This window comes from Enterococcus sp. HMSC072F02, from assembly GCF_001837725.1.
Taxonomy (GTDB): Bacteria; Bacillota; Bacilli; order Lactobacillales; family Enterococcaceae; genus Enterococcus_B; species Enterococcus_B lactis.
The window spans coordinates 1-46,174 of the sequence record NZ_KV833891.1 but is presented as its reverse complement, the minus strand read 5'-3'; the positions used below and the strand labels follow the sequence as shown (position 1 = coordinate 46,174).

The following is a 46,174-nucleotide window of genomic DNA, read 5'->3' as shown; positions in this document are numbered from 1 at the left end:
TAGTTGTCTAGCTTAATTTTACAATCGGCGTTTTTATTAAGTTAAAGAACGGATTCAATTGCAGTGGTCATTTTCAATGGAGAAGTTTGTGGTGCAAATCGTTCAATTACTTTTCCATTTCGATCAATCAAAAATTTAGTGAAATTCCATTTTATGGCTTTAGTGACAGTACCAGGAGCTTCATTTTTAAGATAAGTAAAAAGAGGATCTGTATTTTCTCCATTTACATCAATCAATTGATGCATAGGGAAGGTAACGCCATAAGTGGCTTTACAAGCTTCTGCTGCTTCAGTCGCTGAAGCTAGTTCTTGTTTAAATTGATTCGAAGGAAAGCCTAATATAACCAAACCTTGTGACTGATAAGCTTGATAAAGTTCTTCTAATTGCTCGAATTGCGGTGCTAGGCCGCATTTTGTTGCAGTATTGACGATGATTATTGGTTTGCCGGCATATTTTTCCAATGAATAAACTGTGCCGTCTTCTAAAGCAACTTCAAAAGTATAGATAGACATAAATTTTTCTCCTTTCTATTATATGATAAAAAGAGTGCTAAACTGAAAACTAGCTATTTGTTTTCTCGTTTAGTACTCTTTTCAGACAATAAATAGTTAATAAAACGACTACGAAGATAAGATAGCTTTATTGCTTCTCACCTTTACGTTCTTTTAGAAACTATGCTTCTACTTCAGACCATTCATCGCGTTTTGCTAAAAATTCACGAGCTAAGGCTTGCGCACCTTCTAATGTATGGCTAGCAGCCCAGCCGCATTGTGTTTCATTGCTTGCTGGTACTTCAGTAGCTTCAAGGGCATCTTTCATCGTTGCTTCCAGAACATCTAAAATATCTTCGTAACTTTCATGATTCAACACAGTCAAGTAAAAGCCTGTTTGGCATCCCATTGGTGACCAGTCTACGATATAATCCGCATGATTACGGATTAGTTCAGCAGTCAAGTGTTCCAATGAATGCAGACTTGGCATATCCATGTGTTCTTTATTTGGTTGTTTAAAGCGGACGTCGTATTTAATGATGACATCGCCATGTGCACCTGTTTTTCGATCGGCTACACGTACATAAGGTGCTTTGACTTTTGTATGGTCAAGATTAAAACTTTCGACATTCATTCTCATTTGTAAGACTCCTATCTATTTGTTCATTTGTTTTGATGTTTTCCACTAAAGAATTATTTAGTGAAATTTACAAAAACGTCTTTCTACTTGATTCTAACACTTATCGTTTCCAAGGTGTAGCAATCTGAAATATTTTTTAGATTTTTCTGCTAAACCATTTATGTGGACTTTCTAGTTCTTGATTGTGTCAAATGCCTGAGCTAAATCGTTTATGAGATCCTGACCATACTCAATTCCTACAGAAAGACGAATTAATCCGTCCTTTATGCCAGCCTCTTCACGTTTTTCTTTTGGAATAGACGCATGAGTCATGACAGAGGGAACTTCTACTAAACTTTCTACGCCACCTAAACTTTCTGCTAGAGTAAATAGTTGGAGAGATTCAATAAAAGGAATAGCAGTTGCTTCATTTTTTAAAGTAAAAGAAACCATTCCGCTAAAGCCGCTCATTTGTTGCTTAGCAATTCCATAAAGTTCATGGTCGGGTAATCCTGGATAGTAGACTTTTTCTACTGCTGGATGAGAAAAGAGAAAATCAGCTACTGCAAAAGCATTTTTTTGATGTTCCTCCATACGAACACTTAGAGTCTTGATTCCACGCTGAAGTAACCAGCTATCTTGAGGACCAAGAACGGCACCGATAGCATTTTGATAAAATCCAATCTGCTCAGCCAGCTCTTTATGTCTAGTAGTCACTAAACCAGCTACTACATCGCTGTGTCCGCCTAGATATTTGGTGCCGCTGTGGACAACGATATCAGAACCAAGATCTAATGGTTTTTGAAAATAAGGAGTAGCAAATGTATTGTCAGCAATAACTATCAATCCATGTCGATGAGCCAGAGTGGCACTTTTTTCTAAATCAGTAATCTTTAGAAGCGGATTGCTAGGTGTTTCAAGATAAAGTGCTTTTGTATTGGGGTGGATGGATTGTTCTATTTTATCAAGATTGCTCGTATCTATGATCGTGTACTCGAGACCATTTTTAGTAAGAACCTTGTCAAATAGACGGAATGTTCCCCCATAGACATCATCTCCTAATAAGATATGATCGCCAGCTTCAAAAAGAGAAAAAACGGCATGAATCCCAGAAAGTCCAGAGGAAAAAGCGAATCCTCGAACACCCCCTTCCAAATCAGCAATCAGTTCTTCCAGTGCAAAACGAGTAGGATTACCAGATCTTGAATATTCATATTGCTTAGGATGTCCGACTCCATCTTGTCGATAAGTGGATGTTTGATAAATAGGTACACTGACAGCTCCTGTTGTGGGATCTTCACTGATGCCTCCGTGGATCAATTTTGTTTGAATATGCATGTTTCTTTCCTCCTATAAGTAAATGTTTTTTGATAAATAGCGGTCTGCTGCGTCTGGAAAAATCGTAACGACACGATGACCAGGTGGTAAACGACGAATTTCTCTTAATGCTGCTGCAAAAGCCGCACCACTCGAACTTCCAACTAATAGTCCTTGTTCTCGTGCTAATTGCCTAGTATAGTTAAACCCTTCTCCATCAGAGATTGTTTCGATCTGATTGATTGAAAGGGGAGAAAGAAACGGCGGAATGAATTCTACACCGATACCCTCAATTTCATGAGGGGCTGGATCTCCGCCATTTAACACAGAGCCCTCTGGTTCTACACCGATTATTCGAATATCGGGATATTTTTCTTTCAAAAAGGTAGAAGTTCCAGCAAAGGTTCCACCGCTACCGATCCCCGCCACAAAACTATGAATATCTTCTTTGATTTCATGAAAGATTTCCGGTCCTAACGTATAATAGTAAGCAGCGGGATTATCTTTATTTTCAAATTGAAGAGGCAGATAGCTATTCGATATCTCTTCTGCAAGTTTTTTACTTTTGCTGATGGCACCGACGATTCCTTTCTCACTAGGAGAATGGATGATCTTTGCTCCCAATGCTTTCATCAATTGTTGTTTTTCCAAGCTGAACTTCTCTGGAACAACAAAAATCGTTCTTAACTGATGCGTGAGTGCGGCCAGAGCAATCCCAATCCCTGTGTTTCCGGCAGTCGGTTCGATGATCGTCGTTTTTTCATTGATTTTTCCTTGGGCAAGTCCTTCTTTGATCAAATAACTACCCAATCGATCTTTGATACTTCCTCCTGGATTTAAATATTCCAGTTTTGCATAAATAGCAGAACCTTTAGGCATAGAATAGTGCTGATTGTCAAAGCGATAAAGCGGTGTGGAACCAATAGCTTCTGTAATTGTCGAGATAATCATATGGACCTCCTAAAAAAGATAATAAAAAAAGGAGCTGACTATTAAATCAGCTCCTTGAAAGACATAGAGAAAAATTGAGTAGACAAAAGGTAAATTACCTGGTACTCATTCTATGAAGGGCAATTAATAGACATGACAAATAGTATGCTGCTTTTACGCACCATACAACAGCAACGATTCAATTGTTTTTGGTTGCTGACTGTCATGTGTATCCCTCCAATTAAAATTTTTATTAACGATAGCATGAAAAAAAATAAAAGTCAAAGGCTTGAAAGAAAAAAATTTCGATAGTATCGTTTACCCGTGTTTATTTTTTTTTGACAAATAGGCATGAAACCTTAAAAGATAGAGAATACTCTAGTTTTCTGTCCGGTTGTCTGATACAATAAAGTTGATTATGATAAAGAAAAGAAGGAGCAAAAATAATGATCTCAGCAAGTGATTTAAGAGCCGGTATGACGTTCGTTCAAGACGGTAAATTGATTAAAGTTCTGGATGCAAGCCACCATAAACCTGGTAAAGGAAATACAGTTATGCGTATGAAACTGAAAGATGTCCGTTCAGGCGCAACATACGACACAACTTTCAGACCAGAAGAAAAATTTGAAAAAGCACATATCGACACAAAACCTGTGCAATATTTGTACACGATGGACGATACAGCTTTCTTCATGGATTTGGAAACATATGAACAATATGAAATTCCTGTAGAAACAGTAGAAGAAGAAATGAAATATATCCTAGAAAACATGGAAGTAAAAATCCAATTCTTCGGTAGCGAAGTTATTGGTGTTCAATTACCGACAACTGTCGTGTTGCGTGTCGTGGAAACACAACCTTCAATCAAAGGTGCAACAGTTACTGGTTCAGGTAAACCAGCGACAATGGAAACTGGCTTAGTGGTCAATGTTCCTGACTTCATCGAAACAGATGAATTATTGGAAATCAATACAGCAGAAGGTTCTTATGTAAAACGTGCGTCAAAATAATAAGCTAACGAATTGATAAGAAGTTGAAAAACATAGTTTGACCTCTTGAAAAGTGGATCATCCGATCTGCCTTTCAAGAGGTTTTTTGTAGAATCAGCCGATTGAAAAATAAAAAAGTATTTGTTTTATTTACACTTTGAAATACAATTTAATTGAAAGACGTGATCTGTCGAATATTTTGAAAGAGAGGAATCTTTATGGGATTCATCCTATTACTGTTTTTTTATCTTTTGATTTTTTTGTTATGGGTAATAATTGTAACGCTTGCATTCCCAGAAGTAGCTTTGTACATAATTGTTGTTTTGTTTTCGATGTTCCTTCAGAATGAAATAGGTGGGCGATATATTGAATTATTAGAATTTTTTCAGCCTATCATCCATTATTTTCAACGATTTACAGAAGCGCATCTATCTGTAAAATTATTTATTCTTTTAAGCATTCCACTGAGTTACCTGCTGTTGTCTAGTCTATTACAATTTTATGGTATTTATCCATTGCAGATCATAGGATCATGTATGACGATAGTTACTGTTTTTTATTTATTAAATGTTATTTTTCAATTAGCTTTGATTTGGAATATTTTGCTGACAGTTCCGATCTCTCTCGTAGCAATTGGTATCCGTTTAGTTGTTTATCATTCTTTGAATAAGTATTTTCGTAAGTGTACGTATTTATTCACTTTTTTACTCAAAGAAAAAAATGAAAAGAAAGATACTTCTGAGCATACGCAACAATCATCTAATCAAAATAAGAACAACAAAAAAACTTCTTTAGTAATCAACGAGCCTTTTGAACTGGAAGCTTATTTTAGGCTAATCTTAGGTGTAGATGAACAGGCAACAAAAGAAGAGATCAAACATGCCTATCGACAAAAAGTCATGAAGTATCATCCAGATAAATCCGTAGAAGAAAATGCGAAAGAAAAGTACGAAGAGATTATCGAAGCCTATAAATATTTGAAATAGTTTCAAATTGCCATGTTTCCTTTTATTTTCCTACTGCTTGTATAATCAAGATAGCGTTTTCTTTCTCTTTATATTAAAATAATATTATAATTAAATTAGTTTAAAAAGAGAAAACGGAGGCTGAATAATGGAGAAGCATACGACGAAAGAGACACAGAAAGAAAATAACAACGTAAAAAAACAATTAAACTTTGCGGATAATCATGAATTTATGTTAGCTAGCCAGAATTGTGTTGCTCCCTTTAACCATTTAGAGATTATTCAAGAAGGAAAAGTTATATGGAACCAGAAAGCTTATGCATTTTTAGAAGAGGAATGTCCAAACTGTGCGAATCCAAGTCTTTGGGAAAATGCGCGATGTAACCATCAAACGGGTCTCTTTCGTGTCACTGAGCAAATCTTTCAGTTACGGGGATTTGATATGGCCAACCTCACACTGGTTCTTACCCCAAACAATAAATGGATTGTCTTTGATACATTGATGAGTATCGAATGTTCAAGAGCAGCGATTGAGTTTGCGGATCGCTGGTTTAATGAAAACGGGTATCCAGAAGTGGAGGGGAATCTTGCAGGAATCATTATCAGTCATTCCCATGTCGATCATTTTGGTGGCATACGCGGTTTGTTTAAAGACTTCAAAGTAGATCCTTCTGTTCCGATTTATGTACCTGAAGGATTTACGGAAGCTGCTATTTCTGAGAACCTTATGGTAGGGAAGGCCATGGGAAGAAGAGCAGTCTTTCAATATGGCTCTTCCTTAGAAAAAAGTCCATTTGGTTCCTTATCTGTTGGGATTGGACAAGGACAATCTACAGGCACAATCAGTTTTGAGCTTCCTACTTGTGAGATCACTGAAAATAAAATAATCGCTATCGATGGATTAGATCTGGATTTCCAATTGACCCCTGGCACAGAAGCCCCTGCCGAAATGAATACGTATATTCCAACATATCAAGCGCTTTGGATGGCAGAAAACTGCACTTGTACGATGCATAATCTTTATACTCTGCGAGGGGCACAGATACGAGATGGAAAAAGCTGGTCGAGATACCTTATCGAGGCACAACGGCGCTATGGACCAAAAGCAAAAGTATTGTTCCATGCGCATACTTGGCCGCGGTATGCCACTGAGGAGGAACCAGCTGCTATTAACAGGTATTTACTAGACCAAGCACGGTTATATAAAGGAATTCATGATGAATCACTTAAAGCTGTCAATGCCGGGTATACCATAAACGAATTAGCAGAACAAGTCGCTTTGCCAGAAGAGCTGACAAACCAGTGGTATCTAAGACCATATTACGGAACGATTGCTCATAATAGCAAGGCGGTTTATCAAAAGTATATCGGTTGGTATGATTCAAATCCGGTGAATTTGAATCCGCTTCCTCCTGAACGGGAAGCGAAACAAACGGTAAAGTACATGGGTGGAGCAGAAGCTATCTTAGAAAAAGCGCATGAAGATTATGAAAAAGGAAATTATCAATGGGTGGCAAAAGTTACGAATTTGGTCATTTACGCAGATCCTGAAAATAAAGAAGCAAGAGCGCTTTGCCGGCGGTCGTTGACACAACTAGGGTATCAAACGGAATCTGGGGCTTGGCGAAATGAGTACTTGACTGGAGCACTGGAATTAAAGGAAGATGTGGACTTGTTTTCAATTGAATCGGCTGATTCGTCAGAGCTATCGGCACAGATGAATGGAGAAATGTTGCTGGATTATTTAAGCATCCATACTATTTCGACCAAAAAACAACAGACGGGCATGGTAAAGTTCACAGATGACTGGCAACTTTCAAATGGTCAAATCCATTCATTGCCAACGACTTATTTCATCGATTACTGGCAAGGAATTTTGACTTATTATCCTATTTCTTCAGACAAAGAGGAGGCCGCGCTTATTTATGAAGGAAAAAGAGTAGCATTCCTCCAGCAAATGCTTGATTCCTCAGGTGAACCACGAAGCTGGTCCATGCTTTTTAAAGCAGATACAAACAACTATTTCAATATCATGGAACCGTGAAAATAGTTGAAATAACTCAAAAATTTAAGATGTCCGAACGATATGGAAGAAAGAAGGGTTTATCATCGCTAAACAGCGATAAACCTCTGCTAATACGCAGGAATATTCTTCTAATAGTTCGGATATTTTATTTTTTGTCCCCTTTTTTATTTTTGTTTTAAAAAAATATTTCGAAATATACTAGACAATTCAGAAAATTTTGTATAATATTATTCCAATAAAATTCAAATCTTTATCAAATGAAATTCCAATAAAAACGGAAAAAATGTGAAAAGAGGAATGAAAAAATGACAGAATTGATAATTGGCGGAGTCACAGCAAGCACATTAGCAGAAAAGTATAAGACACCTCTGTATGTGTATGACGAAGAAAAGATGAGACAAACGATGCTGTCATTCAAGCGAGGCTTTGTATCGAAGCATTTTGATACAAAAGTTCTTTACGCCTCTAAAGCATTCCAAACGATTGAGATGCTACGTTTAGTCCATGAATATGGATTTGGGCTGGATGTTGTCAGCGGTGGGGAAATCTATACCGCTTTGCAAGCTGATTTTCCTAGAGATGCTATTTATTTCCATGGTAATAACAAGACCCCAGAAGAACTGAGCTATGCACTTGAAAATGAGTTGTTGCATGTTGTTGCCGATAACTTGATGGAAGTCGAGTTATTAGAAGAATTAAGCCAACGCTATTCTAAAAAAGTCGATGTCATGCTTCGGTTGAATGTCGGTGTAGAAGCCCATACTCATGAATATATAGTCACTGCACATATTGATTCAAAATTCGGCATGAGCTATGAAAGTAAAGAGTGTCAGCAAGCTCTCCAATTGATAAAAGAAAGCAGTTATCTAGAGTTAGAAGGTTTTCATGCCCATATTGGGTCACAAATTTTTGATGTTACTGCTTGGCTAGCTGAAATCGACAAATTGACGAGTTACTTAATCGATTTTGACCAACCACTTTCCTTGAATCTCGGGGGAGGATTCGGGATTCGTTATACACAAAATGATCAGCCAATCCCAATCGAAGAGGCACTAAAAAAGCTGATTGAATATACGGAAGAATCTTTGGACAAACGAAAACTGACGATTCGTCAACTACTGATCGAACCAGGAAGAAGTATTGTTGGGGAAGCTGGTACAACACTATACACGATTGGCTTCATCAAAAAGACACCACATAAAAAATATTACTTTGTAGATGGCGGGATGACAGATAATATCCGCCCAGCTCTGTATCAGGCAGCATACGATTGTGATTTAGCAGAAAAACTGTCGGAAGAAAAAACAGAAAAAGTGACGATTGCAGGGAAAATGTGTGAATCAGGTGATGTGGTAATCAAAGAAACTTATTTGCCGAAAGCAAAATCGGGTGATCTTTTAGCTGTTTATTCCACGGGGGCTTACGGATATTCGATGAGCAGCAACTACAATCGAGCGACACGACCAGCAGTTGTTTTTGTCAATAATGGTCAATCGAGACTGGTTGTTCGCAGACAAGTATTTTCTGATCTACTAAGGGGGGAAGTTTCTTATGATCCTTCATAAATATAATGGCTGTGGAAATGATTTTATCTTATTAGATTACACAGAGGATACGGATTATAGTCAATTAGCTGCTTCTTTATGTGCAAAAGAAAAATATGACACAGACGGATTGATCGCCGTAAAAACCGATCCGTTGGAAATGATCTATTACAACAAAGATGGTAGCCGTGCCCCTATGTGCGGAAATGGTATTCGCTGTTTTGCTCGATATGTGAATGATCAAAATAGGATGGATGAACAGGAATTCGACGTAGAGACGTTAGCAGGCACAAGAAAAATTACGGTGTTGGCTCCCTCACCTTTTTATTGCAGCGTAGATATGGGAGTGCCAGATGATTCTCCAGAAAAAATCAAAGCTGCGCAATCTTATCCAATAAAAAACCAGGAAATAGAGATTGGTGGCGAAAAAGTAACGATCACTAGTTTATTTTTAGGGACGATCCATACCGTTGTTTTTGTTGAAAATTCGCGTGAGGAAGTCTGGAAAAAAAGAGGCGAACTGATCTGTCATCATCCTTTATTCAAAGAAAAAACCAATGTCAACTTTGTAGAAGTAGTCAATGAACAAGAATTGACCGTCCGTACCTATGAAAGAGGAGTAGGGTGGACACTTGCTTGCGGTACAGGTTGCTGTGCCTCTTATGCGGTTGCGAAGGAAACTGGGAAGATTTCAGCAGATCAGGTAGTCGTTCACTTGGAACAAGGAGACTTGATGATCTCTGGTGAGGATACGATACAAATGGCTGGTCCAGCAGTTCATGAATGGACAAGAATATTGGAGGAATGAAGATGATAAAAGGTTCGATCGTGGCGCTGATCACGCCGATGAATGAAGAGGGATCAGTAGATTATGCTGGTTTGGAAAAATTGATCCAATTCCATTTAGATGAACAAACAGACGGATTATTAGTTTTGGGTACAACAGGAGAATCTTCTACACTCACACAATCTGAGGAGGAGAAGATCCTTCAACTGACAGTAAAGAAAGTGGCTGGCCGTGTGCCGGTGATTGCAGGAGCTGGAACGAATAATACGAAAGAAACGATTGAAAAAGCGAAGCATTTTGCTTCTTTGGGCGCAGATGTACTTTTGGTCATCACCCCTTACTACAACAAAACAAGTGATGCAGGATTAGCCGCTCATTTCACAGCAATTGCAGAATCATCACCAATCCCGCTTATTTTATATAATGTCCCTTCTAGAACAGGCATGTCGATTCCAATCCATGTACTAGTAAATTTAGCAGAACATCCTAATATCATTGGTTTGAAAGAAGCCTCAGGAGATATGGCTTATGTGATGGAAGCCGCTCGATTGATTAGCGAAAAATTCAGTCTTTACAGCGGAAATGATGATTTGATCCTGCCAGTAATGAGTGTAGGAGGGAGCGGTGTAATCAGTGTATGGGCAAATATCCAGCCTAAAATAGTCCATGAGTTAGTAAAAGATACGATGGACGGAAGATGGCAGCAAGCAAAAGAAAAACAATTAAATGCACTTGAGCTGATCCATGCCTTGTTCAGTGAGACCAATCCTATTCCTGTCAAAGCAGCTATGTCGTTATTAAATTTACCTTCAGGACCTCTACGCCTGCCTTTAGTGTCCCTTTCGGAAGAGAAAAAGAAACAATTAGCTCAGCTTTTGCTAAGGGAAAGGACGGTTGAAAAATGAAAATCGGACTGATTGGCAGTGGACAGATGGGGAATAGAGTCGAAGAAGTTACACAAGAAAGAGGAGACACGGTCCTTCTTTTACGGACGGCATCTAAAGAAGCAACTACACTTGCTTTTACGGAACTGCCAGAACTGCTTATTGATTTTTCTCATCCAGATAATTTAGAGATGATCCTTTCGTATAGCTTGTCTTATCAACTTCCGTTAGTCATTGGCACGACAGGTTATACACAATCACAGTTCCAAGAAATGGAAGAACATGCCAAGCAGGTACCTGTGATGTATAGTGCTAATTTTTCGTTAGGCATCATGGTGATGAACCAACTGATCAAGCAAGCAGCTGCAATGTTGCAAGGCTGGCAGATCGAACTGATTGAAAAACATCATAGTCGTAAAAAAGATGCACCATCTGGTACCGCGAATATGCTGCTTCAAACAATCCAAGAAGTACAAAAGCTTCAGCCTGTATATAACTGGCAAGGACAAAAAAGAGAAGAAAATCAAATTGGTGTACACAGTATTCGTGCAGGTTCTTTACCTGGTGAACATGAGGTAATGTTTGCAGCTCCCGATGAAGTATTTACGATCAAACATGAATCTTTTTCTAATCGAATCTTTGCTGCAGGTGCAGTAGAAGCAGCGGACTGGTTGAAAAATCAGCCACCAGGTTATTACAAATTAGAAGATTTATTAATGGATAAAGGGGTGTAAGAAACGTGGAAGCTCAAGAAATCATCCGCTACATTCAAACGGCATCTAAAAAGACGCCTGTGAAAGTCTATCTGAATATAACCGAGCCAATCAAATTTAAAGACAGCAAAGTTTTTGGTGAAGGAAACAGCTTCGTTGTTTTTGGTGACTACGAGTCGATTGCTCCGGTTTTAGAAGCTGAAGCGGAAAAAATCATTGAAATCGAAATCGAAACTGCTGCAAGATACAGTGCAGTTCCTTTGTTGGATATCAAAAAAATCAATGCCCGTATCGAACCAGGTGCTATTATCAGAGATCAAGTGTCCATCGGCAACAATGCCGTGATCATGATGGGAGCGATTATCAATATCGGTGCAGTAATCGGTGAAAACACGATGATTGATATGGGTGCTGTCTTAGGTGGACGAGCGACAGTGGGCAAAAACTGCCATATTGGTGCAGGAGCTGTCTTAGCGGGTGTAATCGAACCCGCCTCGGCTAAACCGGTTATCGTAGAAGACGGCGTACTGATAGGTGCGAATGCAGTGATTGTTGAAGGTGTCCATATCGGAAAAGATGCAGTCGTGGCAGCAGGAGCAGTGGTTTTAGAAGATGTGTCAGCAGGTACTGTTGTCGGTGGGATACCTGCACGAGTCTTGAAAATAAGTGATGATCAGACAAAAGAAAATACAGCATTGATTGCTGCGTTACGCGAATTATAGAGGAGATGGAGAAAAATGCGCGAAATAGATACCTGTATTGTGGGGGCAACCGGATTAGTCGGACAAACGATGCTCAAAGTGTTAGAAGAATATGATTTTCCAGTAGGACGATTGAAATTATTAGCGTCAAAACGTTCAGCTGGCAAAGTTTGTGTATTCAAGGGGAAGAAACACACTGTACAGGAATTGACAGAAACTTCATTTGAAGGATATGATTTAGCGCTATTTTCTGCAGGTGCTTCTGTATCCAAAGAGTTTGCGCCAATCGCAAGAAGTCAAGGATTATTTGTTATAGATAATTCCTCGGCATGGCGAGAAGATTCGGATATTCCATTGATCGTTCCAGAGGTCAATCCGGAAGACTATACATTGAATCGGCTGATTGCGAATCCAAATTGTTCAACCATTCAAGCGGTACTACCGCTTAAAGCTTTACAAGAAGCTTTTGGAATCCAACGAGTCAATTATTCGACCTATCAAGCAGTTTCTGGTTCTGGACAGAAAGGTATCCAAGATCTTTATCGCACGCAAAATGACGAGGAACCAGCTTTGTATCCTTATAATATTAGTCAAACGGTGATTCCAGAAATCGATCAGCCTTTGGAAAATGGTTATACCAAAGAAGAACAGAAAATGATAAATGAGACCCGTAAGATTCTGCATCAGCCTGATTTGCCAGCATCAGCAACCTGTGTACGTGTGCCAATCGAGAATGGACACGGAGTCTCGGTGGCCGTTCAGTTGCAAAAAGAGTTTACGATTGAAGAAGTTAAAGAGTGTCTCAGTCAGTTTCCAGGGATCCAATTAGAAGATGATCTAGCAGCACATAAATATCCAACGAGCATTCTTGCTAAAGGAACAGATACGGTTTATGCTGGGAGGATCAGAAAAGACACCTCTTTAGAGAACGGACTGTTGTTCTATACAACTGCCGATAACATACGCAAAGGAGCCGCTGCAAATGCCGTACAGATTGCTGTAGCTTTAATGCAGAAAATAGCGGAGGTGGCAAGATGAGTAATACGCTGAAAATAGCAAAATTCGGCGGAACATCGATGTCTCATGAAGAACAATTCAAAAAAGTCCATACAATTGTTCTTTCAGATCCCAATCGTCAAGTGATCGTTGTTTCTGCTTTAGGCAAACGTACATCAGATGATGACAAAGTAACAGACTTACTTTATTTGATTTATGCCTACCTTCAGCATCATGTTGATTGGACACCTCTTTGGGAAAGGATCTGTGAACGTTTCGTTCAAGTAAGAGACCTTCTTGACCTGCAGTTACCTGTGGAAGAGGAACTGGCACGCATACAAAAACAACTGGAAGATGAAAAGATAACTGAAGATTATTTAGTAAGCAGAGGTGAATATCTGACTGCTCGACTGATGGCTGAGTATCTTGGTTACCAGTTCATTGATGCAAAGGACCTGCTGTTCTTTGACTATGATGGAAAAATCGATGAGGAAAAAACAGCACAGGAAATCACAAAAGCATTTAAAAGATATCCGAAAATGGTTGTTCCAGGATTTTACGGGGCAAACCCTGCAGGTAAAGAAAAATTATTGGGACGTGGGGGAAGCGACATTACTGGCGCGTTACTGGCGAAGATGCTACAAGCGGCGAGTTATGAGAATTGGACAGATGTTTCAGGAATCATGATGGCTGATCCGCGAATCATCGATCATCCTAAAATCATCGAGGAAATCTCTTTTAGAGAACTGAGAGAGATGGCTTATATGGGGGCTAATGTTCTTCATGAAGCAGCTGTTTTCCCAGTTCAAGAGGCGGATATCCCCATCCAAATAAAAAATACCAATGATCCTTTCGCTCAAGGAACAAAAATATCGAATCACGAAGTGGAAAAGGAAAATGGACTGACAGGAATAGCTGGACGCAAGGATTTTCTTTCGATCACTTTATTCAAACGTCATATGTCTGATGAAATCGGGTTTATCTGGAAAGCAATGAGCATTTTTGCTAAACATGAGATATCAATCGAACATATTCCTTCAGGGATCGACAATATCGGAGTGATCGTTTCAGCAGAAGCGATTGCCGATAAATTATTTCTCATCACAAAAGAATTAAAAGAAACACTTGGCGTGGAAGAAATCGTCGTGATTGAAGACTTAGCTTTGATCTCTGTCGTTGGCGGACCGCATAAAGAATTGATCGGTTTATCTGGGAAAGTGTTATCGATATTGAACAAATTAGAAATTCGCACATCGATCTTATCACAAGGAGCACAGGAGTTGAATCTAATCATCGGTGTACCGAATGATCAGTATGAAACCGTAGTGAAGGGTATCTATGAAGGGATGGTGAATACGGATGCTGAAAGAATATCGAATGGCACTCCATCAAATTCCTGAAATCGGATTTCGTGAATTCAAAACAAAAAAATATTTATATGAACAAGTAAAAAATAGTGGAGCCGTTATCCATGAAATCGGCGAAACAGGACTGCTTCTTTATTTTGATAATCAACAAGAAGAAACGATTGCTTTTCGAACAGATATCGATGCACTGCCAGTCAAAGAAGAAACAAATCTCTTTTTTGCTTCTAAGCATGAAGGGTATATGCATGCATGTGGTCATGACGGACATATGGCGATGCTTTTAGGGTTGACCGACTTTATAACTGAACACATCGAGGAGCTTATTTATAATGTAGTACTGATTTATCAGCCATCAGAAGAAATTTCCGGCGGCGCACAAAGTGTTATTCAGTCAGGATTGTTAGATAAATATGAAGTACAAGCAATATTTGGCTTTCATCTATGGCCTGGACTAGTTAAAGGAGAAGTTTTTTCTCGACCAGGACCTTTGATGGCACAAAGCAGTGAAACAGACATTATCATCAAGGGCCAGTCCGCGCATATTGCTTCTAGTGAAAAAGGAATCGATAGTCTGGAGGCAGCTGTACGATTTTTGAAGAATGTTTATGATTTTGATCGGCAATTACCGGCAGAGTGGAATCATCTAATGAAATTTGGTCAAATCCAAGGTGGAACGATCCGGAATGTTTTAGCTGGAGAAGTTATTGTATCCGGAAGTATCCGTTCTTACAGTTCAGATATGCAAAATTATTTGAAGAGGGGATTAGCTCATTTAGCAGAACAGTTTCACTCTGCAGCAACTATTTCTTTCCGCTATAATGACGGCTATCCAGCTGTGATCAATCATGGAGGCTTATATGCAGCGTTGTCGGATTCAAACAAATTACATGAATTAGAGGATCCAGTTCTTCAAGCCGAAGATTTTGGCATATATACGCAACAATATCCTTGTGTATTTTTCTTTTTAGGTGTCGGTGATACCCCTGCTTTACATGATCCGACGTTCGATTTTGATATGGATGTTTTAGAAAATGGTGTAGAATGGTACAAAACGATTCTTTTTACAGAAAATCTTCTTGAAAAAATCGATAGCAGTTCAAAAGAGGAGCGAGTAAATAATGATGAATTTATCCAATCGATTTAATCCCAGACTTTCTAGAATAGAAGTATCTAAAATACGGCAATTCGATCAGCAAATATCGTCGATACCAGATGTGATCAAGCTCACCTTGGGAGAACCGGATTTTCCGACTCCCGAACATGTCAAACAAGCCGGAATAGCAGCGATTGAAGAAGACTTTTCTCACTATACCGGAATGAGAGGACTGGAGGAACTGCGGGAAGCTGCTTGTATGTTTCAGCAACAGCGTTATGGATTAACTTATGATCCGCAAACGGAAGTTTTGACGACGGTTGGTGCAACGGAAGCGATTGCCTCTGCATTGTTATCTGTTTTAGAAGAAGGAGACAAGGTTCTTATTCCAGCGCCTGCTTATTCAGGATATCAGCCATTAGTGGAACTAGCTGGTGCTGAATTGATTCCGATAAATACTTCTGACACAGGGTTTGTTTGTCAGCCGGAACAATTTGAACGAGCATTTGAACAATATGGATCAGCTATCAAAGCAGTCATTTTAAATTATCCTAACAATCCCACTGGAACGACATTGTCTGCAAGCCAGTTGGAAGCAATCGCTGAAGTTTTAAAAAAATATCCGGTATTTGTTATAAGTGATGAAGTATATGCTGAATTGACTTACACTGGAACGCATATATCCATAGCTTCTTATCTTCCGGAACAAACAATCGTGATAAGCGGGTTATCCAAGTCACATGCGATGACTGGTTGGCGAGTAGGCTTTATTTTTGCTCAAAAAGCCCTTATTGACGAACTAATTAAAGTCCATCAATATCTGGTGACTGCGGCTACAACGATGTCGCAAAAAGCTGCGACTGAAGCGCTAATAAATGGAGTAAAAGATAGCGAGAATATGAAAGAACAATATCAAACACGGAGAGACTATCTGGTCCAGCAATTGGCGCCTTTAGGATTTGAAGTGACTCAGCCAAATGGTGCATTTTACTTATTTTGCAAACTCCCAGCTGTCATTCAAACCGACTCTTGGCAGTTTTGTGTAGACTTAGCGGAACAGGCAAAAGTTGCGTGTATCCCTGGCATTGCATTTGGCCCAGAAGGAGAAGGCTATATACGGATTTCTTATGCTAGCAGTATGGAAAACTTACATGAAGCGTGCAAACGGATCAAAGACTTTTTAACAGAACAGTAATTCATGAATTTTCTCAAAAAACAATCGACATCTTTGCGGTATATTCTGCAAGCTGCCGATTGTTTTTTAAATTTGGTTCAAATGAGCGCGTTTCTTTTGATTCATAACTGATGTAATGTTAAGTTTAAATTGTTTAGAATGATTTTAAAAGAATATTCAAGGAGGTTTCATCAATGGAAAAAATCAAAGTTGTCATTGTAGGTGCATCTCATGGAGGGCATCAATCGATCTTGGAACTATTGACACGATACGGTGAAAATGTAGATATCACGCTATTTGAAGCAGGAGACTATGTTTCCTTCATGTCATGCGGTATGGAGTTGTATCTAGAAGATAAGGTAACAGATGTAAATGATGTACGTAATTTCAGACCAGAAAACTTTCCGCAATCCAATGTTCATATTTTAAATAATCACGAAGTAAAAACGATCAATGCAGATAAAAAAACAGTAACGGTTACTAGCACATCAGATAACGAAACAAAAGAATATCCTTATGATAAATTGATCTTGAGTTCTGGTGTCAAACCAAACAATTTGCCAGTACCAGGGGCAGATTTAGAAAATGTCTATTTGATGCGTGGATACAATTGGGCAACCAAAATCAAAGAAAAATTAAATGATCCTGCTATTAAAAAAATCGCTGTCGTAGGTGCTGGTTACATTGGGATCGAAGCAGCAGAAGCAAGCCGAAAAGCTGGAAAAGAAGTCGTCTTGCTTGATGTGATCGACAGACCCTTAGGCACATATTTAGATGCTGAGATGACAGACATTTTAGAACAACACCTAAATGAAAACGGTATTGAAGTTTTGACAAACGCCAAAATCGAAGCCTTTACCGGAAACGGAAAAGTGGAAGCGATCAAAACAAGTGAAAAAGAAATCCCAGCAGATCTAGTCATCCAAGCTGCTGGTGTGAAGGCAAATACTGAATGGTTAAAAGGGATCGTCGACTTAGATGAACGTGGCTGGATCCAAACGAATGAATACTTGCAAACAAATCTTCCAGATGTGTATGCAGTAGGAGATGCTACACTTGCTTATTCTATCCCAGCACGCAAAAAAATGCCGATCGCTTTAGCGACTGTTGCACGTAGAGAAGCACGTTATGTAGTAAAACATCTTTTTGAAGAAGTACCAAATAAACCGTTCGGCGGAGTCGTAGGTTCCTCCGCATTAAGTGTCTTCGACTACCATTTTGCAGCAAGCGGATTGAATAGCTTCACTGCAGCAAAAGCAGGAGTAGATGTACGAGTGTCTTATTATGAAGATACGTTACGACCAAAATATGTACCAGAAGAACAAGGAAATCCAAAAGTGTCCATCCAATTATTCTCAGATCCAATGACCCATCAATTGCTAGGAGGAGCAGTATTATCTACCTATGATGTTACAGGTCAAGGAAATGTGTTGGCACTAGCGATACAAAATAAACTGACTTTAGAAGAACTGGCAGAAGCCGACTTCTTCTTCCAACCAGGTTTTGACCGACAATGGAGCATGTTGAATCTAGCCGCTCAACAAGCACTAGGAGAAGAACCATTTGTAGAATAAGGAAACGAAATATTTGAAAAGAGGTTGTGACAGAAGTGGTCAGCTTCAAGAAATAAGAAGGAATTTACGAAAATTGCTTCTCAAATTTTTGTGAAATTTCGGCTTATTTTTCGAAGAAGCTACTTCTGGAACACCTTTTGTTCGGAATAAGGACTGTGACACGACTCGTGTCACAGTCCTTATTTTAGTGAAAGGATACATTTCTTCCTTGTATATTCCATGCGTGTTTGAGAGAAAGCATATATAATTTAATTAACAGATAGTTAGGGGGAGAAAGAATGTTTTTTTCAATCACAATGAAACTGGTATTCGGGTTGATCGGCTTGTTATTAGTGGTGCGTTTGCTTGGGAAGAAATCCATGTCGGAAATCACACCATTTGATTTAGTCTATACGCTTGTTTTAGGGGGGATCTTAGAAGAATCAACCTATGATGACAATGTCCATGTAGGCCATGTCCTATTTGCCATTGCGCTTTGGGCAGTAATGATTTATGGTATCGAACGTATCGTCCAAAAAAATGAAAAAGTCAATCGCTGGGTTAAAGGCGAGCCCTCTGTTTTAATCAAAGACGGCGTCATCAACATGACAGAGTTGGCAAATAACCATATCGAGATGGAGCAGTTGCGAGCAATCTTAAGACAGCAGGAATGTTTTTCTCTTGAAAATGCCAAACATGTTATCCTAGAGAATGCCGGTCAAATGAGTGTATTGAAAAAATCAGATGATGACAAAGCTTTGTCGATCCTGCTAGTGGACGAAGGACAAATCCAGCATAAAGTACTTCAATCCAATCAACTAGATGAATCGTGGCTTCTGGAGAATTTGAAGAAAGAAGGCTATGCAGACGTAAAACAGCTGATTTATGTCGAATGGTCAGAAGAAAAAGGGTTCTACGTACTAAACAAAGAAGACGTGATGCATGAATCTTACCGGATAGATGGATAGAGAGAGGTTGTGAAATCAGCTCTTTGACTTGATACTCAAAACTAAGCGACTTTTTCGCAACCTCCACTAAACGATGTTCAATCAGCTAATAATAAGATCAAAATGCTGATTGAACAGCCTCTCATGTCACAAACCATTTTTTTGTTTCTTTTAACTCAATATGCCGTACGTCTTCCCAAACTATCGGCTGATGGTCGATCATAAAATAATCTTCATAGGCTTCACCAATGAAATGACCTTCAACCTCATCTAAGAGTCTTCCAAATTCATCTGTTAAATTGAGCTGGATGATTACTGCTTTACGAGATAAAAAAGCTTCTGTCAGTATACTATCGATTTCTTGTAATGTCATTTGTTGTTTAGGGAGAGGTTGTTTGCGTGCTTCTTCTTCATTTTTTTTGATACCGTTGACTAGTTCTTCCATCGCAAAAGCGGTCCCCCATTTTAATCCAAATGGACGATCTCGATACTCGTTATAGTCAATGAATTTTTTTGCTGTCCGTCTCATCTTTTCCACCTTCTAATCCACTCATACCACCTGCATGCCCACCAACGAGAGAGCTACGTGCAATGGCGCGTCCTCCTTGCAAGAGACTATGCGCATGGATGATTGATTTAAAGCCGTATTTTTTTCTGATCGTATCGACTACAAAATCAACTTTTGCTTCATTTATCTGCTTTTCAGGATTTTCAAAAAGGTTAAGCTGTAAACCTGTCGCGTATACGAGGTTGGAACAGTTCACGCCTATACGTCGAATATCCTGACAGCGGTAATGCTGGTGGAAAATGGTCAATAAAGCATCTGCTAGATTTCTGCTAGCATTTGTCGCTTCGATTTTTGTTTGCTGGTGAAAACCGGTCTTACCATTTGGGTCAAGATAACCTAAGGAGTATCCTACCCATAAGCTGACTACTTGTGCTTTTGCTGCAGATCGTCTCAAGCGAGTGCCGACTTGATCGGCCATTTCTTTGATAACGATCTCGATTTCTTCTTGCCTCGTATAATCTCTATCTAGAATTTGACTATTTCCGATACTTCTTGATTTTGGTATATATTCTTGTCCTAAAAAACTTCGATCGATTCCCCAAGCATGGGCATAAAGCTGAGTACCGATGATCCCTAACGTGCTTTTCAAGTGATAATAATCCGCGTGAGCTAAATCATAAACCGAATGTATACCCATTTGTTTCAGTCGTTTTGCTGTTCGTTTGCCGATTCCCCAAAAGTCAGTGATATCTGAGATTGTCCATAACTTTTCTGGGACATCTTCATAACGCCATTCAGCAATCATTTGTTTTCCGTCTTTTGAGCCATTATCTAAGGCTAGTTTAGCAAGTAGTGGGTTATCGCCGATTCCTATAGTCGTGTAGATTCCGGTCTGTTCAAATACATCTTTATGGATCAGCTTAGCCATGTCGTACGCATTCGTTTTACCAAAGAGTGCCATGCTATTTGTTACATCAAGGAAGCTTTCATCAACGGAATAGACATGATGGTTCGCTTCATCTGCATATTTTTTATAGATAGTATTGATTTCTCTGTTTTTTTCCATATAATAAGCCATCCTTGGAGCAACAATATATAAATCACTTGGATAGGGAAAGGGTAAATCTCTGGCACGGCTGATATTGGTGATGCCGTATGCTTTTTTTGCTGCAGGACTGGAAGCCAAGATTAATCCGCTACCCCGTGTTTCTGTCGAATCAGACGGATAGGACATTACTACTAATTTAGTTGTAAGGGGATCAAGATCCTTTTCCACGCACTCTACGGAGGCGTAAAAAGATTTGCAGTCAATACATAAAATATCTCGTGAAGGTTCTTTTTCATAAACAAATACTGGATTTTGATTCGCCCACATAACAATCACCTCTTCTACACAATTAGAACACATGTTCCCTTTTTGTGTCAATAAAAAACAGCAATTTTCAAATGTGAGCCTTTTGCTCATGTTTGAAAATTGCTGAGAGGTTATTTGTATTTGTTTATTTAGCTGTGTTCATTGATTTTTCTATCAAACATGAACGGCTTCTGGATCAATCTTTGTTGTCCCATTTCCAATGTGTGCAACATAAAATTCTGGAGCATAGCCGACAACTTTCATATATTCATCATAGACATTGTTTTTGAAGGCAGGTATATTTTCTTCTTTGACAAGAGCAATCGCACAGCCACCAAATCCAGCTCCTGTCATTCGTGCACCTAGGACACCTTCTTGTTTTTGAGCAGCGTCCACTAGCGTATCTAACTCGATCCCAGTCACTTCATAATCATAGCGAAGAGAGTGGTGAGAATCATTTAGCAGTTGTCCAAATGCTTCCAAGTTTCCAGCTTCTAATTCAGCTTTTGCTTTCAAAGTACGTTGATTTTCAGAAACAGCATGACGAGCTCTGCGTGTCAATGTATCATCACCGATTTGGTCAATAGTTGATTCAAATTCTTCTTCATCTAAGTCTCCTAAAGAAGAGATAGGCAAAGTTTTTTGCAGACGTGCCAAGGCTTCTTCGCATTCGCTGCGGCGCTCATTGTATTTTGAATCTGCCAATTCCCGACGTTTATTCGTATTCATGATGACGATTGCATAACCATCTAGTTTCACTGGGACCATTTCATATTTCAGCGTATTTGTATCTAACAAAATCGCATGATCTAGCTCACCGAAGCCGATGGCAAACTGATCCATGATACCTGAATTGACACCGATGAATTCATTTTCTACTTTTTTACCCGTTTGAACTAGTTCCAAACGATCCGTTTTTAAATCAAATAGATCTTCTAATACAACACCTACCAATAATTCTAATGAAGCACTACTGGAAAGTCCTGCACCGTTAGGAATTGTTCCTTCCACCAACAACTCAAATCCATGATCAATTGGGTGTCCAGCTTCTTTTAATTTAAGGATCATTCCTTTTACGTAGTTTGCCCAATTTGCTTTTTTATCATATTCTAGCTCGTCTAAAGTAAAACTGATGACACCGATATCATCAAAGTTTGTGGAATAAACTAATATTTTATTATCGTCTCTAGGTGCGGCGACACCTTGTGTTCCATAAGTGATAGAAGCAGGGAAGACATGACCGCCATTGTAATCGGTGTGTTCACCAATCAAATTGATGCGACCTGGCGAGAAGTATTGTGTCGTTTTTTTAGGGCCGAATGTTTCGGCAAATTTTGTGTTTAAGCTTCTTTTGATTTCCATGATGAGTTATTCCTCTCTTGTTTTGATTTTGAATTCTGTCACTGTTTCAAATGCTGTTCCGGCTTTTAAATGAATCGAACCAAATGCTGAGAAACGCTCTGCCCCTGGAGCTGTTTGAGTCTCAAATGTGATGCCGCCGTGATGTGCCAGTTTTCGACCACGCATTTCTGGTGTTTCTGGACCGAAATTTGCAGTGAAAATAACCATACTAGAAGCATCTGTAGCGATATCTACTTGGATTTTTTTATCCGGACTAGTCAAGCGAGCAGCTTCTTTATCCAAGCCAGATTCTTTTAAGAAAAATGGATGATCGATTCCGTCAACGAGTTCTTTTTGATCCAAATCACTAGCAAAAACGGTCGCTAGTTTTTTAGGCGTTTGAAAATCGAAAGCATTCCCTGCAGTATTTTCTTTTACTCCTATAGGAATACTGTCTGCTCGTAAAGGAGCGTAAGCTTCACTATTGAGCCAAAGCTCATGTTGATCGATCGTTTGAGAAGCATCTCCCGTCAAGTTGAAGTAGACATGATTTGTCGGATTGAATAAAGTATCTTGATCACTGATGCCGCGAGTGGTCACTCGCCAGATATTATCTTGTGTCAAAGTATAACGGACTTCCACATCCAATGTACCTGGAAAACCATGTTCTCCGTCGGGACTTGTAGTAGTAAAAATGACAGCAGCTTCATTTTCGCCATTCAAAATGACATAAGACCATTTTTTTAATTCAAATCCAGGAGAACCACCATGCAGATTATGCCCAGTATTTGGATTTGTAGCTAATTGGTAAGTTTTTCCATTGAGAGAAAAGCGGCCATTTTCGATCCTCCCTGCGGTGCGACCGATAGACGCGCCGATATACGGGTCTTTTTCGATATATTCTTCAGCGGTGTCAAATCCCAAAACTAATTCTTGATCATTTGTTTTTAAACAAACGATCCTAGCACCTAAATCAGAGACAGAAAGTACTAGCTTGTTTTTATTCTCCAAGGTTATCAAATGATAACCTTGACCGAAATCTTTTTCTGTAATCTTCATTTTCAAGATCCTTTCTTAATGTGAAGGAACTACTGCATCGTGAAGTTCATCTTCCATTGTATCAGCTGGAGCCAATTTGTTTTCTAATTCCTCAACGATTTGTGCATGTTTTTTCTCTGTCAATGTAATCTTCCAAGCAAAAATAATAGCGGAGAAAATCATCAAAGCAGCAGGAGCATAGAATGCATAAGCTTTGAAAGTCGTTACGCCATGAGCAGTGATATCAGCAGCAGTAGCATTACCAGTCATCCCAGAAGCGATAGCGACAAAACCTACGATTCCGTTAGACAAAGCACCAGCGATTTTATCTAGTAAAGGACGAATAGAGAGAGTAACAGCTTCATTACGGATACCATTTTTCCATTGACCATATTCAACAGAGTCTGTGATTGTCATCAAAGCGGATAAGAAAATCAATTGTTGAGGGAAGTAGAACAATACTAACCCGATGATAACGATTGGCAAACTTGAACCTGCGATCGTAAAGAAAAAGTAGGAAGAAATCATCATTGCAATCCCGCCAAGGTAAACGTAGCGACGAGAGATGACACGTGTAAGCATTGGGAATAGTGGAACAGCTACTAAACCAAGTAAGGCAGCAACTAGACCAACGATCCAAAATTCAGTTGGTTGGCCAAGTACATATTTGAAGAAGTAGAACAATACAGCAGTCGTTGCTACATTAGCAATCGCATAAGCGATATAAGCAAGGGCAAGCCACATCAATTGATCATTTTGAGCAACTGCTTTGAACACATCTTTGATTCCGGCTTTTTCATTTTGTTGACGGATCGCAGTATCGACTTCTTTTGTTCCCAAGGCAGTGATAATTGCAGTACCGCCTGAAATAACAGCAGCAATCACACCGAACCAGAACCAACCTGAAGCGCCTTCAATATGTTTATGAGTAACAAGATAAGTAAAGAAAGTAACGATAGGGACAACGACTAGTGTAGTACCATTTGCACCTAGAGAAGAGCCGAAACGAGCAAACGTAGCAAATTTTTCACGTTCCTTTGTTTCCGTACTCAAAGCAGGAATCATTGACCAAAAAGCGATATCCTTGAATGAATAAAAACTATCCAGCAATATGAAAACGATTGCAAACAATATGATAAATAAAGTCGTATTATGAGTAGCTAAGCCAAAGAAATTGGTAAAGATTGCTACCAAGAGTACAGAACTAACAATACCACCGATAACTAACCATGGTTTGAATTTACCATATTTTGTACGGGTATTATCAATAACGCCACCAATCAAAGGATCAAAAATAATTTCAACTAAGCGGATACCTACAACTAAGCTTGTAACTGTAGCAATCATTTTTGCATTCGTTGCCTTATCTGTTCCTGCAAACATCTGGCTTGTCACGAATACCATAAAATAAGTGCTTAATGTAACATAGAATGTGTCGTGTCCAAAAGCGCCTAAAGCGTAGGACATACGTTGGATCATTTTGCTTTTCATAATCTGTATTCCTCTCCTGTTCAATATATAATACTAAGTAAACCGGTTACAACGAATAACAAAGATCTTTTAATGACTTAAACTTAACAAGAAATCGCTTCCTTTTTAATATATTTCTGTGACTTTTATTTAACTTTTTGTTGCATTATACTAAAGAAGTAAGGAGAGGGAGAAATGGAGCAATCGATTTTTTTAAAAAAGGAACATCAACAAGTAGAAAAAGAATTGTATTTTGATTTTTGCGGCTTCTCTAAAACGATGCCGTTTCATTCTTTTGGTCCTGCTATTCGCAATGATTACATCTTACACGTCGTGATGGAAGGCAAAGGATCTTATCATGTGAAAAATCAACAGTTTCAATTGAAAAAAGGAGATCTATTCTTGATTCGTCCAGGAGACTCGACATTTTACTTATCAGATGGAGAAGATCCATGGATGTATTGCTGGCTTTCTTTCGGTGGACATGCGGCAGAAGAAATCATCCGGCAGTCGCTTTTCAAAGAAGACCAGTACACGATGGTCTCTTCCGATATACAAAAATATATCGACATTATTTTAGAGTGTATGAAAGATACGGAAGAAACCTTGGAAAATGAATTACAGTTAACAGCACTAACCTACCGTTTTTTATCAGTCCTTTTAAAAGACGGCGGAAAGATCAGCGGTGGCGTACAAAAAGTTCATTCCTCCTTAGCTGTTGAGACAGTCAAATACATCGAGGCACATTATGCGGAAAATTTATCTGTTGAGGAAATCGCCCAGCATTTAGCTGTCAACCGGAGTCACTTGTCACGAGTATTCAAAAATCATATGGGTACCAGTATCAAGGAATATTTGATTGGGGTACGGATTAATCGAGGGGCGTTTCTTCTTTCCCTGACGGATGAATCCGTGGAAAGCATTGCCTACCAAGTAGGGTTCAATAGTCTAGTCGTATTTAGCCGGATGTTCAAAAAAAGTACCGGAGAAACGGCTACGAACTATCGTAAACGGATGAAAAACGAAAATTTCAAGAATATTGCTTTGGATACTTTGAAAAAACAGTTGGAAAAACAAACTGCAGTCTCTTGGACGACCTAATTTGCTTGGACAAAAGGACAAGCATCTGCAAAAGAAACTTGTGGCGGTTATGCTACACTGTAAAACGAAGACTAAAAAAGGAGGAGAAGGGATGCGTACACTTATCATCATCAGCCATCCAACGATGGAGGAATCTCTGAATCAGCAATTTTTCAAAGAAGCTTCTTCCGGTTTATCCGTTACTTGGCATCATTTAGAATCAAGTTATCCAGATGGAAAGATAGATGTAAAGGCTGAGCTACAGCTCCTGGCACAGCATGATCGAATCATTTTTCAGTTTCCGTTTTACTGGTATAGTTCCCCTGCTCATTTAAAAATTTGGCAAGATAATGTGTTGGAACAAGCAACACGTGTATTAGAAGGAAAAGAATTAGGGATCGTATTGACAACAGGTGTGGCGGAAAAGGAATATCAAGCTGGAGGGAAAGAAGAATATACGATCTCCGAATTTTTGAGACCATATCAGCGAATCGCAAACAAATTCCATATGACTTATCTTTCGCCATTCGTTTTAGCACAATTTATGTATTTATCCCAAGAAAAACGTTGGGAGAAGCTAATTGCTTATCAGCAGTATCTCTCATTGGAAGGGAAGCCATCGCTTACTCAACGGATTGACTGGTTTATTCAAAGAGTACAGGAAAATCAGAAAATGCAGGAAGAAGATTCGGAAAAACAAACATATATCATAGAAGCACTGACTGACGCAAAAGAGCAGATCGAAGACTTGAGCTTTACACTGCAAGAAATGAAAGGAACTTCATTATGACAAATGAATGGTTGATCCAACAATTAGATGAATTAAGTGAAAAATCAGAATATCAAGACCGTGCACTCTTATATGAGATAAAGAAACTGATGGCTGAGATAGATGAACGAACAACGCAGTTGCAAGGAGAAATCGACGGACGATCTTGGAATCATCTCAACTGGTGAAATTTTCTTATAAATAACAAGGATAAAAATGTGCACAATGACAATTATTTGCTACAATAAGAATATGAAGCGTTTGATAACGCTGTTATACATAAAAATTGGTGGTGAAAAAAATGTATGATGAAAATGAGTGGGTAGAAAACGTTCGGATGACCCGAAGAAGACAGCAAAAACAGGCAGCACGTAAGCGGATGATCATGATTGGGGCAGCAGTTGCCGTTTTTTTGATCATAGCAGGAGGAGTAGCAGGGCTGTATTTTCACGGGAAAAATTCGTCAGATGCAAAAAGCACGACCGTAACGGAAACAACGACAAAGAAAACAGATGCGAAACAAACAAGTGAGGCATCAACTGAAACAAAAGAAACACAAACTTCTGAAGAAAAAACAGCAGATGATTTGCCAGAGCAACTCCAAGCAATCGTCAATGATTATTCGAAAAAGATGGAAGAAAAGACACCTGTGTTGATTGAAGAATACCAAACAGAAATCCAAGGAAATCAAGAGGGCATAGCTGGTTTATCCGCAGTTGCTAACCAAAAAGCACGTGAGCTCCAAGCAATCTCCGATGAAGGAATCGGAAAATTACGTGCAGCGTATCAGTCAGCAGATAATAAAGACGGTGTAGCCTTAGATACCTTGATCAATCAGCTATCGGCTAACTATACGAATCATGTCGCTAAGATTTCCGACATATATTTGCAGACGAGCGCTTCTCTTCAAGCAGAGTCAACAAGCACACAAGAAACAGCATCTTCTGAGTCTGAGACGATAGAATCAACAGAATCTTCTGGAATGCAAGCTCGAACAACGCAAGACACAACAGAAAACACTGAAACGACTACTAGCAGTACGACGTCACAGGCTGCGACAACTGTTGTTTTAGAAGGAGAAGGTCCAAATCAAATAGCTGAGCGAACTGGCGTACCAGTAGAAACGATTTTGTCACTGAATGGGATGAGTATGGATGACTATTTCCTGACTCCCGGTGAGACACTAAAATTGAATTGATAAAAGCAATAAAAAGAACGAAGACTCCCTTGATGGAAGCTTCGTTCTTTTTATTTGGCGGTTCTTTTTTCGCGTATAAAGTAATGGATCGTCATGTAAAGCAAGAAAACGAGACCAATGATTAAAGAAATCCTTGTTTCAGGATTGATAAACATGAAAATCAACACGATAGCTAAAAAAGCAAGTGTCGCATAATTCGTGTAAGGAGACAGCGGCATTTTAAAAGGATGATCATGCATTTTATCTGCGTGAGTCTTTTTGAAGCGAATCTCACTAATCAAAATCACCACCCAAGGAACCATACCAGGTAAAATACTTGAGCTGTATACGAAAACAAAGATATTTTCGGACTGGTTGATGAACATTGGCAGAAGATAGTTTAAGATCAAACCAATCAAGATTCCGCCTGAGATGGCTACGACAGGGTAAAAAGGCGCACCATGACGAGATAATTTCAGAAACTTTTTAGACATCTTTCCATTTATCGCAAGTGTATAGACCATACGGCTTGCACTGAAAATGCCTGAATTGCAACCTGATAATGCCGCTGTAATCACGACAAAATTGATCAACCCTGCAGCAAATGTAATGCCGATTTTAGAAAAAGTTTGGACAAAAGGCGAGCCAATCTCACTCAATTGATTCCACGGATAAATACTCACGATGATAAAAATGGCACCAATATAAAAAATCAAGATTCGACCGATAGTGGATTGAACAGCTTCAATGATCGTCTTTTTAGGATTCTCTGCTTCGCCAGCAGTCATTCCGATCAGTTCGATCCCTTGATAGGAAGCAACGACGATCGATAATGCAAAGAAAAAGCCTTTGACACCGCCAGTGAAGAATCCACCGTTTTTCCAAAGATTTGAAATTCCTACCGCTTGGCCATGATTACCAAATCCAAATAAAATCACCCCAAGACCTGCAATGATCATCAAAATGATTGTTATGACTTTGATGATCGAAAACCAAAATTCTAATTCGCCAAACGCCTTGACAGAAATAAGATTTGCCAGCATAAGAAATAAGACGACAATGATGCCGGGAATAATTGCTGGCAGATTGGGCCACCAATAATTCATATAAGATCCTACAGCGATTACTTCACTTATCCCTACGACAATATATTGAAAAATATTACTCCAAGCGGTCAAGTAGCCAGCCACAGGATGGATGTACTCGCTCGCGTAATTTGCAAAAGAACCAGTCGAAGGATCGACGTAAAGCATTTCGCCTAAAGCACGCATAATCAAATACAAAAAGAATCCTGCAATCGCATAAGCTCCCATCACTGAGGGCCCTGTCCAGCGTATGGTTGAGGAGGCACCCATAAACAGACCGACACCGATCGTTCCACCTAGTGCGATCATTTGGATATGACGGGCACTAAGACTCCGAGTTAACTTTTCTTCTTCCATACAAAAACTCCTTTCGTTGTTGAGTCAACAGGAAAAATAATTAAACGTTCCAATAGATAGTTGTATTATTTTTAGGTTAGCCTTATTGAACTCTTGATGTGATTCTACAGAAAATTTTCATAAAATGCGAGGAAAATTCGAAAAAAATTTTTTCATCTTTCTACTTGTAAATGCTTTCCTTTTTAGTTAAACTATATTTAAATAAAAAGTTAGGGAAACCTAAAAAGGAGTGTAGGATTTGGAACGAACGGCCATTGAAATTCAAGACCTTTCAGCCGCTTATCAAGGGAAAACTGTTTTGAAAACCATCAATTTAACAATAAAGTCACAAAAAATCACTGGTATCATCGGACCAAATGGCGCAGGAAAATCAACATTCATGAAAGCATTGCTAGAGTTGATACCAGCTTCTACTGGTAAAATCACTTTTTCAGGACAGCCAGTAAAATCAGTCCGTAAAAAGATAGCCTATGTGGAGCAGCGAAGCGAATTGGATCTTTCTTTTCCAATCGATGTGTTAGGCGTTGTACTTTTAGGGACGTATCCATCTTTACGAATCGGACAGCGGCCCGGGAAAAAAGAAAAAGAACGAGCAAGACAAGCATTAAAAAAAGTAGGGATGGAAGACTATGCCAAAAGACAGATCAGCGAACTATCGGGTGGTCAGCTTCAGAGAGTTTTTATTGCACGAGCTCTAGCTCAAGGCGCAGAGTGGATCTTTTTAGATGAACCATTCGTAGGAATCGATGCATTGAGTGAACGAAAAATCTTTGACATCTTGCAAGAGTTGAAGAATTCAGGAAAAACGATTCTGATCGTCCATCATGATCTTCATAAAGTAGAAGAATATTTCGATGAAGTTGTTCTTTTAAATAAACAGCTGATCGCTTCTGGTCCAGTACAAGAAGTCTTTACATCAAAGAATCTTCAACTGGCCTATGGTGAGATCATCGGACATTTAGTAAAAGGAGGAGAGAAAAAATGATCCAATCTTTTATTGATGGATTGATGAATTATCAATTTCTACAATATGCTTTGGTCACTTCTATGCTTGTAGGACTTGCTTCTGGAGTCATCGGTTCCTTTATTATTTTACGTGGGATGTCTTTGATGGGAGATGCTATCTCTCACGCAGTTCTTCCAGGTGTAGCCATTTCTTATATGTTTGGTTTTAGTTACATTTTTGGAGCCACTGCTTTTGGGATGTTGACAGCAGCGGTGATTGGTTTCGTGACACAGCGAAGCCGATTGAAAAATGATACAGCGATTGGGATTGTCTTTAGTTCGTTTTTTGCATTAGGGATCATCTTGATTTCATATGCTCAAAGTGCGACAGACCTGTATCATATTTTATTTGGGAATGTCTTAGCTGTTAGGGAGAGCGATCTGCTGCTGACAGCACTAGTCAGCGGAATCGTCTTGATATTTGTCTTTTTCTTCTATAAAGAATTGAAGATCACATCATTCGATCCAACAATGGCAAAAGCTTATGGGCTGAACACATCGCTGATCCATTATCTTTTGATGTTCTTTTTGACATTAGTGGCTGTAGTCAGTTTGCAGACGGTAGGAACGATCTTGGTGATTGCCATGTTGATCACACCAGCCGCCACGGCTTACTTGCTAACGAACCATTTACTGAAAATGATCATTACAGCTGCAGGAATCGGTATGTTCAGTGCCGTTGTCGGCGTATTTTTCAGTTATAGTTACAATTGGCCATCAGGAGCTACGATCGTGTTAGCATGTACCGCATTTTTTATCCTTGCTTTTTTATTTTCTCCAACAAAAGGAATTTTATTTCAGAAAGGAAGCAGATAGATGAAAACAAAGAAATCACTCTTTTTGATCCTGGCAATTAGTTTATTAGCATTAGTTGGCTGCGGAAAGCAAACTTCAAATCAAGCAGACGAAGTAAGTAAAGAAAAGCTGTCAGTCGTGGCAACCAATTCGATTTTGGCGGATATGGCAAAAGAGGTCGGAACAGATAAAATAGATATCCACAGTATCGTACCAGTCGGAACAGATCCGCATGAATATGAAGTACTACCAGAAGACATCAAAAAGGCAAGCGACGCAGATGTCATTTTGTACAACGGATTGAATCTTGAAACAGGTAACAGTTGGTTCGATAACTTGATGGAAACGGCTAAAAAAGAAGAAGGAAAAGATTATTTTGCAGTTAGCAAAAATGTAGAACCTCTTTATTTAACTAGCGGTGAAGAACATACAAAAGCGGATCCTCATGCTTGGCTAGACCTGTCTAACGGAATAAAATATGTGCAGGAAATCGCACGTATATTCTCTGAAAAAGATGCAGAAAATGCGACACATTATAAGCGAAATGCAGAAACATACGTGGAAAAACTAAAAGAATTAGATACACAAGCGAAGGAAAGTTTTGCTTCTATCGAAGAGAACAAAAAATTATTAGTAACAAGTGAAGGAGCATTCAAATATTTTTCAAGGGCTTATGATTTGCCAGCAGCATATATATGGGAAATCAACACAGAAAGCCAAGGCACGCCTGACCAAATGAAAGCAATTATTGATCAGGTAAGAGCAAAAGAAGTGCCAGTTTTATTCGTGGAAACTAGTGTAGATCCAAGAAGTATGGAACGAGTAGCAAAAGAAACGGGTTTGGAAATTTATGATAAATTGTTCACTGATTCTATAGCCAAAGAAGGGGAACAAGGAGATTCTTACTATCAGATGATGAAATGGAACATCGAAACAATCCATGAAGGTTTATCCCAAACAAAAGAGAGCTGAAAAACGCAAGGTCTGGCTTAAGGAGCGGACCTTGCGTTTTTTTTACAAGAAACCGGAAAAAATTATGATGTTTTTCGGCGTACAGATACCCTTTTTGAGAAAATTCCGTTATAGTTAGAGTAAGGAAGGAAGGTGTGGCTATGAATTTTACACGTAAAGATAAATATACGATTAAAGAAGAAGTATTTCGATTGATCAACCAGCAAGAAAATACTGACAAGGATCAAGACCTTCAATTTCTTGAAGCAGAATTAGCTAAATTATTCATAGCAAATCAAAACGAGACAACAGAACCAGATGAAGAGCTGTACATAGGCAAATGGTTGTTTGATGAATTTCAGCCTTTAGATGAAAATACCGGTATCGGTTATTTTGTGTTCCTTTCTCCAGTCGGCTTCACACCTGGCGTATTAGTTAAACAAAACGACGAAATCACCGTCAAAGCATGGCCTGCTTTGTTTTCAGTAATCAAAGCAGAAGGAGTAATCAAAAAGATCCAGTCGGCCTATTATAAAAGTCAATTTATTGCCAACAGCAAATTAATGAATATGTTTTATAACCGCCTAGTAGAAATTGCCAGACCCGGGAAGATCCCGCAAACATTCACGTATACGCAGCAAAAAAATCTCTATGAAGAAGTACTGTATTCCCGCGATCTGTCTGAGTTTTCACCATGGGAAGAGGTAAGACTCCATGAATTGTTAAGTACAAAACCAGTTTCTTTGAATTTTTTCAACGCATTGGATAACAAAAGAAAATTGATTTCGACAAATTATTGGGAAGTATTTGCTGCAAGAAAAAAATGGATGGAAGAAAAGAAGATTGCTGATCAGCAAATCCAGTTTGTCCAACTGAAAAAAGAAAAACTATATTATGGATTATACAGCCGTTAACAGCAAGCGAGGAAGACCATGACATTAAAAGAAGAAATTATACAAGAAAGCAAACGATTAGGAATTGACAAGATCGGGTTTACGACGGCGGAGCCTTTTGATTCATTAAAAGAGTCGTTGGAAGAGCAAAAAGCAGCCGGACATACTTCTGGTTTCGAACACCCAAATATCGATGAGCGACTTTACCCAGAAATGACATTTGATCAGCCAAAATCAATCATTTCCATTGCTCTTGCGTATCCTACTAGGATCCATGAAGAAGTACCTAGGGATGAAAAACGGGGGCAATTCGCTCGTGCCTCATGGGGGATCGACTATCATGATATACTGAGAGACCGATTGAATCGATTGATCGAATTCATCCAAACAAGAGCAGAAAAATGGCAAAAAGAAGAGGAATGGCGTCTAGCTCCGCAAGTAGACACTGGGGAACTGATCGATGTCGCTGTAGCACAGCGAGCTGGATTAGGATTTATCGGCCGAAACGGATTGCTGATCACCGAAGAGTTCGGTTCATTTGTCTATCTTGGTGAAATCGTCACTAATATCGTATTTGAGCCGGATAAACCAGGAGAGTTTGGTTGCGGTGACTGTATGCGCTGTGTGACTGCTTGTCCGACGAAAGCATTGCTTGGTGATGGCAGAATGAATGCACAGCGATGTTTATCTTATCAAACGCAGACAAAAGGGATGATGCCCGAAGAATATCGGAAAAAAATGCGAAATGTCATTTATGGATGCGATATCTGCCAGTTAGTCTGCCCTTACAATCAAGGAAAAGATTTTCATTTTCATGAAGAGATGGAACCAAAAATAGATGAAGTATATCCAAAATTAAAGCCGATGCTGTCGATGTCGAATAAAAATTTCAAGCAGCAATTTGGGCATTTAGCCGGTTCGTGGCGTGGAAAAAAACCTTTGCAGAGAAACGCATTGATTGCTTTAGCTAATCTAGGAGATCGAACGGCATTGCCTGAGATTTCAGAATGTTTAACGGATGTCCGCCCTGTCATCAGAGGAACAGCAGCTTGGGCTATTGGACGTCTCGGAACAAAAGAGCCAGAAAAATGGCTTGATGTATTAGATGAAACATTAGCTAAAGAATCGGAAGAAGTCGTCATAAATGAACTAGAACATGCACAAAAATTGTTGCGGAGAAAGTTAAAATAAAAAAATAGTAAGCATTATTCATTGTTTTTGTCCAGTAATTGTTGTAACAATTACTGGTTTTTTTGTATTTTTTACGTTTTTTTAATAGAATTTGATAAAAATCAAACATTTTTTTCCTTTTTTTTATGGATTATTGCAGTAAATATTACAGAAAACGTGTTTTTTATTCAAAAATAAAAAAACACAGAAAAACGATTACTTTGCTTATATAACAACGATCTGATGGTTTTACATCAAAAAAATTTTTGTTCAAATGTTACAAATATTAAATAATCCGTCATTTTGTCATTAAATGTCATGATTCTTTTACCTATGAAATATTTCTAAATGATAAAGTTAATAGCGTCGAAAGAATAAAAAACGGAGAAAAAAAGGAGTTTAATATGAATTCATTTAAGAAAATTGTTTTAGGTACAACTTTTGCTGCTGGTGCTACTGCAATGTTTGTAGGAACTACAAATGCTCACGCTGATGAAGTTTACACAGTAAAATCAGGTGATTCATTATCTAAGATTTCACAAAAATTTGCAGGAGACAACTCAATGATCGATGCAATTGCTGAAAAGAATTCAATTGCAGACATCAACCGCATTTATGTTGGTGAACAATTAACAATCCCAACTTCAAATGATTCTTCAGCAACAACAGAAAGCAACACAACAGAAAATACAGCATCTACAACTGAAACAGCAACGCAAGAACATACATACGTTGCACCTGTTGAAACAGTTGAAGTAGCTCCTGCTGCCCCAGCTGTTGCAACGGCGCCAACTTCAAGCTCTGCAAAAGAATGGATCGCACAAAAAGAATCAGGCGGTTCATACACAGCTACTAACGGACGTTACATCGGCCGTTACCAATTAGATGCTTCATACTTAAACGGCGACTATTCAGCTGCCAATCAAGAACGTGTAGCAGAACAATACGTAACATCTCGTTATGGTTCATGGGATGCTGCTAAAACATTCTGGTTAGCAAACGGTTGGTACTAAGCCGATAAAAGAAAAATGATGAAACCGAGAGTCTTGTTTATTCAAGTTCTCGGTTTTTTTTATGAAAAATAAATGATTTGTTTCCCTCTGCACAGCAGTACAAATAAAAACTCGGATAATGTATAATAAAGAAAACGCTTTTTTGTTTAGGGGATGAGGAGGAGCCATGAGTACAAAAGAGAGTCTCGAACTAGAGAAAATCACAAGTGAAAATCCACTGTTATCCAGTATTCGATCCATTGTTGAAACGGCATTCTACGGTAATAATGTGCAAAAAGTTTTTGACAGGGAAACAGCTTATCAACTAGCAAAAGGGAGTCCAGGAACGATCATCACAGATTTAACGGTCTCACATGCTGAAGAACTAGATTTACCAGCTGACGCTAGGACACTAGTATTCAATGATGGGAGTATTGTAGGAAGAACAGCAAGTGCTCGGCGTATCTTTGAGGACTTGGACAAGGAGCAAAGTAAATATGAGAAGATCTTGAGAGAAGCCGTGTATCAAAGTCGAAAGCGACAATTTTATCATACAAAAGTAATCGTTGGTCTATCTGAAGAATTTTCTGTACAAAGTCATTTGTTGATTCCAGAAGGATTTGAGAACAATCTGTATTCTTATATACTGAATTTTCAGCCAGCGAATGCGAAGATTTTGGCTACTTATCAAAAATCTGTGTCCTTTGACGAGGGAGATCTTTATATCTTTTGTGATCCCGAATGGACGCATGAAGCCTTTCCCAATGGACTCGTTTTATTTGATTCTCTCCATAATACAGCTGCTGTGCTAGGATTACGTTACTTTGGGGAATTAAAAAAAGCGACTTTGACGCTTGCTTGGGCATTGGGGAGTCGCAATGGTTTTATTGCCTGTCATGGCGGGATGAAACAATATACTAGTAATGATCAGACTTATACGATGGCTGTATTTGGGTTGTCCGGTTCTGGAAAATCAACGATCACCTTAGCACAACATTCGGAAGGGCACTCTGTTACGATCCTACATGACGATGCTTTTGTTATTTCTAGAAAAAATGGTTTTGCTACTGCCTTGGAACCTTCTTACTTTGATAAAACACAAGACTATCCGTCTGATGACCCGGCCATTTCTTTTTTCCTTACTTGTCAGAATGTGGGCGTGACATGTACAAGTAAAGGAGAAAAAGTTCTAGTGACAGGAGATATACGAAACGGAAATGGACGGACAGTCAAATCACGTTATGCGACACCAGACCGAGTCAATCATCTTAGCGAAAAGATCGATGCTGTTTTTTGGATCATGAAAGATGATTCACTTCCGCCAATTATCAAGATCAATGACCCGGTTTTAGCAGCGTCTTTTGGTGCAACATTAGCAACAAAACGATCAGATGCGGAAAATATCACTACAAAAAGACAGCTAGATGAGTTAGTCATTGAACCATTTGCTAATCCTTTCCGTGTCTATCCTCTTAGGGAAGACTATCAAGCTTTTCGAGAGTTGTTTTTGAAACAGCAAACAGCCTGCTATGTCTTGAATACTGGATACTTCGATGATAAAAAAATTAAACCTGAAACGACATTGTCAATCGTTGAAAGAATCGTGCAAGAAACGGCAGAATTCAAGTCGTTTGGTCCGTTTGAAGATATCCACTATTTACCTATACCAGATTTTCCTGTTTCTTTTGAGGATACATCCTATAAAAATCTGGTGAAACAACGACTTGATATTCGTTTACGATTCATTGAAGCTCAGATAGGAAAAAATCTCTTGCCAGATGAAGCAAAAGAAAGTTTGGAGAATTTGATTCAGAAATTGAACTAAAATAACAGCTTTTTCAAGAAGTAATCTATGCGCAATATCGCTCGGGATTCTTACTTGAAAAAGCTGTTTTTCTATGATGGATTTTTCGTAATATAGGTGGAGATGTCCTTTTGATAATCTTCCGTAGGCCAATGACCAGTATTTAAGAAGTTGGCTAATAGATAGCCGATATAAGGACCTGTCGTCAAACCAGAAGAGCCTAGACCGCTAGCAGCCAGTAGACTTGGGTCATCTGGCAATACGCCGAAGAATGGGGAAAAATCTGACGTATAGGCACGGGTGCCTACACGGAACTCGTATGGCCAGTTTTTTATCTGATCTGAATCAGCCAAGAACTGTTCTGTACTCTTAGTCAATCCCTTATAAGCTTCGCTAGTAGGAGCCAAATCCCAGCCTTGATCGTTCTCATGGGTAGCACCTAAAAGGATCTTTCCGTCCATGAAAGGAATGAAATCAGCTTCTCCGTCAAGCATAGCAACAGGCCAGTCTTGACTCATCTTATAAGATGTCTGAAATGCTAAAAGCTGCCCTTTTTGCGGACGTATATCTGCAGAATAGCCTAAATTTTTTAATAGAGGCTTAAGTGCAGGACCAGGTGTCAAGATTACGCGGTCAGCTGTGTATTCTCCAAATGGTCCCTTGATGAGCCAAGAATCGTTCTTCTTATGCAAGGTGACTTTTGCCTGGATCTGCTCGATTTGTTTTTGTACTAAACGCTGACCAAGATGTTCTAAATATGCTTTTCCATCCAGACGACCGCCACCACTGATACGCAGTGAAACTGCTGGCTTCAATAACGGAAGAGCTTGGGATGTCTGTTCAGGTGAAAGCCATTCGATGTTTCCAATTTCTGGTGCTTCTTCTTTTCGTTTCTCCGCAAGAACAGCTAATTCAGCTAAATCTTTTTCAGGTCGAAGCAAAAGTGTCCCTGATTGTGCATAAATCGTTTGATCAAGTTGGAAATCTTTTATGAGTTTAGGGAAAAAAGCAGCGCCGTCTTTAGCCAGACGATACCATTGTTTGTTTCTGCGTTTTGACAACCAAGGGGAGATGATCCCAGCGCTTGCTTTCGTTGCCTGTCCTGTCCCTTCATCAAACAAAGCAACATCGAATGTTGATGTGTCCAAGTAATTGGCTAGGGTCATACCAATGATCCCGCCACCGATAATGGCAATTTTTTCCATAAAAAAGCCTCCTTTTACAAACAACCATTTTCACACAAAAAAACGGCAGATGCAACACCTGCCGTATATGGAAACTACGCTTTTTTAGCAAAAAACAGAGAATAGACGAATCGAGCAAAGCTGATAAGAAGCAACAGCAATAAGACGCCCAATGCCGCTTTTGATCCTAATGTAGTAGACACTTCGTAACTATGGGAAGTATGATGCTGAACATAATTGATAATAACCGCTACTAATGAAGTAGCCACAGCACCAGAAAACTGTTGCAAGGTATTGAACATTGCATTCCCGTCTCCTTGCAGTTCTTCATTCAGTGCATTCATTCCAGTCGTCATCATATTGCTGTAAGACAATCCTATACCGACCATATAAAAAACATGACAGGCAATCAATACACCCAATGAAGCGTGTCCGATAAGCAGGAATAATGCTAGCCAACCAATCAAAGAAAGGATCAGTCCAGCAAAAATTGGCTTCTTCGGACCATATTGATCCAGCATTTTACCAGAAAAAGGAGAAAGCAAAGCACCAACCGCTGCACCGGGAAGCATGGCTAATCCAGCGACAAAAGGACTTCTTCCTTGAACGATCTGAAGGAAATTCGGTAAGACAAAAGACACACCAAGTAATAAAAACTGATAAACCAAGAAACCAATCAAAAACAAACGGAATGTTTTATTTGAAAGAATGGACAGTCGGATCAGCGGATGTTCCACTTTTTTACTTCGATAGTAAAATAGGAACCAGCCAATCCCGCCAATGATCAAAGCAATCCAACTAGAAAGTGTTCCCAACGTACTCAAAAATGTCAGACTTCCACTAAACAAAAGAAAGATTCCTAAAACGCTCCACCAATCCAAATAACCATTTTTTTGTACTGCCATCTCGGGAATAGCAAACCAGCCGATAATCAAAGAAAGGATCAAAATGGGCACAAGAAACAGGAAAATATGATTCCATGTAAAATGGGAAGTCATAATGCCTCCGTAAGTGGGGCCAATCGCTGGAGCAATGGCCGTTGTCAAAGTACCGACACCCATCATCGCGCCTCGTCGATTGAGGGGGGCAAATGTCAAGATAATATGGAACATCAACGGAAGAGCGATACCTGTCGCTGCCCCTTGGAGCAATCGACCAAACAATAGGACCATGAAGGTAGGAGAGAAGAAGTCGATCATTATACCTGCCAAGAAAAGCAGATTTGAAGCTAAAAAGAGTTTTTTGAGACTAAAATTGCGATTCAAATAAGTAGATAGCGGAACAATGATCGAAATCATCAAAAGATAAATCGTTGTTACCCATTGGACTTGTGCGGTCGTTAAATCAAACTGTCTAATAAGAGTGGGGAAAGTTACATTCATGGCCGTCTCGATCAATACGCCCGCAAAAGACATCATCCCTGTTGCAATTACTGCAGGTACTAAAAGCAGCTGTTTTTGTTTCGTCATTTACATCACCTCTAAAAAATTTCGTAAAAAAAGAGAGTGATTTCTATTATAAAAATAGAAACCGCCTCTCTCTCGACACGCCGAAACGTGTTATCTGTACGATTTATTTACTTAACTTATTCTAGCACAAACTGAAAAATAGTGTCAACACGATTAGCCAAGTCACTCAAAAAGAGGTATGATAATAAATAACTAAATGGAATTTCTCGGAGGAAGAAAAATGGAAAAAATCGAATGGCGTAAAGACAAGAGCTATAGTATGAAAAAAAGCCCGCAAATACTAGAGGTTCCTAAAAAACCATTCTTTAGCATCAGAGGGATCGGGGACCCGAATCAGGAAGACTTTAAACGAAGAGTAGCCTGTCTATATGCAGTCAGCTATGCAATACGCATGTCGCCTAAAAAAAATTGGCTGATTCCTGATTATCAGCTGTATACTGTCTATCCATTGGAAGGACAATGGGGACTGCAAGAAAAGTATTTGCATGAACCAGTGATGAAAAAAGAACATTTTTCTTATCAATTGATGATCCGACAGCCTGACTTTGTTACAGAAGCGATAGCACAAGAAGCCATTCAGCGTTCTCTGAGCAAACTTCCGGAAGACTTGAGAGAACAAGTAGCATTCGGAAAGATGGAAGAAGGTCTTTGTGCCCAAATCTTACACATCGGTTCCTATGATGAAGAACCAGAATCCTTTGAGAAATTAGAAGCATTCATTGCAGAAGAAGGCTATCAAAGAACTTCTAAAGAACATAAAGAAATCTATATCAGCGATCCACGAAAATCTGCACCTGAAAAAATGAAGACGATTTTGCGTGTCAAAATAGAAAAAGGATAGCAACCTGAATAAAACCGAAAAAATAAAAGTAAAAAATACCAAAATAAGAAGAAATATTACTTGTCTTTTGCTATAATCAATATTGAGAGGTGTCTAATATGAAAAAAAAACAGCGACAAGCATTGATCCGCCAAATGATTACAGAACAACCGATTGGGACACAGGAAGAGCTGCTTACACGGTTGCATGAAGCAGGTGCCGATGTGACTCAAGCTACGATTTCTCGAGACATCAGAGAAATGAAGTTAGTAAAAAGCCAAAATGAAAATAAAATAGTATGCTATACATTATTTAACCAACCATCTGTTTCTTTAAATGAAGAACGTTTGCGTACGGCAATTAGGCGTGAGGTTTTACGTATACAGTCTGTTCAATTCATGGTTATCGTATTGACTGAACGAAATGGCGCTGATGTGGTAACGAATTGGATAGACGAAGTTGCTTATCCCGAAGTTGTTGGAACGATGGCAGGTGTAGATACATTCATTATTATTTGCCGCTCAGAAGAAGAAGCACAGCGATTTGCGGAAAAATTAGAAAAAATGAGGGAATAAATGAGGAGGACTTTTATATGCAAGATATGAAAGCGCTACAAAATGGATCGGATATTCGAGGGATTGCATTACCAGTTGAAGGTCATGAAGTCAATTTGACGACAGACAGGGTAGAAAAGATCGGCTGGGGACTAGCAAACTGGCTAAAGAAAAAGAAGAAATCAACTAATCCGACTAAAAAATGGACGATTGGGATTGGTCATGACAGCAGGATCAGCGGACCAGCACTAAAAGAGGCGTTGATCCAAAGTCTGAAAGAACAAGGGATACATGTCATTGATTTCGAATTAGCTACTACGCCAGCTATGTTTATGTCCACTCAATTTGAACAATTCTCATGCGATGCTGCGGTCATGCTGACTGCTAGCCATCTTCCTTATTATTACAACGGAATAAAATTTTTTACCTCAGAAGGAGGAGCAGAAAAAGAAGATATTGCTTATATCCTGTCACAACAGCAAAAAATAAACAGTGAACAAGTAGGAAGTGTGGAAAAAGCAGACCTTTTGATACCTTATGCGCAAGATTTAGTCACAAAAATCAAAAAAGGGATGAGAACACAAGATGACAAACCACTAAAAGGTTGGAAAATCATCGTGGATGCTGGAAATGGTGCTGGAGGATTCTTTGCTGAAAAAGTATTGAATAGCTTAGGCGCTGATACAACAGGATCTCAATTTTTGGAACCAGATGGTCGATTTCCTAATCACATCCCCAACCCTGATAACAAAGAAGCGATGGAAAGTATCAAGCAGGCTGTTTTAGCAAATGAAGCAGATCTTGGGATCATTTTTGACACAGATGTGGATCGTTCAGCTGTGGTCAGTGCTTCTGGAACAGTCATCAATCGAAATAATTTGATCGCAGTATTAAGTACGATCGTATTAAAAGAACATCCAGAAACAAGGATCGTAACGAATTCGCCTACTTCTTCTCATCTACAAAAATTCATTGAAGAAAAAGGAGGTACCCAAATTCGTTATATTTCCGGCTATCGAAATGTAATCAATAAAGCATTAGAACTTAATCGTCTTGGGAAAGATACACAGCTAGCCATCGAAACAAGCGGACACGCTGCATTCAAGGAAAATTATTTTCTGGATGATGGTGCATATGTCATCGCGAAGATCCTGATGCTTTTGCCAGAATTAAAAAGAAAAGGTATCACATTAGATGAACAAATCAAAGAGTTGAAACAGCCCGTAGAAGTACAAGAAATCCGACTAAAATTGTTCAGCGATGAACCACGCGAACAAGGAAACAAGATATTAGAAGAAATGAAGCGACTGCTGGAAGAAGAAAAAGGGATGAACTTCGACCCGGCAAATGAAGAAGGTATTCGGTATAATCTGCAAGAACCTTATGGAAGCGGTTGGTTTTTGATTCGTTTAAGCTTACATGAGCCGTTGTTAGTATTGCAGATAGAAAATGACGAAAGCGGAAAGAACCAGCTAGTGTTAGAAAAACTAGCAAACTTATTCGGACATTTTTCTGATCTTGGATCATTACCAGCAGAATAAACCAAACTTCTTGAAAGGTAGTTGCTTGGACAACAAAAAAAGTGGTAAGGTTAAACCGAGTGCTGGTAAGGTGGCCAGCAAAAGGAGGAAAAAAATGGTAACGAATATGGTTATTTTTTTAACAGTATTGGTCTATGGGGTCAACTTTCTGGTATATATGTATCTTAAAATCAATCATATAAAAGATTATTTAGAAAAGATTGCTATTTATTTTGGAACGAATATGACCCTGTTGTTCACGAGTGGCATCTTTTTGTTTTTTGGAAAAATAGTAGAAGACGGTATTCTGGTATTTGAATAAGCAGAATTTTTGTAGAAAGCGCCTTACTTGTCATACACTATAACTATAGCAAGTAGCAAATGGTCAATCGAAAGGAGCAGTACAATGAAAAAAGCATACGAAACAGCAATGATTAACCATGGCGGGCGCAATGGAGAAGTCGAGGCACCCAATGGCTCGATGCATATGAAAATCACTCCTCCGGGAATCCATGCAGAAGGAACAAATCCAGAACAATTATTTGCAGCAGGTTATGCTTCTTGTTTCAATGGGGCAGTACAACATATGATCAAAGAAGCAGGAATGACCGCAGAGTCCACAGTAAAAGCACGTGTCTCTCTTTATAAATTAGATGATGGCGGCTATCAGATCGGTGTAGTATTAGAAGTGCATATCGATGGCATCAGCGAAGAAGAAGCCCAAAAAATTGCAGAAGATGCGCATGAATTCTGCCCTTACTCCAAAGCAACTAGAGGAAATATCGACGTAGAAGTAACGATTGTTTAGAAGAATAAAGGAAATCGAACCAGACTAAAAACGTGAAAGGACCGCTTTTTGTCTGGTTTTTTTGACAAACAAAGCAGATGATTTGGAAAATAGACGATTATCGGTTATCATATTTTTGTACCAATCGGTAGGTAAAGAAGAAGCGAGGGAAAAAGGATGGAAAAATATCAAAATATTGTGATCGGTTTTGGAAAAGGCGGTAAGACTTTAGCGAAGGCGTTAGCTTCAAAAGGCGAATCGGTTTTAGTTGTTGAAAAGTCAACACGTATGTATGGCGGAACATGTATCAACATCGGCTGTATTCCTTCTAAATCATTGATTTTCAATGGAGAAAGAGGAATCGATTTTACAGAGGCTGTTGCTCGGAAAGAAAAATTGACGGGCATGCTTCGTGCCAAAAATTATCATATGATTAGCGATGAGGCGACTGGGACAGTGATGGACGGCACAGCACGTTTTCTTTCTAACCATCAAATCGAAGTAACGAATAATGGTGAAAAAGTGATTGTTGAAGGCGAACGGATTTTCATCAATACTGGTTCTGAACCAATCATTTTACCAATCAAAGGATTGAATACAAGTCGCTACTTGATTGATTCTACGCAAGCAATGGATCAGGAACAATTACCGGAAAAATTAGTGATCATTGGAGCTGGATATATTGGTCTGGAATTTGCATCAATGTTCAATGAATACGGATCTAAAGTTGTCGTTCTTGATGCCCATCCTGAATTTCTTCCACGTGAAGATGAAGACATTGCACAAATGATTTTAGAAGATTTGACGAATGCAGGGATCGAGTTCCACTTAGGTGTGACTGTTGATGAAGTAGCAGACCAAGAATCAACAGCTGCCGTTACCTTTACAGAAGATGGTCAAAAAGTAACGATTGAAGCATCTAAAGTTTTAGCAGCAACTGGCCGAAAAGCTAATACAGCTTCTCTTGGATTAGAAAATACAGATGTTAAACTGACTGATCGCGGAGCAATCGCTGTAGATGAATACCTTCGTACAGATGCGGAAAACATTTGGGCGATTGGAGACGTCAAAGGCGGACTGCAGTTCACTTATATCTCTTTAGATGATTATCGAATTATCATGGATCAGTTGAAAGGCGAAAATACACGAACAACGAATAACCGGAAAGCTGTGCCTTACAGTGTATTTATCACTCCGACTTTATCTAATGTAGGATTAACAGAAAAACAAGCCAAAGCACAAGGCGTCAATTACAAATTATTCAAGTATATGACAAGCGGTGTTCCTAAAGCACAAGTATTAGAAGATCCTAAAGGGGTATTCAAAGTTTTAGTTGATCCTGAAACTGACTTGATTCTAGGCGCAAGTATCTATGCGGAAGATTCTCATGAAGTCATCAACTTGATTTCGCTAGCTATGAATGGAAAACTTCCTTATACGTTATTGAGAGATCAAATCTATTCTCATCCAACAATGAGTGAAGCTCTAAATGATGTATTAAAATAAATAACGAATGGAGAATTTAGCATGTTCAACAACAAAAATACAGCAGTAGTTCTAACTGACCCGCAAGTCGAGTTCTTGAAACCAGCAGGCGGTGGCTTTGGTTTGACAAAAGATATCTTAGAAAAATACAATACGATCGAAAATATGATCGAAATGGTGAAACAAGCAAAAGAAAAAGGATACAAACTCTTTATTTCTCCTCATTATTTTTATCCACATGACCATAAATGGCAATTTGGCGGTGCAGGAGAACATATGATGCTTGAGCAGCAGATGTTTGCTAGAAAAAGTCAATATGAACCAGTGGAAGAAGGTTCAGGAGCCGATTTTATCGAAGAATTGAAACCATATTTGGATGAAAATACGATCATCAGCTCTCCTCATAAAATCTTTGGACCAGAAAGCAACGACTTAGCGCTTCAATTGAGAAAAAATGGAATCGACACAGTAATTCTCGGTGGAATGAACGGAAACTTGTGTAGCGATTCCCATATGCGTGAATTGGTAGAGAGTGGATTCAATGTTGTGGTAGCGACAGATGCAATTGGTGCTCCTGGCCAAGAAGCAATGGATGCAGCGTTGACGAACTTTGGTTTTATTGCAGATCAAGTGATGACAACAGAGGAAGTATTAGAGCAACTATCATAAGATAGGAACTGCTTTTGTCCTCGCAGTTCTTGAATCAATGAACATCTAGCTACAAGAGAACAGTTTTATAGTGAGGACTGTGTCAGATAATTTGGCATAGCCCTTTTTAAACGATTAGGAAGATAAAATGATGAATTTATTGTATAATATAGGACTATGAGAGATGAAAAAGGAGAATATCATTGAAAACAAAGGAAAAGATCTTGGAAGCGACCAAAGATCTTATTTATAAAAAAGGCTATCACGAAACGTCAATCCGGGATATTCTAGCAGCTTCTGATACGGGGAAAGGGCAATTTTATTATTACTTTTCTTCAAAAAAAGAAGTTTGTCTAGCGGTGATCCATGCGCATATGGACATGTGGCAGACAGAGTTGTTTGAAGACATCTTAAATGCTGGAAAACAGCCAGAAGAAGCACTAGAAGAAATGTTGGATTGGATTTTCGCTGATCATGAGGCACAAATCACTTATCATGGCTGTCCTGTGGGGAATTTGATTATTGAGTTGAGTACAGTGGATGAAGAATTCCGTCTATTGCTACTAGAATTAGTCAATCAATGGGTCAAGTATACGAAACAAAATATCTTGGCACTTTCTGAAGAAAAACTGTCCGATGCAGAGGCAGACCGTCAAGCCAAAGCGTTGATTGCTGAAATCCAGGGCAGTATCTTATTGTTGAAAGTCACACAAGATCTATCACTACTTAGACAGAATTTTCAATTGATCAAAGAAAGATTGTTAACTTCGCAAAAGGTTCTTTAATAATTAGAGGTTGTGACAGAAGTGGTCAGCTTCAAGA

General features: G+C 39.0%; 45 protein-coding genes. 33 read left to right on the top strand and 12 right to left on the bottom strand.

Annotated features, from left to right (window positions below):
* Positions 1 to 41: 41 nt before the first annotated feature.
* From HMPREF2731_RS01655 to HMPREF2731_RS01640, 4 genes are all read right to left on the bottom strand, one after another.
* Entirely contained in the window at positions 42 to 512 is a 471-nt protein-coding gene (locus tag HMPREF2731_RS01655; protein ID WP_070872184.1) for a glutathione peroxidase, read from the bottom strand.
* 160 nt (positions 513 to 672) lie between these two features.
* Positions 673 to 1,131: an S-ribosylhomocysteine lyase gene (locus tag HMPREF2731_RS01650; RefSeq protein WP_070872183.1), complete on the bottom strand. Its 459-nt coding sequence runs from the start codon at positions 1,129 to 1,131 to the stop codon at positions 673 to 675.
* A 171-nt stretch (positions 1,132 to 1,302) separates the two neighbouring features.
* A complete protein-coding gene (locus HMPREF2731_RS01645; RefSeq protein ID WP_002312002.1) occupies positions 1,303 to 2,448 on the bottom strand; it encodes a cystathionine gamma-synthase in 1,146 nt (381 codons plus the stop codon).
* A gap of 12 nt (positions 2,449 to 2,460) precedes the next feature.
* The gene (locus tag HMPREF2731_RS01640) at positions 2,461 to 3,378 is read right to left on the bottom strand and encodes a PLP-dependent cysteine synthase family protein (protein ID WP_002313332.1); all 918 of its coding nucleotides are present in this window, start codon (positions 3,376 to 3,378) and stop codon (positions 2,461 to 2,463) included.
* A 425-nt stretch (positions 3,379 to 3,803) separates the two neighbouring features.
* On the opposite strand from HMPREF2731_RS01640, the gene efp reads away from it, so the two are divergent.
* The 14 genes from efp to HMPREF2731_RS01570 all read left to right on the top strand — a co-directional run bounded on the left by efp (position 3,804) and on the right by HMPREF2731_RS01570 (position 19,117).
* Entirely contained in the window at positions 3,804 to 4,367 is a 564-nt protein-coding gene (efp, locus tag HMPREF2731_RS01635) for an elongation factor P (protein ID WP_002289434.1), read from the top strand.
* A 197-nt stretch (positions 4,368 to 4,564) separates the two neighbouring features.
* On the top strand, positions 4,565 to 5,332 hold the full coding sequence (locus tag HMPREF2731_RS01630) for a J domain-containing protein (protein WP_070872181.1): 768 nt from the start codon (positions 4,565 to 4,567) through the stop codon (positions 5,330 to 5,332).
* A 127-nt stretch (positions 5,333 to 5,459) separates the two neighbouring features.
* Positions 5,460 to 7,355: an alkyl/aryl-sulfatase gene (locus tag HMPREF2731_RS01625; RefSeq protein ID WP_070872179.1), complete on the top strand. Its 1,896-nt coding sequence runs from the start codon at positions 5,460 to 5,462 to the stop codon at positions 7,353 to 7,355.
* Positions 7,356 to 7,642: 287 nt separating this feature from the next.
* Complete coding sequence (gene lysA, locus HMPREF2731_RS01620) at positions 7,643 to 8,902, top strand: diaminopimelate decarboxylase (protein WP_002313334.1); 1,260 nt, start codon at positions 7,643 to 7,645, stop codon at positions 8,900 to 8,902.
* On the top strand, positions 8,889 to 9,689 hold the full coding sequence (gene dapF, locus HMPREF2731_RS01615; protein ID WP_002308107.1) for a diaminopimelate epimerase: 801 nt from the start codon (positions 8,889 to 8,891) through the stop codon (positions 9,687 to 9,689). Before lysA ends, dapF begins: the two co-directional genes overlap by 14 nt.
* A gap of 2 nt (positions 9,690 to 9,691) precedes the next feature.
* Positions 9,692 to 10,573 carry a 4-hydroxy-tetrahydrodipicolinate synthase gene (dapA, locus tag HMPREF2731_RS01610; protein WP_070872177.1) on the top strand — a complete coding sequence of 294 codons (882 nt, stop codon included), beginning with the start codon at positions 9,692 to 9,694 and terminating at the stop codon, positions 10,571 to 10,573.
* A complete protein-coding gene (gene dapB / locus HMPREF2731_RS01605; RefSeq protein ID WP_070872175.1) occupies positions 10,570 to 11,286 on the top strand; it encodes a 4-hydroxy-tetrahydrodipicolinate reductase in 717 nt (238 codons plus the stop codon). The genes dapA and dapB overlap by 4 nt, the downstream gene beginning before the upstream one ends.
* Before the next feature lie 5 nt (positions 11,287 to 11,291).
* Entirely contained in the window at positions 11,292 to 11,987 is a 696-nt protein-coding gene (dapD, locus tag HMPREF2731_RS01600) for a 2,3,4,5-tetrahydropyridine-2,6-dicarboxylate N-acetyltransferase (protein ID WP_070872173.1), read from the top strand.
* 15 nt (positions 11,988 to 12,002) lie between these two features.
* Positions 12,003 to 13,004: an aspartate-semialdehyde dehydrogenase gene (locus tag HMPREF2731_RS01595; protein WP_070872170.1), complete on the top strand. Its 1,002-nt coding sequence runs from the start codon at positions 12,003 to 12,005 to the stop codon at positions 13,002 to 13,004.
* Positions 13,001 to 14,362, top strand: coding sequence for an aspartate kinase (locus HMPREF2731_RS01590; protein WP_002313337.1), 1,362 nt, complete (start codon positions 13,001 to 13,003; stop codon positions 14,360 to 14,362). Before HMPREF2731_RS01595 ends, HMPREF2731_RS01590 begins: the two co-directional genes overlap by 4 nt.
* Entirely contained in the window at positions 14,322 to 15,473 is a 1,152-nt protein-coding gene (locus HMPREF2731_RS01585; protein ID WP_070872168.1) for a M20 family metallopeptidase, read from the top strand. Before HMPREF2731_RS01590 ends, HMPREF2731_RS01585 begins: the two co-directional genes overlap by 41 nt.
* Entirely contained in the window at positions 15,448 to 16,617 is a 1,170-nt protein-coding gene (locus tag HMPREF2731_RS01580; RefSeq protein WP_002308116.1) for a pyridoxal phosphate-dependent aminotransferase, read from the top strand. The genes HMPREF2731_RS01585 and HMPREF2731_RS01580 overlap by 26 nt, the downstream gene beginning before the upstream one ends.
* A gap of 173 nt (positions 16,618 to 16,790) precedes the next feature.
* On the top strand, positions 16,791 to 18,170 hold the full coding sequence (locus tag HMPREF2731_RS01575) for an FAD-dependent oxidoreductase (RefSeq protein ID WP_002308118.1): 1,380 nt from the start codon (positions 16,791 to 16,793) through the stop codon (positions 18,168 to 18,170).
* Between the two features lie 278 nt (positions 18,171 to 18,448).
* Positions 18,449 to 19,117 (top strand): DUF421 domain-containing protein, encoded by a 669-nt coding sequence (locus tag HMPREF2731_RS01570; protein ID WP_002313339.1) that lies wholly within the window; start codon positions 18,449 to 18,451, stop codon positions 19,115 to 19,117.
* A 121-nt stretch (positions 19,118 to 19,238) separates the two neighbouring features.
* On the opposite strand, the gene HMPREF2731_RS01565 is transcribed toward HMPREF2731_RS01570, so the two are convergent.
* The 5 genes from HMPREF2731_RS01565 to HMPREF2731_RS01545 form a co-directional block, all read right to left on the bottom strand.
* On the bottom strand, positions 19,239 to 19,625 hold the full coding sequence (locus HMPREF2731_RS01565; RefSeq protein ID WP_002291408.1) for a hypothetical protein: 387 nt from the start codon (positions 19,623 to 19,625) through the stop codon (positions 19,239 to 19,241).
* A complete protein-coding gene (locus tag HMPREF2731_RS01560; protein ID WP_002313340.1) occupies positions 19,597 to 20,979 on the bottom strand; it encodes a Y-family DNA polymerase in 1,383 nt (460 codons plus the stop codon). The genes HMPREF2731_RS01565 and HMPREF2731_RS01560 overlap by 29 nt, the downstream gene beginning before the upstream one ends.
* 153 nt (positions 20,980 to 21,132) lie before the next feature.
* Positions 21,133 to 22,320, bottom strand: a complete 1,188-nt coding sequence (locus tag HMPREF2731_RS01555; RefSeq protein WP_002308124.1) for a galactokinase — start codon at positions 22,318 to 22,320, stop codon at positions 21,133 to 21,135.
* Positions 22,321 to 22,326: 6 nt separating this feature from the next.
* Complete coding sequence (locus HMPREF2731_RS01550) at positions 22,327 to 23,358, bottom strand: aldose epimerase family protein (RefSeq protein ID WP_002313341.1); 1,032 nt, start codon at positions 23,356 to 23,358, stop codon at positions 22,327 to 22,329.
* 15 nt (positions 23,359 to 23,373) lie between these two features.
* Positions 23,374 to 24,828, bottom strand: a complete 1,455-nt coding sequence (locus HMPREF2731_RS01545; RefSeq protein ID WP_002316516.1) for a glycoside-pentoside-hexuronide (GPH):cation symporter — start codon at positions 24,826 to 24,828, stop codon at positions 23,374 to 23,376.
* A gap of 174 nt (positions 24,829 to 25,002) precedes the next feature.
* Between HMPREF2731_RS01545 and HMPREF2731_RS01540 the strand changes: the two genes are divergently transcribed.
* The 4 genes from HMPREF2731_RS01540 to HMPREF2731_RS01525 all read left to right on the top strand — a co-directional run bounded on the left by HMPREF2731_RS01540 (position 25,003) and on the right by HMPREF2731_RS01525 (position 27,854).
* On the top strand, positions 25,003 to 25,908 hold the full coding sequence (locus tag HMPREF2731_RS01540; RefSeq protein WP_002308128.1) for an AraC family transcriptional regulator: 906 nt from the start codon (positions 25,003 to 25,005) through the stop codon (positions 25,906 to 25,908).
* A gap of 91 nt (positions 25,909 to 25,999) precedes the next feature.
* Positions 26,000 to 26,677 carry an NAD(P)H-dependent oxidoreductase gene (locus HMPREF2731_RS01535; RefSeq protein ID WP_002308129.1) on the top strand — a complete coding sequence of 226 codons (678 nt, stop codon included), beginning with the start codon at positions 26,000 to 26,002 and terminating at the stop codon, positions 26,675 to 26,677.
* Positions 26,674 to 26,844: a hypothetical protein gene (locus HMPREF2731_RS14970; RefSeq protein ID WP_002291423.1), complete on the top strand. Its 171-nt coding sequence runs from the start codon at positions 26,674 to 26,676 to the stop codon at positions 26,842 to 26,844. Before HMPREF2731_RS01535 ends, HMPREF2731_RS14970 begins: the two co-directional genes overlap by 4 nt.
* A 113-nt stretch (positions 26,845 to 26,957) precedes the next feature.
* Complete coding sequence (locus HMPREF2731_RS01525) at positions 26,958 to 27,854, top strand: LysM peptidoglycan-binding domain-containing protein (protein WP_070872167.1); 897 nt, start codon at positions 26,958 to 26,960, stop codon at positions 27,852 to 27,854.
* Positions 27,855 to 27,904: 50 nt separating this feature from the next.
* Here HMPREF2731_RS01525 and HMPREF2731_RS01520 read toward each other — a convergent pair whose 3' ends face one another.
* Positions 27,905 to 29,275 carry an amino acid permease gene (locus HMPREF2731_RS01520; RefSeq protein ID WP_002308133.1) on the bottom strand — a complete coding sequence of 457 codons (1,371 nt, stop codon included), beginning with the start codon at positions 29,273 to 29,275 and terminating at the stop codon, positions 27,905 to 27,907.
* A 238-nt stretch (positions 29,276 to 29,513) separates the two neighbouring features.
* On the opposite strand from HMPREF2731_RS01520, the gene HMPREF2731_RS01515 reads away from it, so the two are divergent.
* The 7 genes from HMPREF2731_RS01515 (at position 29,514) to HMPREF2731_RS01485 (ending at position 36,906) form a co-directional block, all read left to right on the top strand.
* On the top strand, positions 29,514 to 30,260 hold the full coding sequence (locus HMPREF2731_RS01515; protein WP_070872165.1) for a metal ABC transporter ATP-binding protein: 747 nt from the start codon (positions 29,514 to 29,516) through the stop codon (positions 30,258 to 30,260).
* On the top strand, positions 30,257 to 31,096 hold the full coding sequence (locus tag HMPREF2731_RS01510) for a metal ABC transporter permease (protein ID WP_002308137.1): 840 nt from the start codon (positions 30,257 to 30,259) through the stop codon (positions 31,094 to 31,096). The genes HMPREF2731_RS01515 and HMPREF2731_RS01510 overlap by 4 nt, the downstream gene beginning before the upstream one ends.
* Positions 31,097 to 32,047, top strand: a complete 951-nt coding sequence (locus HMPREF2731_RS01505) for an Mn/Fe ABC transporter substrate-binding lipoprotein EfaA (RefSeq protein ID WP_002316514.1) — start codon at positions 31,097 to 31,099, stop codon at positions 32,045 to 32,047.
* A 140-nt stretch (positions 32,048 to 32,187) separates the two neighbouring features.
* Positions 32,188 to 32,940, top strand: coding sequence for a hypothetical protein (locus tag HMPREF2731_RS01500; RefSeq protein WP_002308140.1), 753 nt, complete (start codon positions 32,188 to 32,190; stop codon positions 32,938 to 32,940).
* 18 nt (positions 32,941 to 32,958) lie between these two features.
* Positions 32,959 to 34,110: a tRNA epoxyqueuosine(34) reductase QueG gene (queG, locus tag HMPREF2731_RS01495; protein WP_002308144.1), complete on the top strand. Its 1,152-nt coding sequence runs from the start codon at positions 32,959 to 32,961 to the stop codon at positions 34,108 to 34,110.
* Positions 34,111 to 34,493: 383 nt separating this feature from the next.
* On the top strand, positions 34,494 to 35,102 hold the full coding sequence (locus HMPREF2731_RS01490; protein WP_002308148.1) for an aggregation-promoting factor: 609 nt from the start codon (positions 34,494 to 34,496) through the stop codon (positions 35,100 to 35,102).
* A gap of 166 nt (positions 35,103 to 35,268) precedes the next feature.
* Positions 35,269 to 36,906: a phosphoenolpyruvate carboxykinase (ATP) gene (locus tag HMPREF2731_RS01485; protein ID WP_002313344.1), complete on the top strand. Its 1,638-nt coding sequence runs from the start codon at positions 35,269 to 35,271 to the stop codon at positions 36,904 to 36,906.
* 71 nt (positions 36,907 to 36,977) lie between these two features.
* On the opposite strand, the gene HMPREF2731_RS01480 is transcribed toward HMPREF2731_RS01485, so the two are convergent.
* Together HMPREF2731_RS01480 and HMPREF2731_RS01475 are read right to left on the bottom strand one after the other, a co-directional pair.
* A complete protein-coding gene (locus HMPREF2731_RS01480) occupies positions 36,978 to 38,090 on the bottom strand; it encodes an NAD(P)/FAD-dependent oxidoreductase (RefSeq protein WP_002313345.1) in 1,113 nt (370 codons plus the stop codon).
* A 74-nt stretch (positions 38,091 to 38,164) separates the two neighbouring features.
* Entirely contained in the window at positions 38,165 to 39,538 is a 1,374-nt protein-coding gene (locus HMPREF2731_RS01475) for an MFS transporter (protein WP_002320180.1), read from the bottom strand.
* Between the two features lie 220 nt (positions 39,539 to 39,758).
* On the opposite strand from HMPREF2731_RS01475, the gene HMPREF2731_RS01470 reads away from it, so the two are divergent.
* From HMPREF2731_RS01470 to HMPREF2731_RS01435, 8 genes are all read left to right on the top strand, one after another.
* Positions 39,759 to 40,379: a GyrI-like domain-containing protein gene (locus HMPREF2731_RS01470; protein WP_070872163.1), complete on the top strand. Its 621-nt coding sequence runs from the start codon at positions 39,759 to 39,761 to the stop codon at positions 40,377 to 40,379.
* Between the two features lie 98 nt (positions 40,380 to 40,477).
* Positions 40,478 to 40,933, top strand: a complete 456-nt coding sequence (locus HMPREF2731_RS01465; protein ID WP_070872161.1) for an arginine repressor — start codon at positions 40,478 to 40,480, stop codon at positions 40,931 to 40,933.
* 17 nt (positions 40,934 to 40,950) lie between these two features.
* A complete protein-coding gene (locus HMPREF2731_RS01460; RefSeq protein ID WP_002313348.1) occupies positions 40,951 to 42,453 on the top strand; it encodes a phosphohexomutase domain-containing protein in 1,503 nt (500 codons plus the stop codon).
* A 94-nt stretch (positions 42,454 to 42,547) separates the two neighbouring features.
* The gene (locus tag HMPREF2731_RS01455; RefSeq protein ID WP_002308156.1) at positions 42,548 to 42,754 is read left to right on the top strand and encodes a hypothetical protein; all 207 of its coding nucleotides are present in this window, start codon (positions 42,548 to 42,550) and stop codon (positions 42,752 to 42,754) included.
* Between the two features lie 84 nt (positions 42,755 to 42,838).
* Positions 42,839 to 43,240 carry an organic hydroperoxide resistance protein gene (locus HMPREF2731_RS01450; RefSeq protein WP_070872159.1) on the top strand — a complete coding sequence of 134 codons (402 nt, stop codon included), beginning with the start codon at positions 42,839 to 42,841 and terminating at the stop codon, positions 43,238 to 43,240.
* 156 nt (positions 43,241 to 43,396) lie between these two features.
* Positions 43,397 to 44,725, top strand: a complete 1,329-nt coding sequence (locus HMPREF2731_RS01445) for an FAD-containing oxidoreductase (RefSeq protein WP_002308157.1) — start codon at positions 43,397 to 43,399, stop codon at positions 44,723 to 44,725.
* Between the two features lie 21 nt (positions 44,726 to 44,746).
* Positions 44,747 to 45,373, top strand: coding sequence for a cysteine hydrolase family protein (locus HMPREF2731_RS01440; protein ID WP_002300333.1), 627 nt, complete (start codon positions 44,747 to 44,749; stop codon positions 45,371 to 45,373).
* Between the two features lie 182 nt (positions 45,374 to 45,555).
* Positions 45,556 to 46,137, top strand: coding sequence for a TetR/AcrR family transcriptional regulator (locus tag HMPREF2731_RS01435; RefSeq protein WP_002308158.1), 582 nt, complete (start codon positions 45,556 to 45,558; stop codon positions 46,135 to 46,137).
* The last annotated feature ends 37 nt before the right edge of the window (positions 46,138 to 46,174 follow it).

Excerpts from the sequence above, each read along its gene's own strand:
- dapA (WP_070872177.1), top strand. The coding sequence starts at position 9,692 with ATGATAAAAGGTTCGATCGTGGCGCTGATCACGCCGATGAATGAAGAG.
- HMPREF2731_RS01450 (WP_070872159.1), top strand. The coding sequence starts at position 42,839 with ATGAAAAAAGCATACGAAACAGCAATGATTAACCATGGCGGGCGCAAT.
- HMPREF2731_RS01465 (WP_070872161.1), top strand. The coding sequence starts at position 40,478 with ATGAAAAAAAAACAGCGACAAGCATTGATCCGCCAAATGATTACAGAA.
- HMPREF2731_RS01585 (WP_070872168.1), top strand. The coding sequence starts at position 14,322 with ATGCTGAAAGAATATCGAATGGCACTCCATCAAATTCCTGAAATCGGA.
- HMPREF2731_RS01630 (WP_070872181.1), top strand. The coding sequence starts at position 4,565 with ATGGGATTCATCCTATTACTGTTTTTTTATCTTTTGATTTTTTTGTTA.
- HMPREF2731_RS01545 (WP_002316516.1), bottom strand. The coding sequence starts at position 24,828 with ATGAAAAGCAAAATGATCCAACGTATGTCCTACGCTTTAGGCGCTTTT.
- HMPREF2731_RS01460 (WP_002313348.1), top strand. The coding sequence starts at position 40,951 with ATGCAAGATATGAAAGCGCTACAAAATGGATCGGATATTCGAGGGATT.
- HMPREF2731_RS01640 (WP_002313332.1), bottom strand. The coding sequence starts at position 3,378 with ATGATTATCTCGACAATTACAGAAGCTATTGGTTCCACACCGCTTTAT.
- HMPREF2731_RS14970 (WP_002291423.1), top strand. The coding sequence starts at position 26,674 with ATGACAAATGAATGGTTGATCCAACAATTAGATGAATTAAGTGAAAAA.
- HMPREF2731_RS01490 (WP_002308148.1), top strand. The coding sequence starts at position 34,494 with ATGAATTCATTTAAGAAAATTGTTTTAGGTACAACTTTTGCTGCTGGT.
- dapB (WP_070872175.1), top strand. The coding sequence starts at position 10,570 with ATGAAAATCGGACTGATTGGCAGTGGACAGATGGGGAATAGAGTCGAA.
- HMPREF2731_RS01520 (WP_002308133.1), bottom strand. The coding sequence starts at position 29,275 with ATGGAAGAAGAAAAGTTAACTCGGAGTCTTAGTGCCCGTCATATCCAA.
- HMPREF2731_RS01590 (WP_002313337.1), top strand. The coding sequence starts at position 13,001 with ATGAGTAATACGCTGAAAATAGCAAAATTCGGCGGAACATCGATGTCT.
- HMPREF2731_RS01570 (WP_002313339.1), top strand. The coding sequence starts at position 18,449 with ATGTTTTTTTCAATCACAATGAAACTGGTATTCGGGTTGATCGGCTTG.
- HMPREF2731_RS01650 (WP_070872183.1), bottom strand. The coding sequence starts at position 1,131 with ATGAGAATGAATGTCGAAAGTTTTAATCTTGACCATACAAAAGTCAAA.
- HMPREF2731_RS01535 (WP_002308129.1), top strand. The coding sequence starts at position 26,000 with ATGCGTACACTTATCATCATCAGCCATCCAACGATGGAGGAATCTCTG.
- HMPREF2731_RS01625 (WP_070872179.1), top strand. The coding sequence starts at position 5,460 with ATGGAGAAGCATACGACGAAAGAGACACAGAAAGAAAATAACAACGTA.
- HMPREF2731_RS01470 (WP_070872163.1), top strand. The coding sequence starts at position 39,759 with ATGGAAAAAATCGAATGGCGTAAAGACAAGAGCTATAGTATGAAAAAA.
- HMPREF2731_RS01555 (WP_002308124.1), bottom strand. The coding sequence starts at position 22,320 with ATGGAAATCAAAAGAAGCTTAAACACAAAATTTGCCGAAACATTCGGC.
- HMPREF2731_RS01645 (WP_002312002.1), bottom strand. The coding sequence starts at position 2,448 with ATGCATATTCAAACAAAATTGATCCACGGAGGCATCAGTGAAGATCCC.
- HMPREF2731_RS01550 (WP_002313341.1), bottom strand. The coding sequence starts at position 23,358 with ATGAAGATTACAGAAAAAGATTTCGGTCAAGGTTATCATTTGATAACC.
- efp (WP_002289434.1), top strand. The coding sequence starts at position 3,804 with ATGATCTCAGCAAGTGATTTAAGAGCCGGTATGACGTTCGTTCAAGAC.
- HMPREF2731_RS01485 (WP_002313344.1), top strand. The coding sequence starts at position 35,269 with ATGAGTACAAAAGAGAGTCTCGAACTAGAGAAAATCACAAGTGAAAAT.
- HMPREF2731_RS01475 (WP_002320180.1), bottom strand. The coding sequence starts at position 39,538 with ATGACGAAACAAAAACAGCTGCTTTTAGTACCTGCAGTAATTGCAACA.
- lysA (WP_002313334.1), top strand. The coding sequence starts at position 7,643 with ATGACAGAATTGATAATTGGCGGAGTCACAGCAAGCACATTAGCAGAA.
- HMPREF2731_RS01525 (WP_070872167.1), top strand. The coding sequence starts at position 26,958 with ATGTATGATGAAAATGAGTGGGTAGAAAACGTTCGGATGACCCGAAGA.
- HMPREF2731_RS01510 (WP_002308137.1), top strand. The coding sequence starts at position 30,257 with ATGATCCAATCTTTTATTGATGGATTGATGAATTATCAATTTCTACAA.
- HMPREF2731_RS01565 (WP_002291408.1), bottom strand. The coding sequence starts at position 19,625 with ATGAGACGGACAGCAAAAAAATTCATTGACTATAACGAGTATCGAGAT.
- HMPREF2731_RS01500 (WP_002308140.1), top strand. The coding sequence starts at position 32,188 with ATGAATTTTACACGTAAAGATAAATATACGATTAAAGAAGAAGTATTT.
- HMPREF2731_RS01455 (WP_002308156.1), top strand. The coding sequence starts at position 42,548 with ATGGTAACGAATATGGTTATTTTTTTAACAGTATTGGTCTATGGGGTC.
- HMPREF2731_RS01480 (WP_002313345.1), bottom strand. The coding sequence starts at position 38,090 with ATGGAAAAAATTGCCATTATCGGTGGCGGGATCATTGGTATGACCCTA.
- queG (WP_002308144.1), top strand. The coding sequence starts at position 32,959 with ATGACATTAAAAGAAGAAATTATACAAGAAAGCAAACGATTAGGAATT.
- HMPREF2731_RS01560 (WP_002313340.1), bottom strand. The coding sequence starts at position 20,979 with ATGTGGGCGAATCAAAATCCAGTATTTGTTTATGAAAAAGAACCTTCA.
- HMPREF2731_RS01580 (WP_002308116.1), top strand. The coding sequence starts at position 15,448 with ATGATGAATTTATCCAATCGATTTAATCCCAGACTTTCTAGAATAGAA.
- HMPREF2731_RS01595 (WP_070872170.1), top strand. The coding sequence starts at position 12,003 with ATGCGCGAAATAGATACCTGTATTGTGGGGGCAACCGGATTAGTCGGA.
- HMPREF2731_RS01505 (WP_002316514.1), top strand. The coding sequence starts at position 31,097 with ATGAAAACAAAGAAATCACTCTTTTTGATCCTGGCAATTAGTTTATTA.
- HMPREF2731_RS01575 (WP_002308118.1), top strand. The coding sequence starts at position 16,791 with ATGGAAAAAATCAAAGTTGTCATTGTAGGTGCATCTCATGGAGGGCAT.
- HMPREF2731_RS01655 (WP_070872184.1), bottom strand. The coding sequence starts at position 512 with ATGTCTATCTATACTTTTGAAGTTGCTTTAGAAGACGGCACAGTTTAT.
- HMPREF2731_RS01440 (WP_002300333.1), top strand. The coding sequence starts at position 44,747 with ATGTTCAACAACAAAAATACAGCAGTAGTTCTAACTGACCCGCAAGTC.
- HMPREF2731_RS01540 (WP_002308128.1), top strand. The coding sequence starts at position 25,003 with ATGGAGCAATCGATTTTTTTAAAAAAGGAACATCAACAAGTAGAAAAA.
- HMPREF2731_RS01445 (WP_002308157.1), top strand. The coding sequence starts at position 43,397 with ATGGAAAAATATCAAAATATTGTGATCGGTTTTGGAAAAGGCGGTAAG.
- dapF (WP_002308107.1), top strand. The coding sequence starts at position 8,889 with ATGATCCTTCATAAATATAATGGCTGTGGAAATGATTTTATCTTATTA.